Here is a 57,268-nt window from a genome sequence, read left to right on the forward strand (position 1 = left end):
GTTGGTGTATAATAGTCATAGAGAACACTCCTTTTTGATTCTGTTGGCTTGCACTTACATTATATCAAAAATGGGGAGGTTCTCTTTTTTTAGTTGATTTAATCCCTTATGCCGTAAGGTATTGGAATTATGAAATTGATTCAAATATATATATTTCCGACTTATTTTACGGGATGTATATAGTTTTTTCTCTGTCACAATTTCCGAACCGATTCAATCGAATAAAATAAATGCTATACCTTAGAAAAAGTAGCTGTCCGGATTGAAACCTTACAAAAAGCGTTTGACCAAATGGAAGAAAGTCAAGACTCCACGTTAGAATAGTCGAAATTAAACTCATATCCAAATCAAAGAGGTCAACAGCACTGTTAGGAGAACCTAATCGCTGTTGACTTCTCTGCGTATCTCTATAATAACTTAGGGCATTAACTATAAACGTGACGGCAGTGTCTCCATAAGACTAAAGAAAGACTTAGCCTCACCCGTACTAAAATAGTCATACCAACATTCCAGTGTATCGGCTTGAAACACATCCAAACGCTCAATAATTTGCTTCGTCCACAGCAACGCTCCCGTTGAACTTGCTGTAATCAGATTATTATCAGCCACTGATGGCTCATCTATATAAGCAGCTTGTCCCCGATAACTAGGAACAAACATGTCAAGAAACCCTGCCCCATTACTAGTGTGTGGGCGATTATCCAATAACCCAACGATAGCAAGTGCCACAGTTGCACCGCAGATAGCGCCAACAGTGGCGCCTAAAGAAAGTAAATCGCCTGCCTTTTCGATAATAGCACCATGCTTAGGCTCATTCCACGTATCAGCACCAGGCAATAACAGCACACTGTCTTTACTCATACTGATATCATCAATTAAACAATCAGGCACTATCGCCAAGCCGCCCATTGTCTGGATTGGCTCCTTCGAATAACTAACTGTTTTGAGCGTGACAGGCTGTGCTCCCTTTTTGAAAAAACGACCAGAATTCAACTCTGACATAACATGCCCCATCTCCCAGTCAGCCAATGTATCAAGCACATAAATATAGATTGTAACCATAAAAATTCCTCCTCTTTCTCTATAACTAATTCGTCTTCTACGTTACTACTAATAATTACTAAGATATTTCCACCTAAACTCTCTTTTCATTACTTCTTCACTATATCATCCTATTGTTGACATCAGTATGGCAACAATATACAATGGTTAAAATTAATACTGAAAGGTAACACTAGTATGAAACTCGAAAGACTTATTAGCATTATCATGATTCTTCTTGATAAAGAACGGATTAGCGCTCAGCAACTAGCGGCTATGTTTGAAGTTTCTCCTCGCACAATCTATCGCGACATAGATACTATCAATCTGGCTGGTATCCCTATTCGCTCAACATCAGGCGTTGGTGGTGGCTTTGAAATCATGCCGAATTATAAGGTTGATAAACATGTTTTTTCATCTAATGACCTTGCCACTATCTTGCTGGGACTCACGAGCCTTTCCGATACGGTACGAGGCGATGAGTTGGTCAACGCCCTAGCGAAAGTCAAACGGTTTATCCCTGCTGACAGAGCGAAGGACATTGAATTAAAAACAAATCAGCTACATATTGATTTAAGTCCGTGGATAAGTAACAGAAATCTACAGCCCTTTTTAGAACTAATTAAGACCGCTTTAGAGGAAAAAAAGCTACTAACCTTTGACTATTCAGACCGCCATGGAAATAAAACCGCACGTACCATCGAGCCTTATCAGCTTGTATTGAAAAGTAGTTACTGGTACTGTCAGGGCTACTGTCTGAAAAGAAATGATTTTCGTTTATTCAAGCTATCTCGCTTAACAAACCTACACATACAAGAAACCCTTTTTGTGCCACGGGACTATCAAAAACCACACTTAGAGTTTTCTGATGTTTTGGAAACTCTGCAGACAAAAATTACGCTTCGAATTCATCAATCAGTTATGGATATCGCTCTTGAGTACTGCTCAGAGGATGATATCTCTTCCCTTGATGACGAACACTACCTTGTCAGCTTTCCTTTCATAGAAAATGACTATTACTACAACATTCTATTTAGTTTTGGGGATAAATGCGAGTGCCTAGAGCCGTCTCATATTCGCGCAGAAATGTCACGTAGAAGTAAGGCGATAGCCGCCTTGTATAACAATTAATACAAAATAACTTAGGAAAAATCCCTCTCAAGACACTCCATATATTTCGAGCTATCGCTGCCATTTCATCAAATACCACCCCTTTAAACCGATTGTTGATGCCATCAACACGCTTGTTTGTTTTTTTATTACCTTAAAACCCAAATCCGTGTACAATCGAACAGCCTTAGCATTTTTTTCTGCGACATATAAAGTCAGTCCCGTCTCAGAAAAAATAGTCTGACAATAACCGATCAAGGCTTTTCCAATCCCCCTACTTCTAACCTCCGACGACACAGCCATAAAATCAATATAGCCTTCCCCCTCATCCGGTTGATATGATAGTAACCCCAGTAACATTGACAATCTGATGCATTGAGAAACAGACAATGTCTTTTTCAGTGACGAATAAATTTTTTGGTAGGTATCTCCACTCATTGTTAGAAATAAACAACCGCACAATTTGCCATTATCCTCAGCAATAACTAGCTTTTCTTGTTTTTCACTCATTAGATACTCACAAAAAGCGACAATGACATGCCATACTTCTTGGTTAGAAAATAATTTCTTTGAAAATTTCGCTTCAAATCCCTCGTAAACTAAATGAGATAATTCGTCAACAGGATGCTTTATCTCACAAGCGTTCATATTTTTGATACTAATGGTCATAATTTCACCTCAATCGAATAGATCATTCCACTATTATAGGCCAATGAACACGGTATATTTTCATAAAGAAGAAAATTTTCTCGCGAGGCGTTACTCATACTAACTACCAAATCGCTAAAAAAAGCAGCCACTTGTTTTTCAACGTCTCTTCGGTCTTTCACCACAAAACTCTTGCAAGCATATGTTCCTGATGGAAAGACATAATCACAAGATTCTTTTGTACTCTTCAAGCACATAGTAGCAGTGTTATTTTTCGATAAAACGTAATAGGGCTCATCTAAATGAGGGATTGTTAAGGTTGCTGCTTTAAAATAGTCGATTGACTCCTCCTCAATCACCTCTTCCAGAATTTTTGCATACCAACGTTCTTCCCTTTCAATAAAAACGATGTCGTTCAAGCTGTATGTTTTTTGTGAATCAATCATTTTTGTCATAATTTTCTGAATCTCCAACAGCTCATTAATTTTTTGTTGGATTTTAACTTCTGCTTCTTCAAACATTGGTTGTATATCTTCTAATGTCAAACTAGCTTGTATTTCTTTAATGGAAAACCCGACTTCTCTCAACATGTTAATCTGATATAAGCGATAAATATCTATTTCTTCAAAATAGTAATAGTTATTTTCCTTATTTCTTTTTGGTTTTAATAGCCCTTTATCAACATAATATCTGATTTTATACTTTGACAGATTAAATAATTTAGCAAGCTCGCCAGTTGTGAGTGGTTTCATAATTTGTTCCTCCCTTATGAGTTGCATTCATTATAAACCTTGTGGTAACCACACAGTCAAGTTTATCAACTAACAATTTCGAGTCATTTAAACACGTCGTTAAGTCTATGCCTACCGTAGTTTTGGAACTTCAAACATCGCATTTTAGTTCGCTTTAATTTAACCCAAAAAGGCAACTCTGTCATCACTGACAAAGTTGCCTAATTCGGTGGAAAAATTCGACCCAATTCTAGCCGTCCGTACCATTTGACTTAGTGCTGATTCAACATCAGCTTATGACTTCATTATCAAAAAGAAAGCTCGGCTTGTTTCAAGCCATGACCCGTTATCTGATACGTGATTACCTCGTTCTTTTCCAAGACCTTATTTGTTTCTTTATTAGATAGCGTTAATCGATCCTTAAAATCTTTATGGCTGACAGTAATATAATCTCCTATAGAAAGAGGAACAACTTCTTGTTCGGCTGCATAATCCGTTCTACCGCTATACTCTTTCGCGTATTTTTCTATCCTATTCTCGTCTTGTATCAGAATACTTGCATACATATCAGTAAAATACCAATGAGGCTGCGCTTCCTTCGTGTCAATGATCGCTTGGTTAGTTCCTAAAGATAGAACCATCGTTACAAATATCTTATCACCTAACCCTCTAAACGTATAATTAAATTGGTAACCATTTTCTGGTTTTGGCTCAGGAATTAGACTCATCTCTACTTGTTTTAATCCTGTCTCCGTTATTTGATAAGTGACTGTTTCTTTCGTCTCGAGAACCTCACTTGTCTCTTGATTCAGTATAGCCAGTCGGTACCTGTCTTCCTTGTGACTAACAGTGACATAGTCACCTATAGAGAGAGGGATGATGTCTCGGTCAACGGTGTAATTCACCCTGCCACGATACTCTTTCCCATATTTTTTCGCTCCCATTCCATCTTGTATCAGAATACTTGCGTAAACATCATTAAAGTACCAATGGGGCTGTGCTTCCTTCGTCTCAATAGTCACTCGACCCTCCCATATAGAAAGAACCATCGTAGCAAACATTTTATCACTTAAGCCATTGAATGTATAATTAAAACAATGACCGTCTTCTGCTTTAGGCTTAGGAATCAAGTGTGTCTCTATTTGCTTCAACTCATTATCAATTAATTGATAGGTAATCGTTTCTTTTGTTTCTAACCGCTCATTTGTTACCTTGTTTAGTATCATTAATCGATTCATAGGCTCTCTATGACTGACCGTAATATAGTCACCGACAGAAAGGGGAATTAATTCTCGTTCAACAGCAGTAGTGGTCCTGCCGCCATACTCTCTCCCGTATTTTTGGGCCCCACCTTCACTTTGTATCAGAATACTCGCATACATATCAGTGAAATACCAATGAGGTTGTGCCATCTTCGTCTCAACAATCGCTTGCTTGCTTGTTAAAGAAATCCCCATGATCGCAAAGACGTTATCACCCATGCCCTTAAATGTGTACTCATATTGCTGCCCTTCTTCTACAATCAGACCGAGCACAGGTATTGAACTAGTTGCAACTTGTTCTAAACCCGTATTTCTAATCTGATACGTGATCAGCTCTTTCGTCGCTAAAGCTAGATTTAATTCTTTGTTCATTATACTTAATCGTTCATCCACCTCTTTATGGCTGACTGTAATATAATCACCGATCCCAAGAATCACTTTTTCTTGGCTAGCCGGATAATCAACTCTCCCACTATACTCTTTCGCATACTTACTCTCACCATTGCTGTTCTGGATCAAGATACTTGCATAGGTCTCATTGTTAAAACCACCATGAGGCTGCGCTTTCTTCGTCTCGATAACCGCTTGATTAGCTGATAAAGAGATCGCTATTGTGGCAAAGATATTATTCGCTTGACCTTTAAACGTGTAGTTAAACTCTGTGCCTTCCTCTGATTTAACTTTAGGAATAGAGCTCGTTTCAACTTGCTTCAAGCCATTATTAGTGAGCTGATGTGTCATTATCTCTTTCGTCGCTAACATTAAATTTAGTTTTGGGTTCACTATGCTTAATCGCTTGTTTGCCTCTTTATGAGTGACAGTAATATAATCGCCAATTGCAAGTGTTACTTTTTCTTGACGAGCAGGATAATCCGTTCTCCCACTATACTCTTTCCGATATTTGCTCACACCATTACTATTCTGAATCAGGATGCTTGCATAGGTCTCATTATTGAAACCACCATGAGGCTGCGCTTTTTTCATCTCAATAACCGCTTGATTAGTTACTAAAGAAATTGCCATTGTGGCAAAGATATTGTCAGCTTGACCTTTAAACGTGTAGTTAAATTCTTTTCCCTCTTCTGGCTTAACTTTAGGAATAGAGCTGATTTCAACTTGTTTCAAGCCACTATCAGCAATCTGATAGACAACTGATTCCTTGGCTACTAACCCTACATTCAAGTCTTTGTTTACTATACGTAATCGTTTGCTTGCCTCTTTATGAGTGATCGTTATATAATCACCTATCCTAAGAGTCACGTCTTCTTGACCAGCAGAATAATTAACTGTGCCAATATAAACCTTCGCATATTTGTTTACACCATTTTTATTCTGGATCAAAATACTTGCATATCTGTCGTTTTTGAAACTACCATGAGGCTGCGCTTTTTTTGTCTCAATCATCACTTGGCTCGTTGCTAAAGAAACCTTCATAGTAGCAAATACCTTGTCTTCCTGACCTTTAAACACATAATTAAACTGCTTACCATCTTCTGAATTGACCTCAGAAATAGCAATCATTTCGACTTGTTTCAAGCCAGTATCAGTGAGCTGATAGGTAAGTGTCTCTGTCCCGTTCGCCGCTAAGGCCTCATTTGTTTCTTGATTCACTATCGCTAAGCGATTCTTAGGTTCTTTATGAGTAACCGTTATATAATCACCTATCCCAAGAATCACGTCTTCTTGCCTCGCAGAATAATCGACATTACCAACATATTCCTTAGCATATTTTTTCACACCATTTTGATTCTGTATCAAGATACCGGCATATCTTTCGTTTTTAAATCCACCATGAGGTCTAACTTTTCTTGTCTCAATAACCGCTTGATTAGCTGCTAAAGAAACGCCAACAGTTGCAATGACACGATCATTTACGCCTTTAAACGTATAATTAAATTCTTGACCAATTTCCGGCTTAGCCTTTGGAATCGTGCTTGTTTCAACCTGTTTTAATCCCCTTCCTGTGAACTGATACGTGACCCTCTCTTTCGCCTGCAAAAGCTCATGGGTTGCTTGATTCAAGATTATCAAACGATACTTGGCCTCTTTATGGGTAACAGTTATATAGTCGCCTTTAGCAAGAGGGATTTTTTCTTGATTATCTGAATAATTCGACCTGCCGGTAAATTCTTTCGTGTATTTTCTTACACCTTCTTCATCTTGTAGCACAATACTTGCGTATAATTGATGACTAAAATACCAGTGAGGTCTAACCTCTTTCGTCTCAACTGTTACTTGTTTATCAATCAAAGAAATCCTCATTGTCGCAAATAAGTTATCGCCTAATCCTTTAAACGTGTAATCAACTTGCTCACAGCCTTCTGCTTTATCACCTAAAAACAGCTCAGAATATTTTAGTTTGTAGGCTGTTCTGGCCGGTTCTGATAGTTGTTCAATAGTTGACCTCAACTTCTTCTTTTCTGTCACTTGGGCAGTTGACGATTTCCATAAGGCAGATTCTTTTTCTAACAAGCTTGCAGTATGCTCAATACGCTTGATTAATTCCTCTTCAAAAGTTGCAGCAATGGCATTGTTTTTCAATCCCTGCTTTGTAACGATCCAAGTATTAATTTTTTGAGAAGAATCGATACTAGCATCACTTGATCGAAGTCGATTTTTAGTCTCCTCATGAAAAATCTCAAGAGTATCTCCTACTGAAATAGCAACACGATCTACCCCCATCTCCGCATGATTTCCTTCTACATTCTTTTCATATTTTATTTTCCCTGCACTATTTTTTATCGTCACTTTTGCATACGTTTTCTTATCAAAATAATAGTGCGGCGTTTGCTCGGTAATGGATATAATTACCACTTGATTGTCAAAATTAGTTTCAATTGACCCAAAATACTTCTCTCCTAATCCAACTAAACCTATTGTTTGATCCATTAGACTACTTACCTTTATTTTTTATTCTAACAATTAACTTGTTAGTGGCTTCTTTAATATGTAACATAGACATTTGGCGGCAGATACTCTATTAAGTTGTCGCCTAGTCACTCTAAAAAAATGAAACTAATCAAATAAGACCCTACAGGCCTATCCTAAATAAGGAATATCTCTTACAAGTGGGAATTACAGAACACTTTAACAGGCATTTTCCCATCTATTTGTAGTAAAAAATCTACTATCCCTGACCTTTGTTATAAAATAGTAACCTTTTTCGATCAAAAATATTCACTTTATGTGGTTTATCGAATCAAAATCCAATCAAATAAGGAACGGCCACTAGCAAACTTCCATAAGAAAAGTCTGCACCGCAAGGCAGTATTGCTTGCTTATCCCATCCTAAACTAACTCTTTTTCTTCTATTTATCATTATTATATAAAAAACAGAGAACTACGGACATACTAACAACACTAATATTTTTTCAAAACACCTAACTTTAAACGGTAGCATTTCGAACAAAAATAGCCAGTGTATTAATACTCTTCTACATAAATATAACATAATTTACAGCAATGTAAATAACTTTACCGTTTTTTATCCCACTATATTGCGAACAAAAAACTTATATGTCCTAAATGATGTGGCTTAATTATCATCTGTCTTGTCTAAAGAGAACCCAAGGGAAAAATAGAACCATCTTCTATTAATTGTTATAATGAATAAAATATCACTCATTATCAACGGTGAGCAAAACGTTGATAAATCAAGATGATACGATACGTGTCAGCCACTATTGAGAAGTGATATTATTAACGCGCTCCAAAAGTCTGCTCTCTCAACAATTTCTCAAAATACGCGCAATCGAAATAGCCGATTGTTCGTATTCTTCGAGATTGCTCGGAGCAAAACGACTTTATGTCTCAGCTTTTTTGAGAAAATAGGGTTAGAGGTGATGTCGTGAACATTGGAGATAGAATCAAAGAAAATCGGTTAAAAAAAGAATTAACCCAAGACCAACTCGCTCAATTATTAAATGTGTCTCGTTCGACTGTTTCTAGTTGGGAAGTTGGCAGGAATTATCCAGACTTAGATACAGTCATTTCAATTTGTGATTTATTTGACCTCTCTCTAGATAATCTTTTAAGAGATGACAGAACAATGACAAAAGATATGTCAAAAAAATTAAAAATGAATCGCTACTATAACATCCTATTAATTGTGATTGGTCTGATAATCAGTGCTTATCTAAGCATCAATACAACAGCACAAATGAATGAAATCCGCTATCGTCATAATCTGACTGCCTATGGTTGGGAGATGGTTCACTCCCCTAATTTTCACGATAGTCAAAATGAGTATGAACTAAAGGAGGACAATATAACCTACTCGCTTAATGTTATGCCAACTAGCCTAATCGATTTTCCAATCTATATAGAAAAACCGAATATCATTGCTAATAAAGATGGGTTTGTCGTCTCTGTTGAAAATGACAATCACTTCAGAGTGAGTAACTTTCGACAAAATGATGCCAATCTGCCATTTGATATTAGTGTCAGAGTTGATAAAGATGGGAAATTGATGTCAAAATATTCTACTTTATCTAGCTCAAAAAGAAATTAGGTGGATGAATACTTGGATACATACCAAGATATCCATAGTGAGTTAATTAATAAGTCGATACAAAAAAGACACGAAATTATTGGGTCGTTTCAGAAGTGACATACATAAGAGTTCATTTTTTTCTATAGCAATCAAAGAACGAGGCTGTGACATAAAGTACAGCCCCTTTTTACTATATTTAGCTAAACGCCTTTTTTCAAACTTCTTTTTGTTTGAAATAGCCCCTATCCAAATAGTTAACTCTTTCACCAGTCACTTTCAAGTAATACTCAAATTATTTTGACATTACTTAAATCAATCTAGTATAGTTAATAATATGTCAAACATAGGAGAATCACATGGAAAAAACCTTAAAAAAAAGACCCATAAAGTCTGAATTAACATTTTTAGCACGCTATGAACTCTATAACTTACTCATATTTGTTGGGCTTTATTTCATCACCAAATTTATGATAGATATAGCATTTGGTTCAAAACCTTTCATCTTACAAATTGCCTCCTTCTATCCACTGGCATTAATATGCCTACTACTATTAGAAGGAAGTTTTTATTGGCACAATAGCTTAAATAGGATGACAAAAAAAAGAGCCTCAATCGCATAAAAATGGGTCGACTATTCTACCCACTAATGTGGATTAATTGGGGATTAATCATTACGTATCTCCCTGTGATTACATTTTCAAAAGCAACTATCTCCTCTACAAGCCTCATTGTTGGTCTATTATTTTATCTATTGGCTACTATCGAACAAATAAATTATTTTTATATTCGGCTTTCTTATGAAACAATCTCTGGTGGTCTCTTACTTCTCAAACCTTTCAAGGAGTTAATCTCTGGTAAGGGAAAAAAATCACAACTTCGTCGAGATATCCAATTGTATTTGAAGAGCAAATCCACTACCCAAAACTAACACATGAAAGGAAGCACAACACCCATGGAACTCTATAGCGATGACTTAAAAGAAGAAATAATTGACGCCCTTAATTTTACAGTCAACTCTGGTTACTACGATCAAGATGATAAAGAAGAATTAGCAACTGAATACCTAGAAGAAATTTTTTCAGAATATGACCTTGAAGAACCCTCTCCAGATCTTATTGAAAAGATACTAGTCGAGGTTCAGAATCACCGACCGACACATCCAAGCAGCACTAATTACAAAAAACTACGTGACGTATTCGATCAGCTGAATCGTGAAGGAATCATCGCAATTGACTTTGCTGGCTTTGATATAAGCGAGGGACATGAAGAAGTAGGGACGGTCTTTCAATTTATGAAGCAACATAATATCCCTAGAAACGGGTATTGCTTTTACCACCAACAGGACATTGAGCGAAGCATGTCTCCCGCAATCCAAAGCCTTTATCTTGCCTTCCATAGTACTGATGGCGATGAAGCTCAAGCCCTCTTGGTTGGAAAACGTGTCGTTGAATTACTCACTGAAGCGGGCTTCACTGTTTCATGGAATGAAACTCTTGATGAACGTATTGGCATTCAGTCTTTTATCTGGGATAAAGTACTTGATAATGAGGATGTGGGAGCTGAACGGGCGATTAGAATTATGGAAGAAGCAAATTTGAAATAATTTTTGGAACCTTTTTGCCACTGGAGCTGTGATATAAGCCACAGCTCCATTCTTGTTTCTAGTTTAGATAGATTATCCCACACTAAGTTATCAAATTTTCTCTTTCCTTCTTAACCTCTCAATTTCTACTTTCACTACCGATAATTATCTAAAAAAGATGTCGCATAGTTACACGCTGACATCTTTTTTTGCGATTTCTGTTTTATTATGTCTTTATCAAACGCTGCTATACCAGCATTCTATTAACTATCCTATTCAGATTCCCCCAACTTCATCTCATAAAAATCTTTACTCGCTACATACTATGCGGTACTATGTATGTAGCGATATAAAAAAAGGAGGGAAACTTTTGGAAAAATCAGATTGGCTAGCACAAGTCAAAAGAGGCATTTTAGAATATAGCATCATGTCTATTATTAGCAAAAAAGAAACTTACGGCTACGATATTATTACGACATTAGCGCAATGGAATGTCTTAGCCACCAAAGAAGGAACGATCTACCCGTTATTAAAGCGATTAGAACGAGATGGCTTAATTAACTATCAGTGGAAAGAATCTGCTGAAGGTTTACCCCCAAGAAAATATTACAGCCTCACAACAGAAGGGACTGCTTTCTTAAAAATTATGGATGATGAATGGACAAATCTCAATACTGCCATTGACACAATAAAACAGTAAGGACTGATAACTATGACTAATAAAATGAATTCAGCAGAAAAAGCAGAAGCCTTTTTAAATGATTTGGATAAACAAATCGAAAAAGTAAATAGCCAAGAAGCGTCAGAAATAACAAAAGAAATTAGGAATCATATCTATGAATCTCTTAATAGAGGAGATTCTATTGATGACATTTTGCAACGACTTGGACATCCGAAAAAACTGGCAAAAGCTTATGTAGCCGATTGTCAACTTAATCAAAAAAAGATCACCGTGTCACCGATCATTTCCGTTTTACAATTAGGATCACTAGGCTTAGTTGGCACTATTTTAATCCCAACATTCTTTTGTGTAGCAGCCCTATTTATCGTCTTAGCCAGCTTAATAATCGGTATCGCCACCACCAACCTATTAGGTATAACACAAATCCCTTTAATGGTTATTTCAAGTAGCTATATGTTAACAGGCTTCCCACAATTTATCAGCGCTATCTTCGTTTCTATCCTAATGATAGTCGTAGGCCTCTACATTTTGAGGCTTATTCAAAAGTACTGTAAGCTCATTATCACTAAATATAAATTATCGCTGACTGTTAATTAATCACGCTCAATCAAAAACGCGACATTCCTTTCTAGGAGCTGTCGCGTTTTTGATTCATTTTATTACTTTGACTTGTTTAACATCTCTCGATAGATCTCTATTTTGTCACCAAGAAACTCAATATGTTCCACAATTTCTTGCTTCTTTTGAACCAATACATCCGATTGCTCATACAGCAGTTGCAGGCGTTCTTCTACCGTTTCATTGCCATGATAGCGTAATTCGGCATATCTTTTCATCTTTTTTATTGGCATTCCCGTCAGCTTGAGCTTTTTGATAAACTCAATCCATGCCACATCCGCCTCATCATACACTCTTCGATTAATCTCATTTCGTGAGGGAATAATTAGCAGTTCTTTTTCATAATAACGCAACGTATCAATAGACAGATTGACCCTTTTAGAAAATGCTCCGATTGAATAGGTCATGATCCTCCTCCTTCATGAGTCTCAAATTATAACCTGACTTTATCATATGGCATCACTGAAATCAATTTAAGTTCATAAACAATGCTTCAATTAGAAATCCTTTTCCTCTAAATAAAAACAACTGTAAAAGTAGGAGGAGACTTTGATATAATTGTTAAGAAGCAACTTAACTTACTTTTATGGGGGACAAACATGATTGAAACCATAGGCTTTTCCTATATTGGCTTACTATTTATGCTAATGCTAATCATTCCAAATTTGATTTGGGCAAAAAATCAACCTAAAGAATACAGCCCTGAAAACGAAAATAAAGGATTATCCCTTTTAGAACGAATTGGACAAGTTTGCGTCACAACCATCGCTCTTTTTACCAAAACATTTAATCCAAGCAGCTTCGGGCCATGGATTATTTGGCTAATTGTCACCTTCATTGCCATGCTTCTTTATGAATGCTGGTGGATTAACTATTTTAAAAGTGAAAAGACTTTGTCAGACTTTTATAGTAACTTTTTAGGAGTTCCAGTTGCAGGTGCGACACTTCCTGTGGTTGCTTTCTTTTTATTAGGTATTTACGGAAAATCCATACCAATGATTATCGCTATCATACTATTCGGTATCGGTCATATCGGTATCCACTTAGAGCACAAAGCGTCTATCTAGTTTATGTCCGTAAAAACCGTACATGCTTTTTTACTAGTTTGTTATTAAAGCCTTACCCTTATACATTCTTGATAGATGAAAAGGTTTAGTTCACTTAGAACGAGAGCCCTGTTTAACGCCTTTAAACTTTCCTTTTGAACTTAACTTTACGTTATAAAAATAGCCTTTTCTCGATTGAAACATGTACGCAGTTTGCTTACATGTTTCTTTTACTAAGTTGTTATGTTAAACAATTAATCACACCGTATCTCTAACTCACTTCCAATCAATCAGAGGCCATCAGACGCAAGTCATCATGAGTAGGAGCGCTGTTTAAGCACTCCCTCTTTATGTTATTAACTATTTTTTTCTCGATTGAACCATGTACGCTGTTTGCGTACATGACTTTTCGGATATCTTGTTATGTTAAAACTAAGAGCCAATCTCTGGGCCATAAGTCATACGAATTCCCACACTCACTTTAAATCAATGTTATATAATAACCAATTCTCGATTGGTTCATGTCCGCAAAACGAAGACATTATTTTATTATATCTGCCACTAATATCCTGCTCTTGAAAAGAACGATTAAGTCTCATCAGTCTAGTTATATCACGACTCTCTTGGAACTGTCTAATTGGTACCGTTACTCATAAGAGGCTATTCGACCCAAAATGACTGTTGCTGGTCTCTATTCGTCTTTAAAAACCCCATACATATAGGGATTTGTCTATTTTATTGAGTAATCTGGGGTAAGAACAGAGGAAAAGGGGTAAGTTGCGTATTTATCTGGTTTATTACGATTTCCCCTTTATAGTGACGATAGTTATAATTATTTTTAACTCTCACCCGATCTTTACAGTGTAAAGATTAAATGATATACTTTTATAAAAATATCAAGGAGACCTTTTAATGAATAGTGAAACCTATCATCATGGCAATCTGAAACAAACACTCATTGAGTCTGGAATTGTGATGATTAATGAAGTTGGGATAGAATCTCTATCACTTCGAAAAGTGGCAAAAAAATGCGGCGTGAGTAACGCTGCCCCATATGCACATTTTAAAAATAAAGAAATATTTCTAAATGATATACAAAGCTACATAGAGAAACAATTTGTTGACGTATTAAAATCGATCGCTACGGAGCATCGTACTCAGTCAGATATCTTACTAAAAATTGGAGAGGGCTATGTCACATTTTTTATCGACAATCCACACTATTACTATTTCTTATTTTCAAGAGGAAATAATGAACTGAATTTTTCTTTAAAACTATCAAACGAAAGCTCTATCAAACCATTAGAGTTCTTCAAAAAGATATCATTAGATGTACTATCAAAAAGCGGGTTATCTCATGAGGATATTCAAAATAAATTTATAGCCATGTGGTCACTCGTTCATGGATTAGCCAGTATAGCCATTATGCCCAACCAAACATCAGACATTGATTGGAAATTGAAAACCAATGAAATTATCCAATCTATATCTATTCCCTATCAGCATAAATAACTCATTCTCTAATCACTTAGGAAGGACCGTATTGATGAAAAACCTGTCAAAAAAATATCTAGCGTTAGCCTTTGTTACTTTTCTTCTTTTTATGTTGGAGCTCTTCTCTTTAGGAATTTTGGAACCTCTTCTTTTTAATGTTACTTACACCAATTATTCTAATAGTCAAAAAGGAGGACACTGGATAGTGACAGTCATTTTATGGCTGATTTCTATTAGTTGTGTTGCGGCGTATAGCAATCGTTTGACTGAAAAAATTAGCTATTTAAGTTATCAAAAATTAGAACAAAGAAACTGGATTATAGTAGGATTTCTCTTAATTACTTGCAAAATCATTACTTTTATTGATTGGCAAACATTGAAAGTGATTGGTGAGTTTCATAAAAAAAATAACCTTTATCTTTTCACGACTCAGTATCTCTACTATTTTATTGAAATATTCCTCATATTACTTATTGTAATATTTGCTCAAAAATCATTTGATTTATGGCAAGGAAAGCCATCCACAATTCCCGTTGGTGGCCTATTTTTAGCCCTAACTTGGGGAGCGTTTCATTTTATTTCAACAGGTGGGGATCTGTGGAATGGTTTTTCATGCATGGTCTTCTCGATTATTTGTGGATTCGCCTATCTATATCTAAATAGAAACATCCCTCTGTTTTACCTATTTTTTTGTGTGGGGTATTTATTATGAGTGATAATCCAAGAAAGTCGACTCCTAAAACAGAATTCCGTGTCGCAAAAAAAGAAGAAATACCACAAATTATTGACTTATTTTCAGACTCATTTAAAAATGACCCACTCATGTACATTTTTAACCCTAAAGGAAAAAATCAAAAGATGTTTATACGTAATCTATTTAGTGTAAACACCGCTTCCTATTTTCGTAGACATCTATGCTTTGTGACTATCATTGAAAAAGAAATTGTAGCCGCAGCATTGGTCAAAAAGAAAACTGTACCGGAAATAAATTTTTTAGATTACGCTATATCTGGTGGCTGGAAATTAATAGCCAACTTAGGCCTCCCAAGCTTTATCAAATTCTTATCAATTTATGATACCGCTCAAATTGATTGCAAACAAGCAGCCCAAAACGCTTGGTACATAGACACTTTAGCTGTTAGGGTGACTCGACAAGGAGAAGGTATTGGGGGAAAATTTATTCAACAATGTATACTGCCTTATATCAAAAAAAATGGCGGTGGACTACTAACTTTAATGACTCAAAACGCTAATAACTACGATTTCTATGTCAAAAATGGTTTCATCAATTTTTCAAGTAAGACATTAATAAATGACGGGGTTGAAATTTGGAATTACAGCTTTAATCAATTAATCACAACGAATAATTCTAACGACTAAAAAATTACAAAGACCTCACACCGCTCTCCCCCGAAAAAATAGATTATTTCAACTAATCAATTTTTCAGAGTGAGTACGGCAGAAATAGAAACCTTACTCTATCTACTAAAAAGTAAAAAATTCCCTTCTATGGATGCTTTGTCGTTAGCGGGTTAAAAAAATTGAATTGACTCAAAAGATTTTTCTCATCTAATCTTTCGCACCGGCCTAATGTATTTCCAAAATTGTTCTGGATCATGATAAAAATAAATCATCCTATTAGGAGATGTGTCGAAGCAAAAATCCGTATCAGAAAAATCAAAGGTTGCCATGGCTTGCTCGACCTTCTCTTCTACACTACGATTTTCTTGCTCATAATTAAATGGGCCATGTTCAAACACTAAATAATCCGCTTCTGGAACATCCAATAACGCCATTTGCGGAGGTACCTCTCTCTGATAATCAATCGGAAGTCGCACACCATAACACTCCGTCCGCGGAATCCCCCAATCACAGAGCCTGCCTTCTGGATCATTGATATAAGCCATAATCTGACCACTGCCACTGTTAATCTCACTTCCGCCATTATCATCCAGCTTCCCTTTAATACTATCAAGTAGTCCGCAAATAGTTTCAGAATCTTGCTCTGGAATAAGGGCTTGCTTTTGCCAAAAATCCCAATAGCCATTGCTTTCACTATTTTTAATATGCAAAAATTTGTGTGCTCGAATGGTAATAAAATACGTCTTAATATCCTTTGTAGATGCCATCATCCCTATCTCTCCTAATCCTAAAAAGTATCGGTCGAAGACACTTATTTTAGTACGAAGGACAACTGGTCGAGGATTTCTACGATAGTCACTGGGAGTCAGCCCATACATTTTTTTGAATGCTCTAGAAAAAGCCTCATGTGAAGAAAAGCCGTGAGTACAGGCAATCTCCAACAAACGCCTGTTACTATCACGCACCTCTTTCAAGGCAAATGCTAACTTCCGATTTCGCAAATATTCCCTGAAGGATAAGCCCGAGATTTCCTTAAATTTTCTTGTCGTATAAAATTCGGAATACCCCAATTTTCGCGAAAGATGACACAACGACAACGCTTCATCGTTATGATTTTTAATACACGTATCAATCTCATCAAGGATGAATTGAATCTGTTGTTGCCACTCATACATTATCCCTTCACCTCGTCTCGATCAATCTATAGTCAGTATAAAGAACTGGCTAAATAATCGCTTGATTCTACTTGCTATTTCATCCCCGACGTCTCTACTCCCCCCTATTATAAGTAATAAAACTTGTCAGCAACAAGCGAATAATAGTTATTTTAACATTACCTAGCTAAATTGCCTTATTACCTCTGTTGTTACTAAAAAAAGTGATAAGTATCATCAAAATACTATTCCTATACTGACTAGAAAAAAACCTCAAGTCATTAACCATCAATTTTTAGGCAACTTAGCCTCTTTTAAGGCATAGTCCCAATTAAACAACCTCTATAATACGGTGGATATAGCTAAATTGATAAGCTAGGTATTCCTTTTGCTAGGAGTAGCATTAATAACACAAATTACATACGCTCTAAACTCGAGGTACGTTTTTAAGCTTTTGAACAGGTCGAGCTTTTTTTCATCAATAACGGTAATTACAGCTGATGTTAGTTGCTGATTTAGCTGATACAAGACATGATCAAGACACTCGCATTTTTTTACTTGAAACTTACTGATATAAATAAAAAAACTCCCTCCTAATAAAATGACTGGCTCTCTACTTAACTGCTAGCGTTAAATTAGAGGGATTTTTGCTGTCCACTATTTTCTACTTCTATTTATTACTTCCTCCAAAAATATACTATCTGTTGAGGTCACAAGCAATCTGTTTAAACATATCTATTCTATAATAGAAAGCCTACACAGCAAGCTTTTTAGTCTCAATTATTTTTGGCACGGTAATTGCTAATAGTAAAGTGTGCTAACGATTCAATAAAGCGAGGTGAAGACAATGGAAAAAAAATATTTAATTGCCACCCATGGAGAGATGGCAAAAGGGCTTCAAAGCTCGTTGACTATTTTAGCTGACAAAGGTAATGATGTCACAGTCATTAATGCTTATGTCACAGATGACGATTATACACCTGAGATTGTTTCATTTATTGATTCAATTAACGAAAATCAGCAAGGCATTATTTTTACAGACTTATTTGGAGGTAGTGTCAATCAAAAAGTAGTGACAGAGGTCCTGCAACGAAAAAAAGAAACGATCTTTATAATTTCTAACACCAACTTAGCCATTATTCTATCCTTGCTATTTGTTGCCGAAGATCAACCGATCACGAACGAGTTGATCGAATCCGCAATCAATGAAAGTCAGGTACAATTAGTTGGCTTAACACTATTAAACGAAGAAGACTCAATATTTTAGGAGGAAATAATAATGATTACACAAATTCGCGTAGATGATCGCTTAATCCATGGGCAAGTAGCAGTAGTCTGGACTAAAGAATTAAATGCCCCTCTGCTGGTCGTGGCAAATGATGATGCAGCAAAAAATGACGTCATGCAAATGACCTTAAAGATGGCTGTTCCTAATGGCATGAAACTATTAATTCGTTCTGTTGATGAAGCCATTGAGCTTTTTAATGACCCTCGAGGAAAAGATAAACGTATTTTTGTTATTGTTAATAGTCTGACAGATGCCAATAAGATTGTCCAAAATGTCCAAGATATCGACTCTGTCAATGTGGCAAATGCTGGCCGTTTTGATAAGTCAGACCCCAAGTTAAAGAAAATGATTTTCCCAAGTGTCCAATTAAGCCCTACTGAAATAGAGGCAGCAAAAGAATTAGCCAACGTCGCACGAGTTACAAGTTACAATCAAGTTTTACCAACTAACCCAAAACTAAGCTTAAAAGAAGCACTAAAATAAGGAGGAAACAACATGTTAATACATGCAACTATGGCGGCGTTAGCCGTGTTTATCTGTTTTGCCGGAAACTATTTAACTGGACAAAGTATGATGGAACGTCCTTTAGTCGTAGGTCTTGTGACAGGGATTTTAATGGGGGATATGAAAATGGGGATTTTGATGGGTGCCTCATTGGAAGCGGTCTTTTTAGGGAATGTTAACATCGGCGGGGTAATCGCAGCGGAGCCCGTTACTGCGACAACCTTAGCCACAACCTTTGCTATTATTTCTAACGTTGAACAAAAAGCCGCTATGACCTTAGCCGTACCAATTGGAATGTTAGCGGCCTTCGTCGTCATGTTTTTAAAAAATGTCTTGATGAATGTGTTTGCCCCCTCTCTAGACAAAGCAGCTCGTGAAGGAAATGAAAAAATGGTTGTGACTCTTCATTATGGCACTTGGATTATTTACTATCTCATCATTGCCTCCATCTCATTTATTGGGATTTTAGCAGGTAGCGGACCAGTGAATACTTTTGTAGAAAACATTCCAGGGCAGTTAATGAATGGTCTTAGTGCGGCTGGTGGACTCTTGCCAGCAGTGGGCTTTGCCATGTTAATGAAACTTTTATGGGACAACAAATTAGCGGTCTTTTATATTTTAGGATTTGTTCTAACGGCCTATCTTCAATTACCGGCCGTTGCGGTTGCAGTAATTGGTGTTGTTATCTGTGTCGTTAGTGCGCAACGAGATGTTGAAATGGATCAGCTTGCTAAAGGTCGAGGTGGTGCGGTTGCGACGGCTGGTGCAAGTAAGGCTGATGAAGAGGAGGACTTTTTCGCATGAAATTACAAGAAAACCTAACTAAAGAAGAGAAAAAAATGATGCGGTCTGTATTCTGGCGCTCATGGACAATGAACGCCTCTCGGACTGGAGCTACTCAGTACCATGCAGTTGGTGTGATGTATACCCTACTTCCAGTCATTAATCGTTTTTATAAAACAAAAGAAGAACGTGCTGATGCTCTAGTACGACACTCTACATGGTTCAATGCTACTATGCATATTAATAATTTCATTATTGGACTTGTTTCATCAATGGAGAAACAAAATAGTGAAGATGAACAGTTTGATGCTAGCTCAATCACCGCTGTAAAAGCCTCACTAATGGGTCCAATTTCTGGCATTGGTGACTCATTCTTCTGGGGAATTTTACGAGTAATCGCTGCGGGAATCGGTATCTCTTTAGCAAGTTCCGGTTCACCATTAGGGGCAATTGTTTTTCTACTTTTGTATAATATTCCAGCTTTTTTAATTCACTATTATGCTTTATATAGTGGTTATTCAATCGGTGCCAGCTTCATTCAGCGGATGTATGAATCTGGTGGAATGCGTATTCTAACAAAATCCTCTAGCATGCTAGGCTTGATGATGATGGGAAGTATGACCGCTTCTAATGTTAAATTTACGACAATTCTAGAGGTGGCAGTTAAGGGTAGCGAAGAAACGATGAAAATTCAAACTTATTTGGATCAATTATTTGTCGGCCTTGTTCCACTAGGCGTTACACTATTCGCTTTCTGGCTATTACGGAAAAAAGTCAACGTCAACTACGTGATGTTTGGAATTATGTTCTTAGGCATCATTCTTGGTTTACTGGGGATTTGCTAATGGAGAAAAAAGCGTTATTCTTTGATTTAGATGATACTTTACTTGATAATTTTACGGCGTTTAAGAAAACCTTAGCTGATTTAGCGCCCACTATTGAGCTAAAGGAGAACGATTGCTTTATTCTTTATCAAGAGTTTCGAGGTCACAGCGAAGCCATTTACGAAAGCTCCCTAGTTACAACTGATCTAGCAAATAATTACGAGTTAGCTCGTTGGGATTACCTTCTGACCAAGCTTAATCTCCCTAATACTGTAACAAACTTGAAACAGTTTGATGATGTTTATCATCACTACCAAAGTCAAGGAAAGCTACCAAATGCTTATCAAGAGCTGTTCAATCAATTACACGAGGCAGGGATACTAGTGGGCGTGTTTACCAATGGTTTTTCACACGCCCAGCGAGCTAAAATCAACCAACTGGAACTGACTAGTCAGATTCCTAATGAATGGTTAATTGTTTCTGATGATTTTGGTAATGCTAAGCCTAACGTGAGCTGTTTTAGAGAGCTGAAAAATCGGTTACCATCCACAATTGACGACTTCTATTATGTGGGTGACAGCTACAAAAATGATATCGCCCCTTCACAACAGGCAGGTTGGCAGCCCATTTGGTTAAATCGTTTTGCTGAGAAATCAAAAGGACATGAAAAAATAATGGTCAAGACCGTTCCAGAATTGATCGCTAAAATACAAACTATTATTTAACTATCATTGTGTGAATTCCCCGTAGCCGTGCTGCGGGGTGTTCTCAGTTTTTATGTTAGGATAGTGTGTACGATTGAGAGGGGGAGATTATAGATGAAAATAGAAACACGAAATCAATTGTTAACGTTGTTAATTGAAGAAGAACAATTAACTACCTCTGAAATAGCTAAGGCGGTTAATCTTAGTCGATCAGCTACTAGCTTGTATTTGAATGAATTACTACAAGAAAGAGAAGTCATTAAGCTTGGCACAAAACCTGTTTACTGGCAATCTATTGCCACGGCTAAAAAAAGACACGGTGATCCTTTTCAAGAATACATCGGTAGCCAAGGCAGTGCAAAAAAAGAACTTGAAAAATGTAAAGCTGCCATTCTTTATCCACCATTAGGCTTACCCTTATTAATCCACGGAGCCAGTGGGGTGGGCAAAAGTTTTTTAGCTCAACTAATCTACGATTTTCTACAAGATCAAGCTGTCTCAGGCGCTGAAAAATTCATTGTCTTTAATTGTGCAGATTACGCTAATAATCCAGAGCTGCTCTCATCCTTACTTTTCGGCCATACCAAAGGTGCTTTTACTGGAGCTGACAAAGAGCGGAAAGGTCTGCTAGCCCAGGCTGATAATGGGGTTCTTTTTTTAGATGAGATTCACCGCTTGTCTAATGAAAATCAAGAGAAATTATTTCAATTTATGGATAGCCATAAATTTCGACCAATGGGAGAAGAAAATAAAGCTGTCACGTCAAATGTTCGACTACTTTTTGCCACGACGGAAGATCCTGAGAAGGTCTTATTACCAACCTTTTATCGACGTATTTCTGTCTTAATAGAGTTGCCTACTTTTCATGAACGACCAATTTTTGAAAGAATGGCGCTAGTTAAGCATTTATTTTTGAAAGAGGCTCGTCGGATTAAAATGACTATCCAAGTAGCACCGTCTATTTTTGATAAACTGATTTACGAAGAGCTAGCGGGTAATATCGGCAGTTTAGCTAATCAAGTTCAATTATACTGCGCTGAAGCTCTCCGCAACGATCATCCCGATGGCGTTATTTTTGTTGGAGAAAATTCCTCAGATAATATCATGATTGATTTTTTGAGTCCTGATCAACTGATAGATAATCAACTAGAGCATACTCTTCAACAACAATTTTTAGCTCTTCTGGAGAATATTGATGAGCTTCCTATCCTCAAGCAAGAGATCCTAACATTTGATCAAGACTTTTTAGAACCAACTTTTGCCAATGAAAAAACAAGCTTTATTAATCAAATTGGCAACAGCATTCAATTACAAAACTCCTTGATCATTGATAAGGATTATTTAACAGAAAACACCAGTCGGGTAATCGGCAGACTTTTACTGCTACAAACGGAAATTCCTGATAAGCTCGTTTCCAACCTAGAGCACCGACTTTCAAAAAAGTATCCACGAACCACTCTTCTAGCAAACAATTTGACCGCTCAAATTGATCCTGAACTTCAAGAGTTCGTACGGACTTTGTTAGCTCTTTTTTTGATAGAAACAGTCTCAGAGGATATTCGATATCAGGCATTATTAGTTGCTCATGGGAACACGACTGCTTCTAGTATCCAAGCAGTCGCAAATAAATTGTGTGGCGACTATATCTTCGATGCGATTAATATGCCCCTCACTTCATCCATTCGTGATGTGATTGCGCAAGTCAAGCTATGGTTATCAGAACGCGATACAACTGAAGGGGTAATTATGCTAGTAGATATGGGGTCTTTGACGCAGCTGTACAAAAGTTTGAAACCACAGATATTAGGCGAGCTTTTAGTCATTAATAATTTAACAACCTCCTATGCTTTAGAGATTGGTCATCAGCTGTTGAATGGTGATTTATTTTACAAAATTGCGAAATCTGCTGAGAAAAAATTCGTCACAAATGTTCAGTATTTTGAAGGCTTTGCTGTAGAAAAGAACATCATCATCTCAAGTATTTCTGGTCAAGATATTGCAAAAAAAGTAAAAGAAATTTGTCGCAACTACTTTAACCAAGATTTAAAATTAATTGTGTTAAATTACAATGAATTAATCAAAACCTTGGATCGTGCTTATGCTGAGAAGGATTATTTGAAAGAAACATCGCTGATCTTAACAACCTCTTACTTAGATAATAAAACCGATGTAGCCAGTTTTAATTTACTTGATGTGTTGGATGAAAATGCTGAAGACCAGCTAGCAAAAGACTTTAAGCATCTCATCCACCCCAACAATATTCCTAAATTAATTAATGAGTTCATCCACTTTTTTTCAAAAGAAGGCTTATCAGAAAAGCTCGTCTTCTTAAATCCAGATGTGATTATCCGCCAAGTTGAGGACATTACCGATAAGTGCGAAAAACGTTTCAACTTACAATTACGAGCCAAGATGAAATTCAACCTCATGATGCATGTCGCTTTGATGGTCGAACGAACCATTTTGGGGGCAGAAGATTACCCAGTACCGGAAGACATTAATTTACTAAAAATTAGCAACAAGCCTTTTTACCAAAATGCCAAAAATATCTTTTATTCAATTGAACAATTTTACAAAATCGAAATTTCAACGTGGGAATTATATGTCTTATATGAAATTTTATCTGGCTAAAGCCTATCAAAAATAACTAGCCAAATAGAGAGGACGGTCTCACTTCCGCCCTCTCTATTTGACTCGTTTAACAATTAATTTCTACCACCAATTGCTTCGAACCCTTCTTTTATCTGATCAATAAACGCTTGCTGATGAGGCGCAAACACTTTCTCCTTACGATATAAAAATGCCAATGTGGCTCGAGGAATCGGCTCTTCAATCTCAATTAGCTGCAGTTTATCAAGGGAATGAAATTTCGCGAAGCTCAGAGGTAAAATCGTCACACCTAGATTTTGCCGCACTAAATCCAGACACGGGACATAATTAGGAAATTCATAAGTCGGTCTTAGGCTAATATTTCTTTGACTAGCCACCTCTCCAACCATCTCTCGAACCGCCAATGTTGGCTTAACTAAAATCAAGCGTTCCTCTCCTAATACTTTCAAAGATACCCGCTTGTGAGCCGCTAGTGGATGTTCTTTGTTAACGGTGATAAAAAACTGATCCTCAAATAATTCCTCCACAGCTAAATCCCCAGTACTTGAAATAACAGGTAAGTACACCAAACCAAAATCTGCGCCCTTTTCCAAGACATTTCTCACGACATTTTTACTGCTACACTCATCTATTTTGACCGTAATGTCTGGGTAAACTTGACCATATTTTGCTAATGTCTCTGTAAAAAAATGACAGCCTGTACTATAAATAGTGATCTTATCTGCTTCTATTTGAGTCGTCTTATTTATAGGCTTGAAGCTTCAATACCTCTCCTTCTGCTGTTAGCTTCAATTTGTTGCGCTCCTTAATAAACAGGGAGCATCCTAGATTTTCTTCGAGTGATTTCATCTGCTGGCTTAACGTTGGTTGTGTGATAAATAAGCGCTTAGCGGCGCGCCCATAATTCATTTCCTCGCACAAGATAACAAAGTAATTTAATAACCTTAAATCCATGATAGCCTCCTGATAGTTTTTGCCTATGGCTATTATAGAACATTACTATTGGAAAAACTAGAATGAAAGAGTATACAATCAAGAAGTAAGCGAATCACCTACTACGATTTTTGGAGGAAAAATAAATGATGAATACAATTAACGAGAAAATCATGCCACGGGCTATGAAAATTTCTCAAAATAGCTACCTAAGCTCGGTGAGCGATGGCTTTATGATGCTAATGCCGGTGCTAATTATCGGTTCAATGTTCTCGCTTTTGAATAACTTGGCGATTGACAGCTATCAAACTTTTATCGTATCTACTGGCCTTAAAGACTTTTTCACTATACCTAATAGGGTCACCAATGATATTTTATCGATTTACGCTGTCTTCTTTATTGCCTACGCTTTTGCTAAACGGTTGAACCGCGATCAAGGGGTCGCAGGTATGATTGCCCTTTTCTCCTTTTTGGCCGTCACTCCTTTTGGCAACACTCTCGTAACGATTCAAAGTTTTCTGACAGCTAATCAACTAACCGTCTCAGAAGGTGTCGAAATTCCAGCAGCTACTTTTTTACCGATGGAATGGTTAGGCGCAAAGGGCTTATTTGTTGCCATTTTTGTCGCCCTTATTTCGACTAAGTTATATGATTTTCTTTTAGCGAAAAATCTCATGATTAAAATGCCCGATTCAGTGCCACCAACGATTGGCAAATCTTTCGCTGGTCTCATGCCCGGTTTTGTTTCAATTATCTTCTTTATGCTAATTGATAGGCTAGTTGCACTTATTCCAATTGAGGGGGTTACAGGGATTCAATCTGGTATTTACAGCGTTATTCAAGCACCGATTGAAAACTTTTTAGGAAATAACATCTGGTCCTTTATCTTCGCTGCCTTCTTTGCACAATTACTTTGGAGCTTAGGTATTCACGGAATGACTGCTATTATTTTACCCATTTTTTATCCGTTGTGGACCTCTTTAAACAACGCCAATGTCGATGCGTTAAATGCCGGAGTCTCTGTATATGAACTACCGAATATTTTAAATAGAACCTTCTGGCAAGTCTATACCATTTGCGGAGGTTCAGGCTTAACACTAGGACTTTGTCTCTATATGGTCTTTTTCGCTAAAAGTAGTCAATACAAAACTCTAGGGAAGCTATCAGTCATCGCTAACTTTTGCGGGATTAATGAGCCGGTCATCTTCGGCTTACCGATGGTCTTAAATCCAGTGATGATTATTCCCTTTGTTTTATCACCGATTGTGGTCTCAGTTCTTGCTTATGTGTTAACGGTGATTAATATTCTACCGCGTCTAACAACTATCATTCCTTTAGGAACACCCGTTATTATGTCTGGCTTTATTTCCACCGCCAGCGGTTCGTGGCGTGTGGCGCTTTTCCAAATCGTCATTATTGTCTTGAGCGCATTCTTATACTTGCCTTTCATCAAAATTTTAGATAAAAAAGCTGTTTTAGACGAAACCGCCGCTTAAACAAAGGAGACTGAGCCAATGACAGATTCACTAAAATTCCCTGAAAACTTTTTATGGGGTGGCGCCTTAGCTGCCAATCAATCTGAGGGGGCTTATTTGGAAAACGGTAAAGGTCTATCGCCTGTTGATATCTTACCTGATGCTAAAAATGGACGTAAAGAAGCTTTGGCAGCACCTCTCAAAGCCTTAGAAAAGACCTATAATTACTATCCTAGCCACGACTCTGTTGGCTTTTATCATCATTTTAAAGAAGACATCGCCTTGATGGCTGAAATGGGCTTTAAAACCTTTCGCTTTTCAATTTGTTGGGCGCGGATCTTTCCTAACGGCGATGAAACAGAGCCTAATGAAGCTGGCTTAGCCTTTTACGATCAAGTCATTGATGAGTGTTTAAACTACGGCATTGAGCCCTTAGTCACAATTAATCACTTTGATACACCAGTTGCTCTGATGGTGAAGTATGGTGGCTGGAAAAATCGGCAACTCATCGACTTCTATCTAAATTATTGCCGTGTTCTCTTCACTCGTTACCAAGGGAAAGTTAAGTATTGGCTAACCTTTAACGAGATCAATATGATTTTACACATCCCGTTATTCGGTGGTGCTTTAGATATTTCTGAAGAAACAAATCCCGAGCAAGTCTTATATCAAAGCGCCCATCATCAGCTTGTGGCCTCTGCCTTAGCGACAAAGCTAGCTCATGAAACGGATAAAAACATTCAAATCGGTTGCATGCTGGCTGGGGCCTCCTATTATCCCTATAGCTGCAATCCGACAGACATTTGGGCCTCGATTGAAGCCAACCGCAACAATTATTTCTTTATCGATGTTCAATCCAAAGGGTGCTATCCAAAATTTGCTAAACGTTTCTTTAAAGAGCATGACATTCAGCTAGAAATGGCCACAGGTGATTTACAGATTTTAGCTGAAAATACCGTTGACTTTGTTTCCTTTAGCTACTATTCCTCGCGCTTAACAAGTGGTGATTTAAGTGATAAAGAAAGTACAGAGGGCAATGTGTTTGCCAGCCTCAAAAATCCATACTTAGAACGGACTGAGTGGGGGTGGCAGATTGACCCAATGGGCTTGCGAATCACAATGAATGATTTATACGACCGCTATGAGAAGCCTTTGTTCATAGTTGAAAATGGCTTAAGTGCCAAGGATGTCTTGAAGGCAGATGGGACTGTGGATGATTACTACCGCATCGATTATACCCGTAATCATTTATTAGCGGTTAGAGAAGCAATAGCCGATGGCGTCGAGTGCTTGGGCTATACTAGCTGGGGCTGTATTGATTTAGTCAGCTCCAGTACGGGGGAAATGTCCAAACGCTATGGCTTTGTTTACGTCGATCGAGATGATAATGGCCACGGCTCACTTAAACGCTACAGAAAAAAATCATTTAGCTGGTATCAACAAATCATTGCTAGTAACGGCCAAGAGTTATAAGCTAATTAACAGATAAATAAAACGAAGCTGAGACATAAGTCACGCCCCAGTTCCATTTCACATATATTGTACGATAAACGTGTTCCAAAAGTCTGCTCTCTCGACAATTTCTCTGAACACGAGCAATCGAAATTGCCAATTGTTCGTGTTCTTCGAGATTGCTCGGAGCAAAACGACTTTTGTCACAGCTCCGTTTTCAGTTCTTAAAAGATAAATCGCTTCGTTTCCTTATCCAAATGAGCCTTTGCAAAAATCGTTGTAAACTGCAACAATACTGGCTTCTCGTAAACAAGAGACCGTTGATACGCCGACAAATCGTCTGTTTCATAGTCAGCTTCCGAAAATGAAAGCAACTCAAAATTACCACCCAACATCAAACTTTCGTGCTCACAATCATCGAAACAAAACACTGAGCCTTGACAGTTTTTGCGGACATTATCCGCCGTTTCACTTAGATCATCGATATAAAACGTCAATTGTTGTAATCCTTCTTTTCTTAATGGCGCAGATACCGCTTTGGTCATTGGAAAATTCCGCTCGTCAATGGTACTGACAAGAAATGTTTTACTGTGATGAACTAAACTTAATAAACGAGAATGGTTTTTCATTGAGCGCTCCTCCTTTAGTTACAGCTCTATTATAGCAAGGAATTCTTTCACCCGCCATCGTTAATGTGAAAGGGTAGATAATTTGATTGTTATTCTTACTACAATTTTTATCTAGATTAAATTCTATAATAATTGTAAAAAAGTATCTTCTCTCACCTCTACTTTCCGTTCAGTAGCAAAATATGACTGTTTGGGAAATAGGTCTCTGCTAGCCTTATCAACTTGTTATATTGAATGAAGAAAAAAAGAAAGAAGGCGCTATAATGAAAAAATGGTTAAGTATCACACTCATCGCGTTAACAAGTTTAATGATCGCAGGCTGTTCTCAAAATAAGAGTCAGGCGAATAAATCTGATGAGTCAACAAGCAAATCTGTTGAAAAAAGTTCCGTTAAGGTCGAGTGGCCTTACTACGAAATTACAAAAGATGGAGAAGTAAAAGGACATCTTCTTGGAACGATTCATATGGGAAAACCCGAGATGTATCCTTTCCCTGAAAAAATTATCACTGACCTCGAAAAAAGTGATAACTTCATTACCGAGGTCTCAGTGGATCAAAAAAATAACACTGTAGATGAAGAAAAAACCATGGCACTGATGATGACAGATGTTCCACTAACTACTGATATGTCGGAAGCCAGTCGAAAAAAATATCAAACCGTTTTAGCAAGCTATGACATAGCGGAAGATGATGTCGCGACTCTCAGTCGTTACGGCGTTTACATGATGCTTTTTACTGCAGCGATGTCAGAGGACCCTACAATGGACTTGCAAGCTGCAAGTGAAAATGGAGTCGATGCGAAGTTAACTACTTATCATTTAAAGAATAAAAAGCAAACGAATATTCCACTGGAAACGACTGACTTTCAAACAGAAATTATGGCCAAAGCATATGACTTACCTGAGGACATAAATCAGTGGGTGGATACGCTATTAACGAAAGAAGACAATGCTAAATCCTCAAGTAACCTCGGCGCTATTCAGTCATATATTGACGGAAAGCTAGACACTTCTGGTACAACCGATGAACAAAATGAGGTTATTAACCACTCACGAAACCTTACTTGGTCAGAAAAACTACCGGCTCATTTAGAAAAGAAAAATCAAAGTTTTATCGCTGTCGGCGCCGCTCACCTAATTGAAGATAAAGGGTTAGTTGAGCTGCTAAAACAGAAGGGATACGAGGTGAAACTAGTAACCTTCGATTAATCCTTTAAATATAACTTTTACTCATATAACCTAAGCCCTTCAATCAAACAAAATGATTAAAGGGCTTAGGTTAAGTTAGTTGGGGACAATCACTGTCTCACACCTTTGACTCACCCCAAAATATTAACTTCTAAATGTTAAAGCATTAAAAAATTAAAAGTCGGCTTTAGAATAGTAGAGATCGGAGTGGAAGATTGGCAATTCCTCAAAGGTTTCAGGGGACTTCTAAAAGCCACCTTAACCCTTGATCAGTCAGCAACCTCGCTCTCCCTTTCTCAGCCATTCGAGTTTGCCAATTTCAAAACGTTTAAAAAGTAAGCCCCCTTTTCGATCCCAATGTAATGCTTTAAGGTTATCTGTAAGCACTACATGGACAATTGAATTTTCTTTCGACAATAAAAACCCCCTATTCCACTTACTAATCTAAGTATCAAAGGAGGTCTTATTAAATTATTAACGCGTTTTATTTTTGTAGATAGATTTTTAAATTTTCTGAAGAAATTTCCTTATTGTTGTCCATAATCTTTAAATTTTCCTACGCAAATTTCCAGTTGCTCTTTAGTTAAGGTCACTGGTTCACCTAAGATTTTAGCTCTGATATAAAGTTTAGCTAAAAACTCAATGTCTCTTGCAATAGCAAACGTTTTTTCTAAGTCAGGGCCAATTGCTAAAACGCCATGATTACCTAAAAGGATGCCATTATCTTGCTCAATGGATTTAAAAGCTTCCTCCGCTAGTTCAGCTGTGCCAAATGTTTGATAGGCACAACATCTTACACTATTACCTATCCCTCCAATGATGTAATGGAATGGCGGGATCTCTTGGTGTAGACAAGCGAGTGTAGTGGCATATTCTGAATGAGTATGAATGACGGAGTGAATATCTGGCCGTTGTTTATAAAATATACTGTGGAGATCGTATTCACTAGACGGTTTACGCTGACCTTCGATGACGTTACCTGAAAAATCCATTAGTACGATATCAGCCACATTAGTTTCGCCATACGGAATACCACTTGGACTAATTAATAGCATCTCCTCATCCTTAATGCGAATACTAATATTCCCACCTGTTCCAGTTGTGAGATTTTCCGATATGAGTCGCTTACCAAAATCTACAATTTTTTGACGTTCATCTTCAAATTTCATACTTGTTCCTCTCTTACTATATTTAGCTTGTTTAGACTCGATCATTATCTTCTAGACGTATTCCTTCCAAATCTTTTTCTGTAAAGTGTAAATCTCTTCCGAGTGCTTCACCAACTGCTGCAATCAATGAAGTAACATCTAGTCCGTATTTTTTCATAAGATATGGTTTTGACGCACCGTGAGTCCATTCGTCATTAATCCCAACTTTAACTAATTTTTTAATGAGTTGATTCTCTAACATGACTTCACCAACTGCAGTCCCTAAACCGCCGATAACCGTATGATTTTCCATCGTTACAACACCGAATTTCGCTTTTTTTATTGACTCAATAACAAGCGGATCAGTAAATGGTTTTAACGTCGTGATGTGAACATGTTGGATAGAAATATTTTGTGCTTTCAACCACGCCGTTGCCCGCATCGCTTCCTCGGTACAAATTCCACTTGTAAACAACGTAATGTCTGTCCCTTCAGAAATAACTCGTCCTTTATTAAATTCCGTTGGTTCAGATGGGTTGAAAAGACGCGGTACTTCTCCACGTAACATTCTGACGTAAACAGGCCCATTGATTTCGCGACACATATCTAACACAGCATCGACATCCGTTGCGTCACCGCAGTCAATAATACTCATATTTGGAATGGCCCGCATAATCGCAACGTCTTCAATTGCTTGGTGAGTCACGCCGCCTGGGGTGGTAATCCCTGGTACGAAGCCTAGTAAAGAAACTGGTAAATTTGGATACGCAATCGACATTTCTAGTTGATCTAAAGGGCGTCTATATAAGAAGACCGCAAAAGTATGTAAGAAAGGCCGAAACCCTTCTTGAGCTAATCCCGCAGCCCAACCAAGCATATTTTGTTCTGCAATCCCCATAGATAGGTACTTTTCCGGTAGCTCTTGAGCGAATTCTTTTATTTCACAAGAGGTTCCTAAATCGGCAGACATAACTAAGACATCGTCATGTTTTTTTGCGTATTCGATCATATTTCTAGAGTGAACATTTGCTTCAACTTTCATTGTGTTCTCCTTTCAAACTCTGCTAGTTTACATTTCTTCGTATAATTTTTTGTATTTATCGAATTCTTCTCCCTGTTTAAATCTCACAAAGTGAAGAATTGGTTTTCTTTCTTCTAAATAATTGATACCTTGGGCAGGGTTAGAATAGGATAAAACCACTAAAGGCTTGCCTTTCTCCCCTTGAGTCATTGCATGGCTAATTGCTTCAATATCATGGCCATCTACTTTAATTGCTTTTGCACCAAAAGACTCGAAGCGTTTATCTAAAGGTTCAATATTCATGATGTTATCTGTTAACCCTTCTACTTGTTGGCCGTTAATATCGACAACTAAGACAAGATTATCTAATTTATAAAAAGAAGCGGCTTGGATAGCTTCCCAAAGTTGTCCTTCTTGCATCTCCCCATCAGACATCATCACATAAATTTTACCTTCTTCGTTGCGAAGCTTGCGGGCGTGAGCTGTTCCACCGGCTACGCTAATTGCCTGATCCAATGTTCCGGCAGCGTTCTCAAATCCTGGTGTATGGTTAGCTCCGATCATTTCCATCGCATAGTCATCACGATTGAATTTGTCTAATGCATCAGGCGCTAGACGACCTGCTTCGACTAAAGCGGCGTAAACAGGAGCGGCGTAATGGGCTGGCGAAATAAAGAAACGATCATAAGGAGCTGACATATCACCATGATAATCTGCCCCTTTAATGTAATTCATATTATTCTTGGAAGGCGTGCCAGGAAATTTTTGCGCGTCCATAGGTGCACGGCTTTCGGTTAAATTTAAGATTCTTAAGTACATTGTGGCAAATAATTCTGCTGAAGAGCATGCTTGAGATAAGTAGCAACCATTTTTTTCTAAAGTTAGTTTCAAAACGTATTTTCTAATATTATTTGCTGCTTGTTGAATATCAGATGTAGTAAGTTCTTTTGACATTTGTGTTCTCCTTCCAAAGCGACTATTGTCCGTAATTGTTTTGATAGAAATTGTAAACTTCTTCGACGTAAGTTGTGTCTAATGGGGTAAGTTCTTTTTTAATTGATCTGGCAAAATAAACGCTCTGAGCAGTTTCTTCTAAAATAACTGCGGCTTTTAATGAACTTGTTGAAGTTTCCCCCACAGTAAAAACGCCATGATTTTTGAGTAAAATTGCCGGACAATTGTTCCTTTTGTAACACCGGACAATTTCTTCACCAATTGCTTTTTCACCAACCGCAGCAATTTCAGAAACTGGAATGTCTCCTCCAAAAACAGCAGCTGACGTTGTCGTGTAAATAGGCAAATCCTCACCTAGGATTGAAAAAGTAGTAGCGTAAGGTGAGTGGGTATGAGTGATTCCCATGACTTCAGGACAGTTTCGGTACACATATAGATGGGATTCAGTATCAACAGAAGGTTTTAATTCCCCTTCAATCACATTCCCTTCTAAGTCGACAACAATCATCTCTTCTACTTTTAAATCATCGAACTGAATCCCACTAGGTTTGATGACCACATACCCGCTGATAGGGTCGCGGGCACTAACATTACCGCTAGTCCAAAGCACTAAACCATTTTTGGGTAGGGCGAGATTATTCTCAAGAACTGTTTGTTTCAAATCTTCTAGCATAAATTCTACCTCCTTCTCTTTATGCACATTATTCCACAACAAAGAACAAATGTAAACACCAAAAATAAAAAAATAACTTGGAATAATGATTTACAAACATCTAAAAAAAAATAAAAAGACTATAAAAACAACATTTATAAGCGTTTACAAAAAACGCTTGACTAAAATGGAGTCGACATGGTAAATTGTACCTAAGTTCATAAGTTTTTTCTAAGTTTCATAAAAAAAGAGGAGGTAAAAATAATGTTGGACTTATTGCAAAATATATTAAATTCCTTTGGAGCAGCTGTGGTTGTCCCGATAATGCTATTTATTGTAGCGTTATTTCTGAAGGTGGAGCCTAAAAGGGCATTTCAATCAGCGTTGAATGCCGGGATCGGCTTGACAGGTTTTAACTTGATCATTAATTCTTTCGTTCCAATTATCACGCCAGTTATTAATAATATGGTGGAACAAACAGGGATTAATTTACCTGTTTTTGATACTGGGTGGCAAGCAACATCGGTTATTGCGTACTCAACTCAAGTCGGTGTTATCTTTTTAGTGGTAGGATTAATACTTCAAGTAGGTCTATTTCTATTAAAATGGACCGACGTATTTATGCCAAGTGACATGTGGAATAACTACTCTTTTATGGTTTGGGGATCAATGCTTTATTTAATTACGAATAACATGGCGTTGGCGATGTCCTGTATGATTGTACAGAACTTATATGTCTTACTATTTGGCGAAGTGATCTCAAAACGTTGGGCTAAATACTATAATTTAGAAGGGACCACATTGACAGCTCCTCACCATGTTTCCAGCGTGCCTTATGCTATTTTTATGAACTGGTTGCTTAGTAAATTAGGGGCCGATAAGATTAATTGGGATCCCGCCACCTTAAAAAAACGCTTAGGTTTTCTTGGAGAACCCGTCACACTAGGCTTGTTTTTAGGTCTTGCGATCGGGGTTATGGGCAATATCAAAAATCTTGGAACCATAGCTGGATGGGGAAATATTTTTACTGTCGGACTAGCGACAGCTGCTGTTATGGCAATATTTCCTCGAGTGGCTAGCATTTTTGCTTCCGCATTCACAAGTTTAACAAATGCAAGTAAAAAAACTGCTAAAGATAGCGGGAGTGGTCGCAAATGGGCCCTTTCCGTTAACGATGCAGTGGGTTATGGTGAGCCAGCAACCTTAATGACTGGATTAATCTTAATCCCAATTATGGTATTATTGGCAATTATCTTACCTGGTAATCAGACTCTGCCTCTTGTGGATTTAATTGCACTACCTTATATGGTAGAAATGATTATTTGCTCATCGAAAGGAAATATTTTTAAAGGGATTATCTCCGGTGCAATTTGGTTTTCGATAGGATTGTATGTGTGTACTTTTACCGCACCATATTTTACAGAAGTAGCAGCTCAAGTAGGTGTTTCGATCCCTGAGGGCGCAATGATGATTACAAGCTTTGGTATTTTAAACAATCCTGTTATGGCGCTTATTTTCCTAGCGTTCCTGTCTGGTAATTACTTTATTATGGGGCTTGTGATTGTTGTTTATTTTGCCTCTTACTTCTTGTTCAAACGTAACAAAGAAAAAGTATGGAACTTCATCGAAGGGGAATATCCTGTAATGGAGAAGGTGGTTTAATGAAGGCATTAGTTAAAACCGAACCTGGTTATAATAAAATGGTGTTACAAGAAATCGCTACACCTGTCCCTGTAAATCAAGAAATCTTAATCAGAGTCATCTATACAGGGATTTGTGGTACCGATATCCATGGCTTTAAAGGGGAATACGACCGATTGAAAACTCCAATAGTACTTGGACATGAGTTTTCAGGTGTCGTGGAAGCTATTGGAGAATGTGTATCGACCGTGAAAGTAGGAGACTTCGTTACAAGTGAAACAACTTTTGACACCTGCGGTACTTGCGAGAATTGTCGTAACAAAGAATACAATTTATGTCTGAATCGCAAAGGAATCGGAACGCAAGTTAATGGGAGCTTTGCAGAGTTTGTCTTGAGTCGTGAAGAAAGTGTCCACATACTGGATCCAAGTATTTCGCTATTTGAAGCATCAATTACGGAACCGATCGCTTGTGGCGTTCATGCAGCGATGGAAAAAACAATCGTTAAAGCTGGCGAAACAGCTGTCATTATTGGCCCTGGACCAATTGGACTATGCTTGTCTCAAGTCTTAAAAGGTTTAGGGGCGAAGGTGATTGTTTTAGGAATTACCAAGGATCAAGAGCGGTTAGAGATAGCTAAAAAATTAGGAGCAGATATCATTATCGATAGCCAGACTGAAGATGCGGTTAAGCTAATTAAGGAAGCAACAACAATAGGAGCAGATTATTGCTTTGAATGTTCAGGAGCTGCTCCAGCCATTGTTCATAGCTTTGATTACTTGAAACAAAAAGGCACGTTAGTTCAGATGGGAGTATTCGCTCAAAATGATAACCTATTAGATTTAAACTCGATTGTTCAAAGAGAAATGAAGATTATTGGGTCACGGTCTCAAAAACCTTCTACTTGGCGAATAACATTAGATCTAATGAAAAACAAGCAAATAGATGCACGAAAATTAATCACTAAAGTTTACCCGTTAGAACAATGGGAACAGGCAATCGAAGATGTAATCAATGGGACTGAAATAAAGGTTGTCCTACAGCCAAATGAATTGTGAGGTGACACACTTGTCAGAAGAAAAATTAATCGAAACTGAATGCATCCATTTAAGCTCAGATGCAGAAACATTCGAAGAAGTTATTCAACTTATTGGTAAAAGTTTTATGGAAAAAGGGATTGTAAAAGATTCGTATGTTGACGCAGTAATCCAACGAGAAAAAATATTCCCTACCGGCTTGCCAGCTAGCGGGTGTAACATTGCCATCCCCCATACCGATTCGGATCATGTTAACCGCTCCAGTATTGGTGTCGTTATCACAAATAAACCGATAAAAGTATTAATGATGGGGAGTCCTGAGGTTGAGCTAGAGTGTCAATTATTTTTTCCGCTTGCAATGGAGCACCCTAAAAAACAACTAGCACTATTAAGAGAATTAATGAAATTCTTACAAGATGAAGAAAAACTAATCAAAATTAGTGGCGCGATTACAACGGAAGAGGTTGAGCACGCGATGAGTAGTTTAGCATTACCAAAATGAGAAAGAAGGTAGGAGAACAATGATGAAAAAAATAAAAGTACTTTCAGTATGCGGATCAGGCACGGTAAGCTCTGCAATGGTGGGAGAAAGAATAATTGATTTATTAAGCGAACACGACTATCAAGTGGAAATTCTTGAAGTCAATCCAGGTCAAGTTAAGGGCGCTGTAGCAAACGGGGGAATCGATCTAGTCGCTTTTACAAGCCCGATTGATCCGGCTGATGCCGAAGGTTTACCACAAATAAATTCGGTAGGTTTATTGACAGGGTTAGATGAAGAAACATTTATTGAGCAGGCATTAAAGGCATTGCAAGGTTAAACCGAATGAAAGTAGCTGTCATTGGCGATATCCATGTTTCAACTGATTATTTCATATCACAGCTTCAGCTCTTACCATGGCTTGAAGAAGTAGAATTTTCAGGTTTTGATTGGTACCCTGAAACAATGCAGGAATTTCAAAAAGCGAGTAGTTTGGTTGAAAAAAGAGGGCCTGAGAATATCTCAATCCCACAAGGTTTAGTTGACATCATTGATGAAGTTGATGCAATCTTTACCCATTTTTGTCCGATTAATCAGACTATGATTGAAAAAGCAACAAAGTTAAAATTGATTGGAACTTGTCGAGGAGGCATTGAACATATTTCACCTACCGCACAGACAAGAAACATCCCACTTGTCAATGTCATTCGCAATGCAGAACCTGTTGCAGACTTTTCGTTAGGTCTTATCTTAGCAGAGACTCGTAATATCTCTCGGGGAAATTATGAGATTAAAAATCAACGTTGGATAAAAAAATTCTCCAACTCTGATCAGATTGACGTCATCCGCAATTTAAAAGTCGGCATTGTAGGGTTAGGGAGTATCGGTCAGCTAATCGCTAAAAAGCTGTTAGCATTAGATGTAGCTGTCGGAGTTTACGATCCATTCTATTCCCGAGACGAATTATTGAAATTAGCTGATAAGGCAACTCCTCAGTCTTTCGATGAGTTACTTCAGTATTCAGATATTATCAGCATCCATATCAGGATGGAACCAAATCAAGTACCGTTGTTTGATGAGGAAAGTTTTAAAAAGATGAAGTCAACTAGTATTTTAATAAACACAAGTCGCGCTTATGCAATCGATCAATCCGCTTTAATTGATGCCTTATCTCACGGTGTAATTGCTGGCGCAGCTCTTGACGTTTTTTGGGAAGAACCCCTACCAGAACATCATCCACTTTTAGAACTGGATAATGTTACGTTGACACCACACATTGCTGGCGACACTGCTCTGGCTATTCCACATTCGCCTAAATTATTGGTTGAGAAGCTTGCGGAGCAAAAAAAGGATATTCATGCTTTAGATTTTAGGTTAAACCGAGCTCTGCTCGGTTTTTTGTTTTAGCTTCAATTGAAACCGTGTTATACTATACTTATAAAACATAAGGACTGAATTTAATGGCAAATAATGTACCGTTACTATTGAAAGTGGCTGAACTTTACTATATACAACAAATGAATCAAAGTGAAATTGCTAAAATTATCGGCGTCTCTCGCCCATCTATTTCACGTATGCTTGAAGAAGCTAGGGCATCTGGGATTGTCAATATATCGATCGAAGCACCTTTTGAAATGAATCGGGAATTATCAGAAGAAATTGTTGAAACATTTAATTTGAAAGATGTCATCGTTATCCGTGATTTAGGTGACTATAAATTTAATATGGATATGATTGGCAAAGTATCCGCGGATTATATTGCTGAAATAGCCGAAGATAATCTGATAGTTGGGATTTCATGGGGACGAGCGGCTGAGATGATGGTTCAATATTTTCCAGATTTTTCTTTACCAAACACTTCTACCTTACAGTTAAACGGCAGTCTAGGTTCTAACGGAACACGAAAAGACGGAAATGAGCTTGTCTTTAGATTAAGCAAGAAGTTAGGAGGAGCTTACAATTTTTTTAACTCCCCTGCCTATGTAGACAGTAAAGTTTTACAAGAGGAACTAGCCCGTCAAAATCAAATCGAAAACAATTTTAAAATTGCTCGGAAAATGTATGTTGCATACAACGGAATTGGCAATATGCAGGTTCAGTTTAATACGTTGTTTGCTGAAGGATTATTAACAAATCAAGATTTAAGTGATTTTCTCGCAAAAGGCGCCGTCGGGACAATTATGGGCCGAGTTTATGACGTTGACGGGAAAGAAATCATGTATTCAGGGAAGTATCCTGTTGCAAATGAATTAGCTGTTTTACAAGCCACTCCCATTAGTATCGGGGCTGTGGCGTCAAAAGAACGCGCGAAAGCTACGTTAGGAGCATTGCGTGGGCAATTTATAAATACATTGATCTGTGATGAAGAATTAGCAAAAGAATTATTAGCCATTAGATAAGAGTATATTTTTAAACTAGTAAAAAAATCGAGATACCTTAGCAAGCATCTCGATCTTTTTAGTTATTTGCGTGTCAGAGACTATATCAATCTCCGGTATGTAGGTAAGCAGTACATAAATAGTTACAATTTTTGGAAAACTCCAATGAGTAACATTGCGTCACTATTTTATTTATACTTTCGTTGAATTTAATCTATCCACGTACAATAGAGCCGTGACTTTATCCGAAAAAGCTTTTTCTTCTTCAATATGAGGCATGTGGGCTGACTGCTCAAACACATAAAACTTTTTTTCAGGGCACGTCAAACATTCAAAAAATTGTTCCGCTAATTCTAATGACACTTGCTTATCATGTGCCCCATGAAACAAATAGACCGGCATCTCCAGCTGCAACTTTTCAGATATAAAGTTTTTTTCTTTCATTTGCTCAATCAACTCTGCTCCTGAAGATAAGCCACGAACAAAATTAACCTTTTCCTTAGTCGTATACCCTTTAAATCGAAGTAAACGCGCCATCATCTTCCCAACAGAAAAAGGCTTTCGAGTTAGCCCAACATGATATTTGGCTAGTAGAGGCTCCTTAATTTTGCCTAAATAATGAGGACTTGGAAATGTCTCACAGGTGGGGTCTTGTTTGGCCAATAAGCGGAAATAGCGCTGATTTCCTGTGTTTTTCGTTTTCTCTAATAAAAAATGATAGGTTAATCGCTCTGATTCACGTAAATTGACCATTTGACTAATCCCAACGTACGCGCTAAACAACTGCGGGTAGCTTTTTAATGCGGGGATTGCCAAATAGGTTCCCCAAGAGTGCCCCATTAAAATAACCTTCTCCTGCTGGTACTTCTCTAATAACCACCTCGTAACCTCAATCGTATCGGCCAAAAGCTGCTGCTCTGAAAGCTCAGACTGATTGACTGAAAGTCCTGCGCCGCGTTGCTCCCAGTAACAAATTGTAAATGAGTCCAAATAATTTTTTGGTAATAAGGATTGAAAAATGGGGTATTCTGGGCTACCTGGTCCCCCATGAAGAAATAAGATGACTGGCTGATTTGGTTGATTTTCGACAATGAACATTCCTTGTCGACTGCCGTTAATCGTAACGAATTCTTTTTGATAATTTAGGGTTGTTCCCATCTTCAACGTCTCCTTTAATTAGACTTCCATTTGGCCAATCTTTTTCTTCAAACTCAATACAACAACTAAACTAATGACGATTAGTCCTGCTAATACTGCCCACAACGCAACGGCAGCACCTAAAGTTAGAATATTACAGACTAAGGCACTTAAAATAATCGCTGACACAATCGTCGCTGGCGTTGACTTTTTACGAAAGCCAATCGCCATTGATAATGTACCAATTAAGGGTGTAATCAGTGCTAACCCTACTATTTTCACTAGTAAGCCACTTGCTTCGGAAAAGCTAAACGTATCTTGAACTATTGGAAATAGTCGTTCGCCAACTTGGAATAAAACGACTGCTACAATCAATGATAATAAAGTACTAACAAAGGTGATAAACAGTGCTAGCAACAATTTCCCTGTAAATAGTTTGCCGCGATTAACTGGGTACGAAAATAATAAATAAACACTTTCACCTTGATACTCTTCGATAATAAAGCGAGAAAATATGACTGCTGAAAAGATACTAAAGGAAACCACACCTAACAAGGTCGTCATCTGATAGACATACGAATAGGTAGACAGGCTTGGATTAGCGGCTAATTCTTCTGGTTTAACGTATGAAACAAAAGCAAAGAAGTAAGTAAAGGCCAAAATTCCTGCCGTGATGATTCCTGTAGTGATAATAAAAGACTTGCTTGTTAATTTTTTTACTTCCAATTTTAATAATTTAGACATTAGTTTTTCCCTCCATTAGATCGATTAAATAGTTCTCTAACTCTTCAGTAGCATATGACGCCCATTCTTCTCTCGTCTTTTCCGCCATTATTTCTCCATCAAAAATAACCCCAATCTTGTTAGCAACAGCTAACATCTCTGATAAGATATGGCTTGTAAATAAGATCGTCATTCCTTTATTTGATAACTTATCAAACAAGGTTCTCATTTCTCGCATGCCTCGTGGATCTAATCCATTTAAGGGCTCATCTAGCAACAACACCTGCGGCTCATGACTCATCGCTCTCGCAATTGCTAATCGTTGCTTCATCCCCATCGAATAGGTTGAAACAGCTTTTCGATTATCTGGATCTAAGCCGACTGCCTTCATCACCGCCCGAATCTTTTCAGTTATCGCAAGCACCTCTTTATCCATGTACGCAAGGTGTAATTCTAAATTTTCTTGAGCCGTCAATTGTTGATAAAACTTGGGCTGTTCGATTGTTGTCCCAATTTTTTGTAATAAATGACGACTCTTATCCAAAGGTTTTTGTCCCAAAACCGTGACTTGACCACTTGTCGGTGATTGTAGTCCAGCAATTAATTTGAATAAAGTTGTCTTTCCTGCACCATTTTTCCCTAATAAACCATAGACATCTCCTTTTGCAATTGTTAAAGAACACCCTTTGAGAATAGCTGTTTCACCATATGTTTTTGAGACATTATCAATAATTATTTGCATGTTTTTCTTCCTTCCTTTAATACAGACTATCGGTTTGTATCTGTTAAAAATAATAAGTTGTTAGTTAACAACTTAATTATTCTTTGATTTCATCATAAAAATTGATGATTGTTTCTTCTAATTTCTCATTAATTAAATCTACCCCATAATACTTAAAAATACCTTGATAAAAGCTAATTTTTCGAATAAAATCTGTTCTCGAAACTTCATAAAGTCTGGTGCCAATCCAAATACTAAAGCACTCTACAACTAGCTCAGCTATTTCATTTGGATAATCCGTTTGAATCGATTGATCTGCTATCCCTACCTCAATCATTTCTTTGATCTGTGGCACCATATAACGATGATTCATTTGGTAAAGTTCTCCAAATACTTTAGGATCTTCAAATAATGAGCGAGCTGAGTAGACCATCTTTCGTTTCTCTTTACTTTCTATAGTAACGGTTAAGAGTGCTTGTAATTTTTCTAATCCTGTCAACGACTCATCCGCTATCACTTGTTTAAGCTCTTCACCATTGCCATCATATCGACTCATGATCGTTTCAAATATTTCTTGTTTTGATTTAAAATGATGATAAATGGCGCCTTTGCTCAGCCCTCCGTTAATAATATCTTGCATCGTTGTGTTATCATACCCTTTTTCAAAGAATAAAGCTTGGGCAACTGTTAGTATTTTTTCAACTGTTTTTTCTGGGTATTTATTTCGAGCCATTTTAACCTCTCCTCAATACAAACCGCTGGTCTGTATATAAAATATATCACGACTTAAAAATACCGTCAAGTACTTTTTTATTATTTCTTATGATTATCAATTACCAAAACAATTAAATCCACTAACAACCTAAGTCAGTGGACTTAATTAGTCTATATCGCACCTTGGCTTACAGCTTATATTTTATGCCCCTTCGGCAAGATCATATACTTAGGTATTCTGATATGACTTGGCTTTCTTAAAATATCACTCACACAATCAGCAATATCTTGGGGTGATAACGCATGGGAAATTCCTAATAACTCTTTAGGTTGGATCTCCCAGTCTTTATGCAGCTTTGTTTCTACCAATCCAGGTTCAATACAGGTCAGCTTAATATCAGTATCCGCTAGCTCCATTCTAAGCGACTCTGCTAGAGCCTCTAGTGCATAATTACAGCCACCATAAGCGCCTGAATGCTCCCTAGTTTTAGTCCCCATAACACTTGAAGTAATAATAATGTGCCCACAATTATTTTTTTGAAGAACTTTAAAAATGTATAAATCAACCGAAATGACATTTCCACTTTCAATCTAACCATTTCACACATTTTATCAATATTAATTGTGGCAATATCAGCAGATTCAATCGTGCCTGCATTGACAAATAGAACATCGCATCTCCCCCATTTCTCCAATACTTCCGCTAATAAGTATTAAGATGTCTCTGCTTTCAATAGGTCTTCATTATTCAAAAGTAACCCACTTCGTGACGTACAGCTAGAATAGATCGTTCGCCCATTCCCCAAAACATCATAAGACTCTTCTAATAATTTTTCCATGACAGCTTTCCCAATACCACTACTTGCCCCTGTCACTACTGCAACTGGTTTAGTCATCTTGCCCCTCCAATATCACTCAAATTTTATGTCATCAGTATAACACTTGCTTCATACCGAAACAATGAATGATCAAAGCCGCTTTAACCCGCTATCCTTTCAAAAATAAAAAAACAGTGAATAAGGTATCTAATCGCATACCTTACTCACTATTTTTAGTGTCTTTAACTTAACAATTATTTTTCTTCTTTATGTTTCATTTTATCAACAACATCTTCGACTTTTTCTTCAACCGCTTCAAAGCCATCTTCGATTTTGTCTTTGGCTTTACCAAACAAACCTTGTGCTTTTCCTTTTAACTCTTTACTTTCATCACCTGTTACTTTACCGATTGTTTCATTTGCTTTGCCCTTGATTTCGTCTTTGTTTACCATTTTAATTCCTCCTTCGTTTTAAGAAAAAATATAGCTACTATTAATTGCTTCGGCTAAAAAAGAATGAGACTACTGCTACTAGAATCACTGCCCCTAAAATCGACGGAATTAGTGCCATTCCAGCTAAGCTCGGACCCCAACTACCAAATAACGCTTGCCCAATTGATGAGCCAATAAGGCCTGCTGCTATATTAGCAATCCATCCCATTGATCCACCTTTTTTTGTTAAACTACCTGCTACTGCTCCAATTATTGCTCCAACAATTAATGACCAAATAAATGACATTTTTCCCCACTCCTTCTTGATATAGTTAATTCTACACGCAAATCGGAGTGCTTTAAATTAAAACGACTTAGAAATAATAATAACAAAGGATAAATCGTGCTCAAAGTCTTTCAAACAACCACCTTAAAGAACAGTTATATCGCAGTTTAATCATATATATAAGATTACATCCATTATCTTATTTTTTACTTATTAATGGACGTTTAAATAAACGAATTGTGAGAATTAAAACTACTGCCTAATCTCATACCTAAAATAACCCCGTCAACTATCAGCCTTATTTCTAATAGTTGACGGGGTATTAACCGAACACTCTTACTCTTTTGCCTGAGCTGAAGTCACTCTTTCAAATAATTCATCTAAAACGGGATCTTGTAAGTAACTTTCGATTTCAACAATTTCTGCTCGATTGTTTACTCTGCGCAATCGTTCAGCCAAATTCTTATGAATCACAACTAAATCACTGTCTTGGGGCACATCTTCAATTCGATAATGCTTAATTTCAATATCAGTGATTCCAACTTTTTTCAATCGTTGTTTAAAGGTTGTCGCGCCCATCGCGCTACTACCCATCCCTGCGTCACAAGCAAATGAAATTTTTTGATAGCCTCTCGTATCCGTTGTATCTGTTGTTACTTTTGCAACAACTTCTTTCCCTTCGGCTTTCATCGTTTTAGACTTTTCAACTGATGCTTCAAAGGCCTCATCATCATTTTCATCATCAGATTTATCGGCTTTCAAAATAATGGCTGTTACAACAAATGATACAATCGCTCCTACTAGCACACCCGCAATCACCCCTAGAAAATTACCTTTAGGTGTTAAGGCCAAGTATGAGAAAATCGAGCCAGGACTTGGACCCGCTACCAGACCAACTTTCAGCAGTTGAAAGGTCATTGTACCTGATGCTCCACCGAGAATCATCGCAACAATCGTGATAGGTTTCATCAACACATACGGAAAATACATCTCATGAATCCCACCAAGAAAATGAATAATAATTGCACCAGGAGCCGTTCTTTTGGCAGCTTTTTTACCGAAGAAGCTGTAAGCCAATAATAAACCTAGACCGGGTCCAGGATTAGACGCTACCATAAAATAAATGGATTTGCCAAATTCTAAAGTTTGCTGCATCCCTAACGGATAATAGACCCCTTGATCAATGACATTATTCAAAAATAATACTTTTGCTGGTTCATTAATAAGTGATAACAATGGCAAATAGCCTGTCGCTACGAGTGCTTCAATCGCTTTAGTCACAAACTCGTTGGCCGCTTCAATAGTCGGGCCAATCACAACATAAGACACAATCATCAATAAGAAACCTATGATACCAATCGAAAAATTATTAATCACCATTTCAAAGCCAGCAGGAATCTTATCTTCCAAAAATTTATCAGTTTTTTTCATGATAAATCCGCCTAATGGCCCGACAATCATCGCACCTAAAAACATCGGGATGCCTGATCCGATAATCAAGCCCATTGTACCTAAAGCGCCTAATACTGCACCTCGTTGCCCGCCGACCATGCGACCGCCTGAATAAGCTAAAAGTAGAGGGAGTAGGTAAGATATACTCGGTCCTACTAACTCATTCAAATAGGCATTTGGGAACCAGCCAGTCGGGATAAAAAGAGCCGTCAGTAATCCCCACGCAATAAACGCACCGATATTAGGTAAAACCATATTGGTCAAAAAACCACCAAAGGCTTGAACTCTAGCTCGCCCTGAAACTTTTTTTACTTCACTATTTTTTGTTTGTTCCATCTCTATTCTCCTTTTTAGTCCTCAGCAGATTCAATGAGAGCCAGAACTTCCTTCTCCGTTTTAGCTTCTTTCAATCCACGCACAACTATCTCATCAATCAATGCCATGCCCAGTTCTCCCAACATAGAAAGGTGCCCATCATTTGTTTCCGAACTTAAAACCATTAAGAGTTTCACGGGTTTATTATCAGGGAAGATCACTGGCTCTTTCAATTGTAAAAATGTCAAACCTGTTTTAAGTGCCCCAAACTCTTTACGAGCGTGAGGAATCGCGACCTCAGGTAAAATAACCACATACGAACCATTTTCATTAACATTATCAATCATTCCCTTAATATAGGCTGGCGTAATTGATTGAGAGTCAAGCAAGGGCTGTGCCGCTTTTTCGATCGCCTCTTCCCATGTTGGGAATGAGGTCTCAAACATGATATTTCCTGTTAGATAGTTAGCTAACATTTTTTATACCTCCTCAACTATTAATTCCTTATGACCTTCAATCCTTTTTGACACTGCCTCTATACGAGATAGAAGAATTTCATCGTTTAATTGACTATAGGTTCTTAAGGTTTCTTTTATACCAACTTCTTCAATACTATCGCTTAACTCCACCGCTTCTGAATCAGTATTATCCTGATACTGCAATAAAACGGCAACTGCCCTTACTGAAAACTCATAAGGCAAGTCATACTGAGCCAGTTTTATCAAAGGCGCAATCAACCGCTCATCATGACCCAGCTTACGAATCGGTGAGCGACCAACACGCGTCACCAAATCATGAACAGATGGATCGCTGTGACGACGCAATGTTTTATCAATAAATCGTTGAAGTTCCTCCCGATCCATTTGATACTTAGCTAACAAATACTGACTATTTGTTGTCATCACATGTCTCACAAATGTTGCTATCCGTGGATCAGCCAAAGCCTCTTGAACCGTTTCCTTATGGAACAATTGTCCTGTATATGCCGCCACAGCATGACCTGCATTCACGATATATAATTTTCTTTCAATGAATGGTAGTAGCTCTTCGACATAGGTCGCGCCTTTTAATTGAGGCAATGACCGATTTTTCAACTCACTTTGATTAATCACCCATTCAAAATACGCCTCAACTAAAGGGATCAGCTTGCCTTCATACTCCGTTGACAATGCTTGCCGATCAATCGCTGAATTAGCAAAACCCGTGTATGACTCAATCAGTGCCATATTAGCAGGTGATCGAACTTGTCGGATCTCCTCTTTTAGCAAAGTCGTCGCATTAATCGCATTTTCATTGGCAATCACATCAATCAGCTTGCCCTCTTCTGCTCGTTGTTGAAGTCCTCTCGCTAAAAGAGACGCAATTCTCTTTAAATTTGGGACACCGACTGAGGTTGTGATTAAATCAGCTTCCACTATTTTCTTAATGATTTCTTCCTCATCAACCAAGCTATTAAGCGCTGTCACTGGTGAGATAGTAGCAATCTGTAAAGGATCACCTATTACCGCCATGTGATAAGAGTTGTTCTGATTTAGTTCCGCAATCAATTGAGCATCGACATCGACAAAACAAACCTCATACCCATTATCACTCAGTACCGCTCCAATAAATCCACGGCCGATATTCCCTGCTCCAAAATGGACTGCTTTCATTTTCGCCACTTCTTTCTTTATTCTAAATTTGCGTGATACTGCCATAAGGCTTTCATATCAATTGCCTGCTCTTCAATCAGCATTAATGCGATTGTGTCACCAAGTAATAACAAACTTTGCTCAAATAAACTTGTCATTGGTTGGACAGATGGGACTTCATTTGGCAAAGACAGCTTCGTCGCTACTGGAATTCTAACAAAAATATCAGCAAATTCTCTCATCGAGCTAGTCGGATTGGAGCCAATATGAGCAACCCTTGCTTCAAATTGTTTGGCTTTGGCTGCAATAGCTTTAGGAAAGGTGCTCTCACCGCTACCTGACCCAACAATCAATAAATCCTTTGACGTAATAGCAGGCTCTGTAATTTGCCCGACCACCACTGTTTGAATGCCAATATGGGCCAATCTTTTAGCGATTCCTTCTAAGGATAAAAGAACTCGACCAACTCCGACAAAAAAGACTTGCTCTGCTTCCTTGATTGCTTCAATTAACTGTTGGACCTCCTTTTCGTCAATTGTTGCCAGTGTTAAACTTACCTCATCAGTAATCGCCTTTTCAATTTCATAATAAGAAACCATCGCTTTATCCCTCCAATAAACCAGCTTCAACAGCCTGCTGAACCTTCGCTCTATTTTCTGCTAATGTGTGACCTGCAATAAATAAACTTGTGCTACCTAACACTAAATTATCTGCCCCAGCTTTAACTAGGCCCGGGATACTTGCAAGTGACACTCGACCATCGACCTGAATGCTTGTTTGCAGACCTCTATCATCAATCAGTTTCCGCAAATCTCGAACCTTTTGCTCGGCAAAGGAAACTTGAGTTTCGCTTTTATCCGTTGCAAAGCCGGGATTTATCAGCATCAGTACCACCATATCAATCTCAGGAAGAATATAATCTAAGACAGATAGAGAAGTAGCTGGATTTAAAGCGACACCGACAGTTGCGCCACTAGCTTTAATCAACTTAATGTAGCGATCAATATGCAGGCTACTTTCATAATGAAATGAAACATGCTCCATCCCTATCTTTAAAAGCTCTTGAATGTAGAACTCGTTATCTAAAGACATGATATGTGCATCAAATCTCATCTTAGAACAACTGCGCATTTTTGCAATGGTATCAATCCCAAGCGGCATAGCCGGGCTGAACGAGCCGTCGATTAAATCAATATGCAAAGCATCAACTCCTGATGCCTCTATTTCTTTTAGACTTTCCTCCAAATTTGTTAAATTACCGCACATAACGGATGGTGACAGCATTATTTTTGTCATCTTTTGTTCCTCCTTCTCATATTTCTCTTACATTGTAACCCCATTCAAATCACAAGTCAATATAAACATGCACATGTTTATGCCTATATATGCTTAAATAAGTAAAAACCAACACAAACAAGCACACTCGTGATATACTTAAATCATTCTACAGGAGGTGCTTATTAGATCGTGTTAAAAGAAGAGCGACAACAGCAAATCATCGAGTTGATTTCTGAAGAAAATAAAGTGATTGCAAGTGACCTAAGTCAGCGTTTTGATGTGTCTGAAGATACTATTAGAAGAGATCTAAAAGAACTAGACCAAAAAGGGCTAGTCAGAAGAGTCCATAGCGGTGCACTAAAGGTGGGGCCCCCAGTCACTGATTTTTCGTATAGAAAAAATGTTTCCAGTGACTTAAAACGGACCCTAGCAAAAAAAGCCCTACCTTATTTAAAAGAAGGGTCTGTTATTATCATTGATGGCGGCACAACAAATGTGCAATTAGCAAAATGTCTGCCACTTGATTTCCGAGCGACTATCATCACTAATAGTCCGCCTATTGCTATCGCTTTGGAGCATCATGTTAATATAGAGGTCATGATGTTAGGTGGGATTTTATACAAAGAATCGATGGTTAACTTGGGGATTGAAACCGTTCAAACATTGCAATTACTACGTGCTGATACATATATTATGGGGATCCATAACATCGATTCTCAGATGGGAATCAGTGTTCCAACCATCACTGAAGCACAAGTGAAACGCGCAATGGCTGATATTTCAACTGAAACTATTGGCTTGATAACTGCCGATAAACTAGGCACCGTCAGCAAAAATATTGTTACCCCAGCAGTCACCCTAACTTATTTAATTACCGAAAATGCCGATGAAAAATTATGTCAGGATTTCGCTAAACAACGAATAACAGTTATTAATCATTAGGATTTTTCAACTATATTATCAAGCTATTATAGTTGAAAAATAAAGGCCCTCTCCAACTCAGCAAAATATGCTAAGTAGAGAGGGCCTTTACAATCGCAAGAATCGTGCCACTTTATAATTAGGTGATTTTTAAAAACATTAAATAATTTTTAATTGTTGGAATTAGTTCACCTCAGCTAGGCCAGTTAATACCATGTTATACCAAACTTCTCCCGCATGAGCAGACTCTGATACCCCTTCATTCTGATAGCCATGTGTTTCATAAAACGAAACAAGCTCTTCTAAACAAGTCAATGTAATTCCTTGTCGGTGCTGTTTCACCGCCACTTCTTTTAGTCGAGCCAGTAAACTCCCTGCTACTCCTTGACGACGATAGGCTGGATCGATGGCTAAGCTCAAAACTGTTTGATACTTATCTGTTTGATTATTTGGCGTTAGCTTATCATATAGAGCGTCAGTCAGGTACCGTTGACTAAAAGCTGGGCCAACAATGTAACCCACCACCTTATTCTGCTCATTGCGTGCGACAATAAAAGTATCGTTAATCAAGGCAATGCGCTCACTCATCGCTTCCTCTGTCGCCGCTTCTTCTGGCGAAAAACCAGATCGCTCTATTCGCATAATATCAGGTAAATCCATTGAAGTCGGATGATTATATGTGACACTCATTCTCTCTTTTCCTCCTAGTTCTTCGGCAGTTATTTCATTCTTTACCGACTTAATCTTGATCTATCATATCATAAAATCACACGATTTTTTAGGCTTCTTTTACTGAAAGAAAGACAGCTGAAACTCCTACTTCACAGATACGAATATATGTTCTATAATAGAATCACTGAAACTGAGGTGACAAGATGAAAACCAAACTAACCATAGATATGGAAGAAACCTTGTATTATTATTGCTTAGAACAAGGAGATGTCGTTGTTGAAGAGGTGACTATGCCTGATGACCAAGGAATTGTCGATACCTTGAGTTGTCGTTTTTTGAGCTCTGGAGAACTAGAATGGCGTTGTTATGAAATTAAGGCGACGAAAGCTGATTTTAACTCAAAGGCCAAGCTATCTTTCATCGGTCATTACAATTATTTTATCCTACCACTTGCACTTTTCGAAAAAGTGAAACAAGACATTCCAGAACAAATCGGCGTCATGGTTTATCGTCCTTGCGATGGTGCAGCACAGGACATTATTAGTCCCGGCATGCTGACGATTGTTAAAACCGCTCGTAGAAAAGAGTTAGAAGTCGATAATGGTTTACTAACTCAGCGTTTTATGGCATCTCAAGCACGGGAAGTTCGCAAAGCTAAGATGGTTGAAAAAGGATTGCAGCTATATTCTTCGGAACAATTATTTCACGAACTGAAAAAAAGAGAAACTAATGATTTAGTCTCACCTGACAGTCGCTTTTACCAACGCTTTTTGACAGAATTAGACAATCAAACAATCACAAATTTAAAAGCCGAACTCGCGTTATTGAAGGCTCAAAATAATCCTTTTTATCAACAAAAAAAAGCCCTTCGTCGGCGAACAGAAGCACTAGAATAGAGGTGAAGACATGTATATTCCCTATATAAGAAGTAAACAATTTGATCTTTTAGCACTAAAAGAGCTCCTCGAGCGAGGATTATTGCACCCTTCAGTCGTTCCTTTAATCGAGCCAATTAAAGACTCAGCGGCTTTAAAGAGAACTATCGGCAGCTTTGTTACACACAATCAGCGATTAGCTATCATTGAAAATCCTGAAGTTGGGGAATTTAACTTTAGCCAAGAAAAGCTTCATGACATTGAAGAATTAAAGCAAGGACCAACTATTTTACCAGCCTTTATTACCAATGAACACTTTTCTGGTGACTTACTACCCGACAAACATAACCTACTGATTACTAATCGTGTGGAAGGAACTGATTTCCAGCTGCTGGAACAGCTAAAAACTAGTCACACTACTTCCCACCTCTTAATTGCTGATCCACGCTTAACACCGAGTTCTCAAGCAATCTCGTTACAAGACCCTCTCACTATGCTTAAGAATATTGAGGATTATTTGTATAACGAGGATGAATTTTTTTCCGATGACCATCTCTATTACCAAGAAGACGGCTATCAAGGTTTTGCTGACTATAGCATCAACGGAGCCACCTACTATGAAAAAGGTTTTCCAGCTAAGGCTGTCGCCTTGCATGTTCTTTATTTTGACGCCTATCAAAGTTTACGCATCAAGCATTTTACTTCTGACAGTAATGATGATTACTCTAATCCTGGAGGTAAATTCTTAGAAGCAGTCAATAAGTTAGCACGTTGGTATCAAAAATATCAAGACCAATTAATACTCACTTATGGATTATCCGAACTGCTCAACTATCATCAACTGCAAAAATTTCCCGGATTAGGCGTTATCAAAAAATTATCTTTAATGCACCACTTAGAGCTTATCAGCGTCTTTTTCCACCAAAACCACTCAGTCTAATCCTATATCACAACCTTCGAACAGCCCTTGCCTTGATACGCTGTTCGAAGGTTATTATACTTCTTTTCTAAAACCTAGGTAGTGCTAATAGTTCGTCAGTTCCACCATCATTTGTTTCCGAACAAATATAAGGTCCTTTGTAAATAGGATGGCGAGCCACAACTTTAACAACTACTCCCGCTTGATTATAAAAATAATACACTACCCCTAGCTCTAATGACTGAATGACGTAGTGAGTGGTTTGAATTTCATCTCCTGCCAATCTAATTTCAAAAATGTCATCCACAAGAGGTCTTTTTGAACGCCTTACCCGAATAGCCGTTATTCTTTCATACATACCCTTCTGCCAACTTTCTTTGATTGCTTTACGGGAAATAATATAACATAAAACACACATCTTATTTTATCAAAAAAAAGGGAAGGGACTTGCTTTTTTGATAATTTTCAAATCCCCTCCCTTTTTAATTCGCTAACCGTTCGCGATAATTTGCTTTTAAGTTTCTTTCACCTTATGATAAAGCTAACAATTAAATAACGCATTTAAAGAAAGGGATGGTTATATGGAACGTTTACTTGATAATGATACACGACGACGCTTAAGATTAATTGAACTCTTGTACGCCAAGCCGGGATGGCAAACAACAAAGACACTGACTCAACACTTGAATTGTTCAGAAAGTGTGCTCTTAAAAGATATTACGATGTATAATAGTATTTTTCAAACTTATAAAGATTTACCAACCTATCAAGACCATGTGGATGATGCTCTTTTAGAAATTCAAACCTCGAATTATGGCATTCATTTTGTTTTTCCAACAGGTCTAGGTCTCGATTTTTTTTATCAATTCGTCCTGAAAACCACTCCTGCCTTTCAATTACTCGAAATTATTTTCTTTGATGAAAGCTTGACTGTCACTCAACTCGCGAATAAGCTCTTTTTCAGTGTTCCGACTGTTTATCGGCTAATCACTAAAATAAACCAAGCTCTGGCTTCATTTAGTATTGAACTAAAACCAAATCCTTGTCGTATGACTGGCAAAGAAACTCAAATTCGTTATTTTTATGCTAATTATTTTATTGAATGCTACGCATTAGTCGAATGGCCCTTTCAATTTGATGAACAAGCCTTTAATGAATTGATCTTGCATCTCTTGCAGCCTTCTCTTAAATCCTTGGATGTAACATCATTTCAACAAATAAAAATTGCAGCGGCTGTCCAGCTCACACGGTTCCAACAAGGTCACTTAGTCGAGCTTGAACCTCATGTTCATCAGCAGGTTTTAACTCACTGCACCTATGCACCAGAGCTTCGTTTACATGAATCATCTTCACTAAGATTGACTGATGATGCTCTTGTGGATATTTTCGGACTTTTAATTGTTAATCAACAATTGCTTGATCAAACGAATCTTTATCCTAAGATCGAACAATTTATTCGCCAATTGGCCCGGGTTCTTCGACTAATAGTTCCAACAAATGAAGAAGAGATTGCCACACAATTACTGGCAGTTCTCCAATTAAGCACTCAGTTCGCAACCGGTCCAAGCTATATTCTCCACAACACTAAGCGGACTTTTATTAACACCGTAGCAGATAGTCATCCGACCTTATTTAAGACTGTTCAAAAGAGCTTACTTATCTTTCTCAAAAAAAATGTCCCCCATTTTCCTTCATGGCTTGTAACAGATTTACTTTATGTTCTATTCACTCACTGGAAAGGCTTATTAACAGTTGGTAAACAGCCTGTTCGACTTTTAATTTTAAGTACCCAAAATCATGGTCATGCTCAACTGATTGATAACCAGCTAAAGCATCATTTTGGCAATCGCGTAGAAACAACTTGTTATCGCGACGTTTTGCTTGACTATGAGACGCTCAAAACACTTCCCTTTGATGTTCTCGTCAGTGACGCCTCTTTTTTTCTCGCCTTGCCCAAATCTAGTGTTTGGATTAACAGTTACCCAACCTATGATGATTGGGAAAGAATTGAATCAGTCATTAGAATTTATGAACAACAAGAGCCTCTTACTCCCGCTTTAGGGTATCGGGAAAAGTGAGATTTTGAGATTCATCACCCATTCAATTTATAAAATTAGAAATTGATTAGTTTTGTTTATCACATACTTTTATAATGAGTAATGGCAACTTGCCTCGTAAGAAAGTGTTATCAATGGAGAGCTTAATCCCATTAGTTATTGCCCCGCTATTTGTGGGTCTAGCCATAGCGCTAGTTAATCAGTGGTTAGATGATTAGACGATAACTTCAAGTTGCCCTAACCCGCACACTTGTAGTCGCAACAAGTAAAATCAAAACCTCCAGTGAGAACTGGAGGTTTGCTCTGCGGCTGAAAGCCTCTATTGCCGGACTGGGCCTGAAAGTCCCTCTGAGGGGTCTCCCTTCTGCACCACATTTACTCACTGATTCTGAAGAATCTCATTCTATTTTCTCTTGTTTTTTTCTCCTGTAAACGGATCATACTCTTCGAATAATGTCAGTTGATCTGCTACATAATCCTCTTGTATTTGATTTCTTATGTATTCTTCGATTTGCTTTTTGTTTCGCCCAACAGTATCCACATAATAGCCACGACACCAAAATTTTCGATTAGCATATCTATATTTTAGTTCAGTATGTCGATCAAAAATCATTAGACTACTTTTTCCTTTGAGATAACCTATGAAACTCGAAACACTTTCTTTTGGAGGGATACTTACTAATAAATGGATACGATCTTTACATGCATTCGCTTCTATTATTTCCACTTTTTTCCTTTGACATAATTCTCGTAGAATTTTCCCTATACTTGACTTGTATTTTCCATAAACGATCTGCCTTCTGTATTTCGGCGCGAACACGATATGATACTTACATTTCCATGTTGTGTGTGATAAACTTTGATTGTCCTTATTCATTATAGGACCTCCTTAAAATGATTAGTTTGCGGTCGGGAAACCAAGTCTAGTTTATCATTTTAAGGGGTTTTTTTTATACCTCGCTTGAAGCTCTCCTGAACCTCAGGCATAGCCCGAGGTTTTCAAAACATATAAAAAAAAGCCCCAACCTACTCACAATAGGTTGGGGCTTTGTGCTATCAATGGAATGATAGACTTAATCTCATTTCGCGTATTTAGTATAGCATTATTAGATAATAGTAACAAGCGAGTGACTCATGGCGTAAATGAAGAAAACAAGTACAATTGACACCTCCTACCAATCATAAGCGAATTGATGATTGATGATGCTAAAAATTCCTGTTTCCTGATATGAAATACATAGAATGAATGGAGAGAGGCTATGTACTCATTTTTCCTGTCTAACTCAGGTACCTCTTAGAACATATCCAAGCGGTAAACGGCAATATCAAGACAGCGAAGGTGCCTGTTAACAGCATGATAATCAATTCAGACACTAAGAGTTGCGAATTTAGCAACTGGGCAGCGCTATAATGTAAATCCTTAAACCAAATAATCAACGCCAGTTGGCTACCAAAAAAGGCAAAGAGTAAGGTATTGATGGTCGTTCCTAAAATATCCTTTCCGATCCGCAAACCCGAGTTTAACAACTCCTGTTCACTAATTAGCGGATGATGCTCCTTAACTTCTGACATCGCTGAGGCGACCGCCAAGGCCGAATCAGTCACGGCTCCCATCATCCCCACTAAAATTAGTGCCAATGAAAGCTGACTAAAGTTAATATCAATCAGCATCGAAAAATGGCCGAGCTCCTCTGTTTCTTCTGGAGCAAAGCCTTGAATGTAAGCTTTATTAACCACAAAAGGAACAAGTAAACACACCAGTCCCATAATGAGGACTGTCGCGATAAACGCACTTTGAGTTCGCTGATTCCAGCCATTGACAAAGAAAAAATTAATACACGCGATCAAGACACAACTGACTAAGGCTGTAAGGTAGACATTAATTGATTGATAAAGTGAGTAGCACATCACCAAAAAGACAATGACATTTAAAAACATGCCTAAAAAAGAAAAGAAACCTACCTCACCCCCGACGGCTAGCATTAACACCAGAAGGATCATCGCTAATACAGCTAGAACATTCATCTTAGCCACCTCGCTTTCGCGACAGTAGACTAACCACCAGCACGCTCAAAGGGACTGTTAAGACTATCCCAATCCCGCCAACAAGCGCACGAGCAATTTCGAGCGATAAAGTCATCTCGACAGAAGGCATGAAGTCCCAGCCATTTTTCAAATAGAGAATAATCAATGGAATTCCGCCGCTTAAATAAGCAAACAACAGAACACTTGCCATTGATCCCATAACATTTTTCCCCACGTTACGTCCCGCCATAATCAGCTGTTTCGTAGCAATCTGCGGATTCTTTTCCACCAATTCCATCACCGTCGTCACAACGGTAATCGCGATATCCATAGCAGCTCCCAGTGTCCCTAAAAATAAGCTGGAAATAAAAATTTGCCGATATGGCCGCGTTAAAAACTGCATATCTTCATACCGCAAGCCTTTATCATGAAACTGATTTAAAACGCCCCATCCAATCAACCAGGCGCTAACAGAGGCCAACAAAGTGGCAACTACTGTCGCGGCCATCTTTTTATTCCAACCTGTTCCTAAAACTAGAGAAAATAGCGTCGTTAAACATCCCGTCACTAAGATAATCAGGGGCAACGGAAGCTGAGGGTAATGACTGTAAAGATTTATCGCTAGTAGCAACATAACCGTATTAAGCCCCACACTAACAAGCGATAGAAGACCTTGTTTTCGTCCTACCCACCATACAATCAATGCAAATAAACCAAGCATTAATAAGACATATCGATCACGTTTCACCGAGGTAATAGTTTCTCGCCCCTTCTCAATCGTCACAAATAACTGATCCCCTTTCGCATAGCTAGGTGAAACAGCTTCCGAAAAACTAACTGGCGCACTTATTGCCACATTCTCGCCTTTCTTTTCCCCATTTTGAATAACACCCTGAATCTCTTGAGTTTGCTCATCCTCTGGCTTAAGCGACTCAACTACCTTGACAGCTGTCACTTTAATAATCGGCTCTTTATACAGCGGTGCATTGTATTGAGTAAAAATGATGCTAACCACTACCCAGATAATTGCGACTAGCACTACACTTCTGCTTCTATTTTGATCAAGACTCATTTTCTGTCCCCACTTCATTAATCCAAATCATTACGCTTAGAAAAATAAGTATAAGTGTCTTTCCCCTGAAATGCAACTGATGTCCTTTCAGCAAAAAAAATGATTATCCCCTTCTCTATTTGTGAAGACTGACAATCCCCTACTCATTTAAACAACGTGTCATTTTATTCTGTCATTCTTTGCTTTTTTACCAAATGTGACATTCTTTTTCGTGAACTTCAGAACAACGACCACCCTTTCGCTCCTTACCCTCACACTTATCATTTTAATTCCTTTCACAAATGAACATTTCTTCAAA

General features: G+C 37.8%; 61 protein-coding genes. 30 read left to right on the forward strand and 31 right to left on the reverse strand.

The genetic code is table 11. From position 1 onward, the window contains the following. Window positions 1-429: 429 nt before the first annotated feature. The gene (locus AC5KOD_RS15165) at window positions 430-1,062 is read right to left on the reverse strand and encodes a type 1 glutamine amidotransferase family protein (RefSeq protein ID WP_496915413.1); all 633 of its coding nucleotides are present in this window, start codon (window positions 1,060-1,062) and stop codon (window positions 430-432) included. A 177-nt stretch (window positions 1,063-1,239) separates the two neighbouring features. Between AC5KOD_RS15165 and AC5KOD_RS15170 the strand changes: the two genes are divergently transcribed. Further along, window positions 1,240-2,172, forward strand: coding sequence for a helix-turn-helix transcriptional regulator (locus tag AC5KOD_RS15170; RefSeq protein WP_496915414.1), 933 nt, complete (start codon window positions 1,240-1,242; stop codon window positions 2,170-2,172). 51 nt (window positions 2,173-2,223) lie between these two features. Here AC5KOD_RS15170 and AC5KOD_RS15175 read toward each other — a convergent pair whose 3' ends face one another. The 3 genes from AC5KOD_RS15175 to AC5KOD_RS15185 all read right to left on the reverse strand — a co-directional run bounded on the left by AC5KOD_RS15175 (window position 2,224) and on the right by AC5KOD_RS15185 (window position 7,681). Then, complete coding sequence (locus tag AC5KOD_RS15175; protein WP_496915415.1) at window positions 2,224-2,820, reverse strand: GNAT family N-acetyltransferase; 597 nt, start codon at window positions 2,818-2,820, stop codon at window positions 2,224-2,226. Then, window positions 2,817-3,551: a MerR family transcriptional regulator gene (locus AC5KOD_RS15180; RefSeq protein ID WP_496915416.1), complete on the reverse strand. Its 735-nt coding sequence runs from the start codon at window positions 3,549-3,551 to the stop codon at window positions 2,817-2,819. Before AC5KOD_RS15180 ends, AC5KOD_RS15175 begins: the two co-directional genes overlap by 4 nt. 287 nt (window positions 3,552-3,838) lie before the next feature. Continuing rightward, window positions 3,839-7,681: a putative mucin/carbohydrate-binding domain-containing protein gene (locus AC5KOD_RS15185; protein ID WP_496915417.1), complete on the reverse strand. Its 3,843-nt coding sequence runs from the start codon at window positions 7,679-7,681 to the stop codon at window positions 3,839-3,841. 958 nt (window positions 7,682-8,639) lie between these two features. Between AC5KOD_RS15185 and AC5KOD_RS15190 the strand changes: the two genes are divergently transcribed. From AC5KOD_RS15190 to AC5KOD_RS15210, 5 genes are all read left to right on the forward strand, one after another. Then, complete coding sequence (locus AC5KOD_RS15190; protein WP_496915418.1) at window positions 8,640-9,302, forward strand: helix-turn-helix transcriptional regulator; 663 nt, start codon at window positions 8,640-8,642, stop codon at window positions 9,300-9,302. 338 nt (window positions 9,303-9,640) lie between these two features. Beyond that, window positions 9,641-9,904 (forward strand): hypothetical protein, encoded by a 264-nt coding sequence (locus AC5KOD_RS15195; protein WP_496915419.1) that lies wholly within the window; start codon window positions 9,641-9,643, stop codon window positions 9,902-9,904. A gap of 332 nt (window positions 9,905-10,236) precedes the next feature. After that, window positions 10,237-10,887: a DUF6891 domain-containing protein gene (locus AC5KOD_RS15200; protein WP_496915420.1), complete on the forward strand. Its 651-nt coding sequence runs from the start codon at window positions 10,237-10,239 to the stop codon at window positions 10,885-10,887. A 349-nt stretch (window positions 10,888-11,236) separates the two neighbouring features. After that, window positions 11,237-11,566 (forward strand): PadR family transcriptional regulator, encoded by a 330-nt coding sequence (locus tag AC5KOD_RS15205; protein ID WP_496915421.1) that lies wholly within the window; start codon window positions 11,237-11,239, stop codon window positions 11,564-11,566. Window positions 11,567-11,578: 12 nt separating this feature from the next. Beyond that, entirely contained in the window at window positions 11,579-12,145 is a 567-nt protein-coding gene (locus AC5KOD_RS15210) for a DUF1700 domain-containing protein (protein WP_496915422.1), read from the forward strand. Window positions 12,146-12,207: 62 nt separating this feature from the next. Here the strand turns inward: AC5KOD_RS15210 and AC5KOD_RS15215 are convergent, their stop codons facing one another. Next, complete coding sequence (locus AC5KOD_RS15215) at window positions 12,208-12,573, reverse strand: MerR family transcriptional regulator (RefSeq protein ID WP_496915423.1); 366 nt, start codon at window positions 12,571-12,573, stop codon at window positions 12,208-12,210. Window positions 12,574-12,765: 192 nt separating this feature from the next. On the opposite strand from AC5KOD_RS15215, the gene AC5KOD_RS15220 reads away from it, so the two are divergent. From AC5KOD_RS15220 to AC5KOD_RS15235, 4 genes are all read left to right on the forward strand, one after another. Then, window positions 12,766-13,233, forward strand: a complete 468-nt coding sequence (locus tag AC5KOD_RS15220; RefSeq protein ID WP_496915424.1) for a hypothetical protein — start codon at window positions 12,766-12,768, stop codon at window positions 13,231-13,233. An 891-nt stretch (window positions 13,234-14,124) separates the two neighbouring features. Next, window positions 14,125-14,724 (forward strand): TetR/AcrR family transcriptional regulator, encoded by a 600-nt coding sequence (locus AC5KOD_RS15225; protein WP_496915425.1) that lies wholly within the window; start codon window positions 14,125-14,127, stop codon window positions 14,722-14,724. Window positions 14,725-14,911: 187 nt separating this feature from the next. Then, on the forward strand, window positions 14,912-15,418 hold the full coding sequence (locus AC5KOD_RS15230) for a hypothetical protein (protein WP_496915426.1): 507 nt from the start codon (window positions 14,912-14,914) through the stop codon (window positions 15,416-15,418). Next, entirely contained in the window at window positions 15,415-16,086 is a 672-nt protein-coding gene (locus AC5KOD_RS15235; protein ID WP_496915427.1) for a GNAT family N-acetyltransferase, read from the forward strand. The genes AC5KOD_RS15230 and AC5KOD_RS15235 overlap by 4 nt, the downstream gene beginning before the upstream one ends. A 185-nt stretch (window positions 16,087-16,271) precedes the next feature. Here AC5KOD_RS15235 and AC5KOD_RS15240 read toward each other — a convergent pair whose 3' ends face one another. Further along, the gene (locus AC5KOD_RS15240; RefSeq protein WP_496915428.1) at window positions 16,272-17,243 is read right to left on the reverse strand and encodes a helix-turn-helix transcriptional regulator; all 972 of its coding nucleotides are present in this window, start codon (window positions 17,241-17,243) and stop codon (window positions 16,272-16,274) included. A gap of 826 nt (window positions 17,244-18,069) precedes the next feature. Here AC5KOD_RS15240 and AC5KOD_RS15245 point away from each other — a divergent pair. From AC5KOD_RS15245 to AC5KOD_RS15270, 6 genes are all read left to right on the forward strand, one after another. Further along, entirely contained in the window at window positions 18,070-18,489 is a 420-nt protein-coding gene (locus AC5KOD_RS15245; protein ID WP_496915429.1) for a PTS sugar transporter subunit IIA, read from the forward strand. Between the two features lie 12 nt (window positions 18,490-18,501). Next, the gene (locus AC5KOD_RS15250; RefSeq protein WP_496915430.1) at window positions 18,502-18,993 is read left to right on the forward strand and encodes a PTS sugar transporter subunit IIB; all 492 of its coding nucleotides are present in this window, start codon (window positions 18,502-18,504) and stop codon (window positions 18,991-18,993) included. A 12-nt stretch (window positions 18,994-19,005) separates the two neighbouring features. Continuing rightward, the gene (locus AC5KOD_RS15255; protein ID WP_496915431.1) at window positions 19,006-19,818 is read left to right on the forward strand and encodes a PTS mannose/fructose/sorbose/N-acetylgalactosamine transporter subunit IIC; all 813 of its coding nucleotides are present in this window, start codon (window positions 19,006-19,008) and stop codon (window positions 19,816-19,818) included. After that, window positions 19,815-20,642 (forward strand): PTS system mannose/fructose/sorbose family transporter subunit IID, encoded by an 828-nt coding sequence (locus AC5KOD_RS15260; RefSeq protein WP_496915432.1) that lies wholly within the window; start codon window positions 19,815-19,817, stop codon window positions 20,640-20,642. The genes AC5KOD_RS15255 and AC5KOD_RS15260 overlap by 4 nt, the downstream gene beginning before the upstream one ends. Beyond that, entirely contained in the window at window positions 20,642-21,346 is a 705-nt protein-coding gene (locus AC5KOD_RS15265; protein WP_496915433.1) for an HAD family hydrolase, read from the forward strand. Before AC5KOD_RS15260 ends, AC5KOD_RS15265 begins: the two co-directional genes overlap by 1 nt. 93 nt (window positions 21,347-21,439) lie before the next feature. Then, window positions 21,440-23,956, forward strand: coding sequence for a sigma 54-interacting transcriptional regulator (locus tag AC5KOD_RS15270; RefSeq protein ID WP_496915434.1), 2,517 nt, complete (start codon window positions 21,440-21,442; stop codon window positions 23,954-23,956). A gap of 74 nt (window positions 23,957-24,030) precedes the next feature. On the opposite strand, the gene AC5KOD_RS15275 is transcribed toward AC5KOD_RS15270, so the two are convergent. After that, window positions 24,031-24,684, reverse strand: a complete 654-nt coding sequence (locus tag AC5KOD_RS15275; RefSeq protein ID WP_496915489.1) for a LysR family transcriptional regulator substrate-binding protein — start codon at window positions 24,682-24,684, stop codon at window positions 24,031-24,033. After that, window positions 24,677-24,889, reverse strand: a complete 213-nt coding sequence (locus AC5KOD_RS15280; protein ID WP_496915435.1) for a LysR family transcriptional regulator — start codon at window positions 24,887-24,889, stop codon at window positions 24,677-24,679. Before AC5KOD_RS15280 ends, AC5KOD_RS15275 begins: the two co-directional genes overlap by 8 nt. Before the next feature lie 125 nt (window positions 24,890-25,014). Here AC5KOD_RS15280 and AC5KOD_RS15285 point away from each other — a divergent pair, with 125 nt between their 5' ends. Together AC5KOD_RS15285 and AC5KOD_RS15290 are read left to right on the forward strand one after the other, a co-directional pair. Beyond that, on the forward strand, window positions 25,015-26,364 hold the full coding sequence (locus AC5KOD_RS15285) for a PTS sugar transporter subunit IIC (protein ID WP_496915436.1): 1,350 nt from the start codon (window positions 25,015-25,017) through the stop codon (window positions 26,362-26,364). Window positions 26,365-26,382: 18 nt separating this feature from the next. Further along, a complete protein-coding gene (locus AC5KOD_RS15290) occupies window positions 26,383-27,816 on the forward strand; it encodes a 6-phospho-beta-glucosidase (protein WP_496915437.1) in 1,434 nt (477 codons plus the stop codon). A gap of 203 nt (window positions 27,817-28,019) precedes the next feature. Here the strand turns inward: AC5KOD_RS15290 and AC5KOD_RS15295 are convergent, their stop codons facing one another. Beyond that, on the reverse strand, window positions 28,020-28,424 hold the full coding sequence (locus tag AC5KOD_RS15295) for a pyridoxamine 5'-phosphate oxidase family protein (RefSeq protein WP_496915438.1): 405 nt from the start codon (window positions 28,422-28,424) through the stop codon (window positions 28,020-28,022). Between the two features lie 263 nt (window positions 28,425-28,687). Here AC5KOD_RS15295 and AC5KOD_RS15300 point away from each other — a divergent pair, with 263 nt between their 5' ends. Next, window positions 28,688-29,632: a TraB/GumN family protein gene (locus tag AC5KOD_RS15300; protein ID WP_496915439.1), complete on the forward strand. Its 945-nt coding sequence runs from the start codon at window positions 28,688-28,690 to the stop codon at window positions 29,630-29,632. Between the two features lie 506 nt (window positions 29,633-30,138). On the opposite strand, the gene AC5KOD_RS15305 is transcribed toward AC5KOD_RS15300, so the two are convergent. Genes AC5KOD_RS15305 through AC5KOD_RS15320 form a run of 4 tightly spaced genes read right to left on the reverse strand, consistent with a single transcriptional unit; the run spans window position 30,139 to window position 33,434 of the window. Then, window positions 30,139-30,780 (reverse strand): L-fuculose-phosphate aldolase, encoded by a 642-nt coding sequence (locus AC5KOD_RS15305; protein WP_496915440.1) that lies wholly within the window; start codon window positions 30,778-30,780, stop codon window positions 30,139-30,141. A gap of 31 nt (window positions 30,781-30,811) precedes the next feature. Next, window positions 30,812-31,801 carry a transketolase family protein gene (locus AC5KOD_RS15310; RefSeq protein WP_496915441.1) on the reverse strand — a complete coding sequence of 330 codons (990 nt, stop codon included), beginning with the start codon at window positions 31,799-31,801 and terminating at the stop codon, window positions 30,812-30,814. A gap of 27 nt (window positions 31,802-31,828) precedes the next feature. After that, window positions 31,829-32,734 (reverse strand): thiamine pyrophosphate-binding protein, encoded by a 906-nt coding sequence (locus AC5KOD_RS15315; protein WP_496915442.1) that lies wholly within the window; start codon window positions 32,732-32,734, stop codon window positions 31,829-31,831. A gap of 22 nt (window positions 32,735-32,756) precedes the next feature. Continuing rightward, the gene (locus AC5KOD_RS15320) at window positions 32,757-33,434 is read right to left on the reverse strand and encodes an L-ribulose-5-phosphate 4-epimerase (RefSeq protein WP_496915443.1); all 678 of its coding nucleotides are present in this window, start codon (window positions 33,432-33,434) and stop codon (window positions 32,757-32,759) included. 216 nt (window positions 33,435-33,650) lie between these two features. Here AC5KOD_RS15320 and AC5KOD_RS15325 point away from each other — a divergent pair, with 216 nt between their 5' ends. Genes AC5KOD_RS15325 through AC5KOD_RS15350 form a run of 6 tightly spaced genes read left to right on the forward strand, consistent with a single transcriptional unit; the run spans window position 33,651 to window position 38,944 of the window. Next, a complete protein-coding gene (locus tag AC5KOD_RS15325; protein ID WP_496915444.1) occupies window positions 33,651-35,048 on the forward strand; it encodes a PTS galactitol transporter subunit IIC in 1,398 nt (465 codons plus the stop codon). Further along, the gene (locus AC5KOD_RS15330) at window positions 35,048-36,085 is read left to right on the forward strand and encodes a zinc-binding dehydrogenase (RefSeq protein ID WP_496915445.1); all 1,038 of its coding nucleotides are present in this window, start codon (window positions 35,048-35,050) and stop codon (window positions 36,083-36,085) included. Before AC5KOD_RS15325 ends, AC5KOD_RS15330 begins: the two co-directional genes overlap by 1 nt. Window position 36,086: 1 nt before the next feature. Further along, entirely contained in the window at window positions 36,087-36,566 is a 480-nt protein-coding gene (locus AC5KOD_RS15335) for a PTS sugar transporter subunit IIA (RefSeq protein WP_496915490.1), read from the forward strand. 22 nt (window positions 36,567-36,588) lie between these two features. Next, window positions 36,589-36,885 (forward strand): PTS sugar transporter subunit IIB, encoded by a 297-nt coding sequence (locus tag AC5KOD_RS15340; RefSeq protein WP_496915446.1) that lies wholly within the window; start codon window positions 36,589-36,591, stop codon window positions 36,883-36,885. A gap of 5 nt (window positions 36,886-36,890) precedes the next feature. After that, the gene (locus tag AC5KOD_RS15345) at window positions 36,891-37,952 is read left to right on the forward strand and encodes a 2-hydroxyacid dehydrogenase (protein ID WP_496915447.1); all 1,062 of its coding nucleotides are present in this window, start codon (window positions 36,891-36,893) and stop codon (window positions 37,950-37,952) included. Between the two features lie 53 nt (window positions 37,953-38,005). Next, entirely contained in the window at window positions 38,006-38,944 is a 939-nt protein-coding gene (locus tag AC5KOD_RS15350; RefSeq protein ID WP_496915448.1) for a sugar-binding transcriptional regulator, read from the forward strand. Window positions 38,945-39,115: 171 nt separating this feature from the next. Here the strand turns inward: AC5KOD_RS15350 and AC5KOD_RS15355 are convergent, their stop codons facing one another. The 13 genes from AC5KOD_RS15355 to AC5KOD_RS15415 all read right to left on the reverse strand — a co-directional run bounded on the left by AC5KOD_RS15355 (window position 39,116) and on the right by AC5KOD_RS15415 (window position 48,447). Continuing rightward, a complete protein-coding gene (locus AC5KOD_RS15355) occupies window positions 39,116-40,081 on the reverse strand; it encodes an alpha/beta hydrolase (RefSeq protein ID WP_496915449.1) in 966 nt (321 codons plus the stop codon). An 18-nt stretch (window positions 40,082-40,099) separates the two neighbouring features. Next, a complete protein-coding gene (locus AC5KOD_RS15360) occupies window positions 40,100-40,804 on the reverse strand; it encodes an ABC transporter permease (protein ID WP_496915450.1) in 705 nt (234 codons plus the stop codon). Continuing rightward, a complete protein-coding gene (locus AC5KOD_RS15365) occupies window positions 40,797-41,525 on the reverse strand; it encodes an ABC transporter ATP-binding protein (RefSeq protein WP_496915451.1) in 729 nt (242 codons plus the stop codon). The genes AC5KOD_RS15360 and AC5KOD_RS15365 overlap by 8 nt, the downstream gene beginning before the upstream one ends. Window positions 41,526-41,601: 76 nt before the next feature. Then, window positions 41,602-42,237, reverse strand: a complete 636-nt coding sequence (locus AC5KOD_RS15370; RefSeq protein ID WP_496915452.1) for a TetR/AcrR family transcriptional regulator — start codon at window positions 42,235-42,237, stop codon at window positions 41,602-41,604. Between the two features lie 176 nt (window positions 42,238-42,413). Then, complete coding sequence (locus AC5KOD_RS15375) at window positions 42,414-42,809, reverse strand: SDR family oxidoreductase (protein ID WP_496915491.1); 396 nt, start codon at window positions 42,807-42,809, stop codon at window positions 42,414-42,416. Between the two features lie 122 nt (window positions 42,810-42,931). Further along, window positions 42,932-43,114, reverse strand: a complete 183-nt coding sequence (locus AC5KOD_RS15380) for an NAD-dependent epimerase/dehydratase family protein (protein ID WP_496915453.1) — start codon at window positions 43,112-43,114, stop codon at window positions 42,932-42,934. A 176-nt stretch (window positions 43,115-43,290) separates the two neighbouring features. Beyond that, entirely contained in the window at window positions 43,291-43,488 is a 198-nt protein-coding gene (locus AC5KOD_RS15385; protein WP_496915454.1) for a CsbD family protein, read from the reverse strand. Between the two features lie 40 nt (window positions 43,489-43,528). Continuing rightward, on the reverse strand, window positions 43,529-43,774 hold the full coding sequence (locus AC5KOD_RS15390; protein ID WP_496915455.1) for a GlsB/YeaQ/YmgE family stress response membrane protein: 246 nt from the start codon (window positions 43,772-43,774) through the stop codon (window positions 43,529-43,531). Between the two features lie 315 nt (window positions 43,775-44,089). Beyond that, entirely contained in the window at window positions 44,090-45,541 is a 1,452-nt protein-coding gene (locus AC5KOD_RS15395; RefSeq protein WP_496915456.1) for a PTS mannitol transporter subunit IIBC, read from the reverse strand. 14 nt (window positions 45,542-45,555) lie between these two features. Continuing rightward, window positions 45,556-45,996 carry a PTS sugar transporter subunit IIA gene (locus AC5KOD_RS15400; protein ID WP_496915457.1) on the reverse strand — a complete coding sequence of 147 codons (441 nt, stop codon included), beginning with the start codon at window positions 45,994-45,996 and terminating at the stop codon, window positions 45,556-45,558. A gap of 3 nt (window positions 45,997-45,999) precedes the next feature. Continuing rightward, window positions 46,000-47,217 (reverse strand): mannitol-1-phosphate 5-dehydrogenase, encoded by a 1,218-nt coding sequence (locus tag AC5KOD_RS15405; protein ID WP_496915458.1) that lies wholly within the window; start codon window positions 47,215-47,217, stop codon window positions 46,000-46,002. Beyond that, the gene (hxlB, locus tag AC5KOD_RS15410) at window positions 47,190-47,750 is read right to left on the reverse strand and encodes a 6-phospho-3-hexuloisomerase (RefSeq protein ID WP_496915459.1); all 561 of its coding nucleotides are present in this window, start codon (window positions 47,748-47,750) and stop codon (window positions 47,190-47,192) included. The genes AC5KOD_RS15405 and hxlB overlap by 28 nt, the downstream gene beginning before the upstream one ends. Before the next feature lie 4 nt (window positions 47,751-47,754). After that, window positions 47,755-48,447 (reverse strand): ribulose-phosphate 3-epimerase, encoded by a 693-nt coding sequence (locus AC5KOD_RS15415; protein WP_496915460.1) that lies wholly within the window; start codon window positions 48,445-48,447, stop codon window positions 47,755-47,757. Window positions 48,448-48,618: 171 nt separating this feature from the next. Between AC5KOD_RS15415 and AC5KOD_RS15420 the strand changes: the two genes are divergently transcribed. Further along, window positions 48,619-49,371: a DeoR/GlpR family DNA-binding transcription regulator gene (locus AC5KOD_RS15420; RefSeq protein WP_496915461.1), complete on the forward strand. Its 753-nt coding sequence runs from the start codon at window positions 48,619-48,621 to the stop codon at window positions 49,369-49,371. Between the two features lie 162 nt (window positions 49,372-49,533). Here the strand turns inward: AC5KOD_RS15420 and AC5KOD_RS15425 are convergent, their stop codons facing one another. Beyond that, window positions 49,534-50,040, reverse strand: coding sequence for a GNAT family N-acetyltransferase (locus AC5KOD_RS15425; protein WP_496915462.1), 507 nt, complete (start codon window positions 50,038-50,040; stop codon window positions 49,534-49,536). Between the two features lie 185 nt (window positions 50,041-50,225). Between AC5KOD_RS15425 and AC5KOD_RS15430 the strand changes: the two genes are divergently transcribed. Both AC5KOD_RS15430 and AC5KOD_RS15435 read left to right on the forward strand, forming a co-directional pair. Beyond that, on the forward strand, window positions 50,226-50,918 hold the full coding sequence (locus AC5KOD_RS15430; RefSeq protein ID WP_496915463.1) for a hypothetical protein: 693 nt from the start codon (window positions 50,226-50,228) through the stop codon (window positions 50,916-50,918). A 10-nt stretch (window positions 50,919-50,928) separates the two neighbouring features. Continuing rightward, window positions 50,929-51,837 (forward strand): sce7725 family protein, encoded by a 909-nt coding sequence (locus tag AC5KOD_RS15435; RefSeq protein WP_496915464.1) that lies wholly within the window; start codon window positions 50,929-50,931, stop codon window positions 51,835-51,837. 67 nt (window positions 51,838-51,904) lie between these two features. Here AC5KOD_RS15435 and AC5KOD_RS15440 read toward each other — a convergent pair whose 3' ends face one another. After that, on the reverse strand, window positions 51,905-52,174 hold the full coding sequence (locus AC5KOD_RS15440; protein WP_496915465.1) for a hypothetical protein: 270 nt from the start codon (window positions 52,172-52,174) through the stop codon (window positions 51,905-51,907). A gap of 223 nt (window positions 52,175-52,397) precedes the next feature. On the opposite strand from AC5KOD_RS15440, the gene AC5KOD_RS15445 reads away from it, so the two are divergent. Next, complete coding sequence (locus tag AC5KOD_RS15445; RefSeq protein WP_496915466.1) at window positions 52,398-53,894, forward strand: AcpB/EbpR/MafR family transcriptional regulator; 1,497 nt, start codon at window positions 52,398-52,400, stop codon at window positions 53,892-53,894. 89 nt (window positions 53,895-53,983) lie between these two features. Continuing rightward, window positions 53,984-54,091: a type I toxin-antitoxin system Fst family toxin gene (locus AC5KOD_RS15450; protein ID WP_496915467.1), complete on the forward strand. Its 108-nt coding sequence runs from the start codon at window positions 53,984-53,986 to the stop codon at window positions 54,089-54,091. A 185-nt stretch (window positions 54,092-54,276) separates the two neighbouring features. Here the strand turns inward: AC5KOD_RS15450 and tnpA are convergent, their stop codons facing one another. From tnpA to AC5KOD_RS15465, 3 genes are all read right to left on the reverse strand, one after another. Continuing rightward, entirely contained in the window at window positions 54,277-54,750 is a 474-nt protein-coding gene (gene tnpA, locus AC5KOD_RS15455; protein ID WP_496915468.1) for an IS200/IS605 family transposase, read from the reverse strand. Between the two features lie 401 nt (window positions 54,751-55,151). After that, on the reverse strand, window positions 55,152-55,898 hold the full coding sequence (locus AC5KOD_RS15460; protein WP_496915469.1) for a YibE/F family protein: 747 nt from the start codon (window positions 55,896-55,898) through the stop codon (window positions 55,152-55,154). 1 nt (window position 55,899) lies between these two features. Beyond that, window positions 55,900-56,970 (reverse strand): YibE/F family protein, encoded by a 1,071-nt coding sequence (locus AC5KOD_RS15465; RefSeq protein ID WP_496915470.1) that lies wholly within the window; start codon window positions 56,968-56,970, stop codon window positions 55,900-55,902. Window positions 56,971-57,268 lie beyond the last annotated feature (298 nt).

Source organism: Vagococcus sp. WN80Y, assembly GCF_059621045.1.

What these genes read in the sequence shown, in the direction of transcription:
- AC5KOD_RS15165 (WP_496915413.1), bottom strand. Translation starts at nt 1,062, where the DNA reads ATGGTTACAATCTATATTTATGTGCTTGATACATTGGCTGACTGGGAG.
- AC5KOD_RS15170 (WP_496915414.1), top strand. Translation starts at nt 1,240, where the DNA reads ATGAAACTCGAAAGACTTATTAGCATTATCATGATTCTTCTTGATAAA.
- AC5KOD_RS15175 (WP_496915415.1), bottom strand. Translation starts at nt 2,820, where the DNA reads ATGACCATTAGTATCAAAAATATGAACGCTTGTGAGATAAAGCATCCT.
- AC5KOD_RS15180 (WP_496915416.1), bottom strand. Translation starts at nt 3,551, where the DNA reads ATGAAACCACTCACAACTGGCGAGCTTGCTAAATTATTTAATCTGTCA.
- AC5KOD_RS15185 (WP_496915417.1), bottom strand. Translation starts at nt 7,681, where the DNA reads ATGGATCAAACAATAGGTTTAGTTGGATTAGGAGAGAAGTATTTTGGG.
- AC5KOD_RS15195 (WP_496915419.1), top strand. Translation starts at nt 9,641, where the DNA reads ATGGAAAAAACCTTAAAAAAAAGACCCATAAAGTCTGAATTAACATTT.
- AC5KOD_RS15200 (WP_496915420.1), top strand. Translation starts at nt 10,237, where the DNA reads ATGGAACTCTATAGCGATGACTTAAAAGAAGAAATAATTGACGCCCTT.
- AC5KOD_RS15210 (WP_496915422.1), top strand. Translation starts at nt 11,579, where the DNA reads ATGACTAATAAAATGAATTCAGCAGAAAAAGCAGAAGCCTTTTTAAAT.
- AC5KOD_RS15215 (WP_496915423.1), bottom strand. Translation starts at nt 12,573, where the DNA reads ATGACCTATTCAATCGGAGCATTTTCTAAAAGGGTCAATCTGTCTATT.
- AC5KOD_RS15220 (WP_496915424.1), top strand. Translation starts at nt 12,766, where the DNA reads ATGATTGAAACCATAGGCTTTTCCTATATTGGCTTACTATTTATGCTA.
- AC5KOD_RS15225 (WP_496915425.1), top strand. Translation starts at nt 14,125, where the DNA reads ATGAATAGTGAAACCTATCATCATGGCAATCTGAAACAAACACTCATT.
- AC5KOD_RS15235 (WP_496915427.1), top strand. Translation starts at nt 15,415, where the DNA reads ATGAGTGATAATCCAAGAAAGTCGACTCCTAAAACAGAATTCCGTGTC.
- AC5KOD_RS15240 (WP_496915428.1), bottom strand. Translation starts at nt 17,243, where the DNA reads ATGTATGAGTGGCAACAACAGATTCAATTCATCCTTGATGAGATTGAT.
- AC5KOD_RS15245 (WP_496915429.1), top strand. Translation starts at nt 18,070, where the DNA reads ATGGAAAAAAAATATTTAATTGCCACCCATGGAGAGATGGCAAAAGGG.
- AC5KOD_RS15250 (WP_496915430.1), top strand. Translation starts at nt 18,502, where the DNA reads ATGATTACACAAATTCGCGTAGATGATCGCTTAATCCATGGGCAAGTA.
- AC5KOD_RS15255 (WP_496915431.1), top strand. Translation starts at nt 19,006, where the DNA reads ATGTTAATACATGCAACTATGGCGGCGTTAGCCGTGTTTATCTGTTTT.
- AC5KOD_RS15260 (WP_496915432.1), top strand. Translation starts at nt 19,815, where the DNA reads ATGAAATTACAAGAAAACCTAACTAAAGAAGAGAAAAAAATGATGCGG.
- AC5KOD_RS15265 (WP_496915433.1), top strand. Translation starts at nt 20,642, where the DNA reads ATGGAGAAAAAAGCGTTATTCTTTGATTTAGATGATACTTTACTTGAT.
- AC5KOD_RS15270 (WP_496915434.1), top strand. Translation starts at nt 21,440, where the DNA reads ATGAAAATAGAAACACGAAATCAATTGTTAACGTTGTTAATTGAAGAA.
- AC5KOD_RS15280 (WP_496915435.1), bottom strand. Translation starts at nt 24,889, where the DNA reads ATGGATTTAAGGTTATTAAATTACTTTGTTATCTTGTGCGAGGAAATG.
- AC5KOD_RS15285 (WP_496915436.1), top strand. Translation starts at nt 25,015, where the DNA reads ATGATGAATACAATTAACGAGAAAATCATGCCACGGGCTATGAAAATT.
- AC5KOD_RS15290 (WP_496915437.1), top strand. Translation starts at nt 26,383, where the DNA reads ATGACAGATTCACTAAAATTCCCTGAAAACTTTTTATGGGGTGGCGCC.
- AC5KOD_RS15295 (WP_496915438.1), bottom strand. Translation starts at nt 28,424, where the DNA reads ATGAAAAACCATTCTCGTTTATTAAGTTTAGTTCATCACAGTAAAACA.
- AC5KOD_RS15300 (WP_496915439.1), top strand. Translation starts at nt 28,688, where the DNA reads ATGAAAAAATGGTTAAGTATCACACTCATCGCGTTAACAAGTTTAATG.
- AC5KOD_RS15305 (WP_496915440.1), bottom strand. Translation starts at nt 30,780, where the DNA reads ATGAAATTTGAAGATGAACGTCAAAAAATTGTAGATTTTGGTAAGCGA.
- AC5KOD_RS15310 (WP_496915441.1), bottom strand. Translation starts at nt 31,801, where the DNA reads ATGAAAGTTGAAGCAAATGTTCACTCTAGAAATATGATCGAATACGCA.
- AC5KOD_RS15315 (WP_496915442.1), bottom strand. Translation starts at nt 32,734, where the DNA reads ATGTCAAAAGAACTTACTACATCTGATATTCAACAAGCAGCAAATAAT.
- AC5KOD_RS15325 (WP_496915444.1), top strand. Translation starts at nt 33,651, where the DNA reads ATGTTGGACTTATTGCAAAATATATTAAATTCCTTTGGAGCAGCTGTG.
- AC5KOD_RS15330 (WP_496915445.1), top strand. Translation starts at nt 35,048, where the DNA reads ATGAAGGCATTAGTTAAAACCGAACCTGGTTATAATAAAATGGTGTTA.
- AC5KOD_RS15340 (WP_496915446.1), top strand. Translation starts at nt 36,589, where the DNA reads ATGAAAAAAATAAAAGTACTTTCAGTATGCGGATCAGGCACGGTAAGC.
- AC5KOD_RS15345 (WP_496915447.1), top strand. Translation starts at nt 36,891, where the DNA reads ATGAAAGTAGCTGTCATTGGCGATATCCATGTTTCAACTGATTATTTC.
- AC5KOD_RS15350 (WP_496915448.1), top strand. Translation starts at nt 38,006, where the DNA reads ATGGCAAATAATGTACCGTTACTATTGAAAGTGGCTGAACTTTACTAT.
- AC5KOD_RS15355 (WP_496915449.1), bottom strand. Translation starts at nt 40,081, where the DNA reads ATGGGAACAACCCTAAATTATCAAAAAGAATTCGTTACGATTAACGGC.
- AC5KOD_RS15360 (WP_496915450.1), bottom strand. Translation starts at nt 40,804, where the DNA reads ATGTCTAAATTATTAAAATTGGAAGTAAAAAAATTAACAAGCAAGTCT.
- AC5KOD_RS15365 (WP_496915451.1), bottom strand. Translation starts at nt 41,525, where the DNA reads ATGCAAATAATTATTGATAATGTCTCAAAAACATATGGTGAAACAGCT.
- AC5KOD_RS15370 (WP_496915452.1), bottom strand. Translation starts at nt 42,237, where the DNA reads ATGGCTCGAAATAAATACCCAGAAAAAACAGTTGAAAAAATACTAACA.
- AC5KOD_RS15380 (WP_496915453.1), bottom strand. Translation starts at nt 43,114, where the DNA reads ATGACTAAACCAGTTGCAGTAGTGACAGGGGCAAGTAGTGGTATTGGG.
- AC5KOD_RS15385 (WP_496915454.1), bottom strand. Translation starts at nt 43,488, where the DNA reads ATGGTAAACAAAGACGAAATCAAGGGCAAAGCAAATGAAACAATCGGT.
- AC5KOD_RS15390 (WP_496915455.1), bottom strand. Translation starts at nt 43,774, where the DNA reads ATGTCATTTATTTGGTCATTAATTGTTGGAGCAATAATTGGAGCAGTA.
- AC5KOD_RS15395 (WP_496915456.1), bottom strand. Translation starts at nt 45,541, where the DNA reads ATGGAACAAACAAAAAATAGTGAAGTAAAAAAAGTTTCAGGGCGAGCT.
- AC5KOD_RS15400 (WP_496915457.1), bottom strand. Translation starts at nt 45,996, where the DNA reads ATGTTAGCTAACTATCTAACAGGAAATATCATGTTTGAGACCTCATTC.
- AC5KOD_RS15405 (WP_496915458.1), bottom strand. Translation starts at nt 47,217, where the DNA reads ATGGCAGTATCACGCAAATTTAGAATAAAGAAAGAAGTGGCGAAAATG.
- hxlB (WP_496915459.1), bottom strand. Translation starts at nt 47,750, where the DNA reads ATGGTTTCTTATTATGAAATTGAAAAGGCGATTACTGATGAGGTAAGT.
- AC5KOD_RS15415 (WP_496915460.1), bottom strand. Translation starts at nt 48,447, where the DNA reads ATGACAAAAATAATGCTGTCACCATCCGTTATGTGCGGTAATTTAACA.
- AC5KOD_RS15425 (WP_496915462.1), bottom strand. Translation starts at nt 50,040, where the DNA reads ATGAGTGTCACATATAATCATCCGACTTCAATGGATTTACCTGATATT.
- AC5KOD_RS15430 (WP_496915463.1), top strand. Translation starts at nt 50,226, where the DNA reads ATGAAAACCAAACTAACCATAGATATGGAAGAAACCTTGTATTATTAT.
- AC5KOD_RS15435 (WP_496915464.1), top strand. Translation starts at nt 50,929, where the DNA reads ATGTATATTCCCTATATAAGAAGTAAACAATTTGATCTTTTAGCACTA.
- AC5KOD_RS15440 (WP_496915465.1), bottom strand. Translation starts at nt 52,174, where the DNA reads ATGTATGAAAGAATAACGGCTATTCGGGTAAGGCGTTCAAAAAGACCT.
- AC5KOD_RS15445 (WP_496915466.1), top strand. Translation starts at nt 52,398, where the DNA reads ATGGAACGTTTACTTGATAATGATACACGACGACGCTTAAGATTAATT.
- tnpA (WP_496915468.1), bottom strand. Translation starts at nt 54,750, where the DNA reads ATGAATAAGGACAATCAAAGTTTATCACACACAACATGGAAATGTAAG.
- AC5KOD_RS15460 (WP_496915469.1), bottom strand. Translation starts at nt 55,898, where the DNA reads ATGAATGTTCTAGCTGTATTAGCGATGATCCTTCTGGTGTTAATGCTA.
- AC5KOD_RS15465 (WP_496915470.1), bottom strand. Translation starts at nt 56,970, where the DNA reads ATGAGTCTTGATCAAAATAGAAGCAGAAGTGTAGTGCTAGTCGCAATT.